This is a genomic window from Citrobacter sp. LJND-P06, from assembly GCF_058188415.1.
This window is the reverse complement of record NZ_CP187317.1, coordinates 1784907-1842577: the sequence shown is the minus strand read 5'-3', so window position 1 is coordinate 1842577 and position 57671 is coordinate 1784907. Positions and strand designations below refer to the sequence as shown.

Below are 57671 nucleotides of genomic sequence, written 5' to 3'. Positions count from 1 at the left end.
TATTTGTCTTTGAAAATATTTTCAATGGATGCTAAATCATAGCGTTTATCGTCTTCCGCAAATGATTTATATTGAGTTAGTATAATATACTTTACCTTCGACTTTTTACGATGAATATGTTTAGCAATTTCTAAACCACCAAATACTTTAGGTTGACTGGGTGGTTCACCTTGATTCTTATCAAAAGTAGGGAGACTCATATCTATAATTGCCAAATCAAACTCTTCAGAATTAAGTTTTTTGATACCGCTTGAAACAGAATATGCTAATGTTATTATAGAATTTTGAAAAATTTCTTTCATAAACATGCATACTTTATCACTCTTGTATAAATTGTCTTCAATGATAAGAATGTTCATATTTACTCCAAATTTATTTCGATTATTTGTTTAAATGTATTCCCATTTAGTTGAACTATGAATCGTCCATTTTTAAATCCATCTTGAATGTTTTTAAAAACTTTATACAAACCAGTACCACCCTCTATCTTCAATCTATAACTGTAATCATTGTTTGGATAAGAATTGACCTCTGCTTCAATGTTTCTTTTTACTAGTTCAAGGTATTTATCATGAGATATTTCATTCTCAACTGAAATAGTCAATTTTAAATCAATAACTGAAGTACTGACAGATATAGGTGTTCCTATGAGATCTTTACCGTGCCTAAGACAGTTATTATACATAGTAACTAATGAACGAGTTAAATTCAATAATGAAGAATTACTAAGTTTCAAAGAGTCATACTCACTGTGACTTAAATCAACTTTTATCTTTTGGGGAGAATATATCCCTTCTATGTAATCTTTTGAGGCGATAAGTAAAGTGGCAAGTTCTATATCTTCATCCAATTCTTTACTTGGTCGTCGAAACCAATTTTCAATGTCAGAGAGTTTTTCACTGATATTAAACTTAGCCAGTTGTATTTTCTCAGAGATTGGACAGTCATCTATGATTGTTTTATTTTGGGAGAGTACGCTTAATAATTTATCGCACTCTGTTCTGAAATTAGGTTTGACAGCTTCATTAATTATAGCTTTCATAACGATAAAACAATGATCAAGTTGCTGCCAGATAAACTCTTCGATTGCCTCTTTAAAATCCTCATATGTAAAATGATTGTTACCATCTTTTAATTCAATAATGCAATTTACGAAGGTCATTAATTCGTTATATTTTTCGGTTGTTGCAGAAAAAATAAATCCTGATGTAATTTCAGCTTCTTTAATTGCGTCTTTGTTCGAAATTATAGGTATGAGAAGGTCATTCGTATCTATAATAAAAGAATCAATTTTCTTTGAAAAGCGTTGGATGCAAATAGTGAGATGTTCTTTTGCGCAAGTATCAACCTTGCTAATTTTATCAAGCCAAAATATTGGCTCATCATATGCTTCATCGGCAATTTTAAGTGTAACTAAAGAATCTGCTTCAAAAACACTTCTTATCTGATTTGGCAATACACCATGTCTAAATTCTGAGCTTAGATAACGAACTAGGCCATACTCGCTATTCATTATGAAATCATTAATCATATTTGTATAAATAAGCCCGTAATGATATAACTTTGCATCATCTCCTGATTTTATATCCATCGTATTTGTCGGTTCGGATTCACTGTTAGCCTTGGACGAAATAAAAAAATCTATATGTATCGATAGATCATCTCGATGTATTTTTTTCGCTGTTTCATACGCAAGTCTATAGAAGTCAGATTTGGCTAAAAATATTCCATTAAAATCGATATGGATCAAATTTGACAGGTGGTGTTTGGTAAGTTTATTGACGAGAAGTTTACTATATATTTTCTCTTCTTCATTGTTTAATGAGCGAATTTCATCATTGTTTAAATGAAAAAAAGCGCTTCTGTCAATCAGAATGTTTAATATCTTGATTCTTTCCGTTAACATTAGAAGTATTTTATCGATATTTTCAAGACCACTAAGAATGTCTTCAATGCATACATCCTTCAACAAAAATAATTCTTTATTTGTAATGTTTTGCTTTGTTTCTAATATTTCACTGGGTTTTACCGCTGCGTTTTCCTCTAAATATCTATCGACGAAATATGATACGTTACCAATATAATCCTTATCAATATACCGATAAATAAAATGACTAAAAATAGCGGCTTCTAAACTGTCATCTGTAATTTCAACGTTCTCATCTAATTCATGTGCTAACTCTGACACAGGAAATAATATTAGGCTCGAGCTATTAACAAGTACATTCTCGACGATCTGTTTTATAAGGGTGCTGTACTCTTTTATTTTTAATAAAGTTGATGCTATTATATAGCATTTATCAGGGATGGTAATATCTTGTAAATCATTTATTTTGCCTAATAATATTAGGATTTTCTCTTTGTCGTTATTGCTGTTGCTAATTTCTTCTGTTAATCTCACTCTTAGATTTCTAGACTCTGAAAATGAATAGATCTTATCTTCAATAATATAATTGTCAGATGGTTCTTTATAAGAAAGCAAATTATCTAGTCTGGATTTGTTTTTTGGAGTGAAGCAAAAATCAGAATTATAAACGGTTATTAAAGAAAGCTTTAATTTTTCTGTGTTTTGATATGGATATGAAGCATAGAAAGTAGGTAGTATTGGCAGCATAAAATCAAAGCACAGATACCTAAATCTGAGATCTTCAACTGCTTCGATCGCTGAATAATATGATGAAGGCTCTTTATAAGCATTGATTAAATTAATTAGTAATAAACTTGTTAAGTCATCAACTGGTTGTGTTAACGTTTCACGAAGTTTAGACCCATTATCAAATAATAGTGCTCTTGCATAAATTTCTAATGTGGAAAAATTGCTAGGATTTTCCAGTAAATAGGCGTGACAAAGATCAATGGTTTGTTTATATTCGCCTTGTGAGTATCTTTCTATAATTAGAATTTCGTTCTGTTCTAAATCAACATCAAATTCAGAGTTTATGGAATCAAGAAGCTTTTTCCAGTACCCACTTTTTTCTACTGACGATATTTCTATAACAAATTGTCTAATATCATTAGTTGTTTCTTCTCGATTTACTATGTTCCCCATAATAACTTCCATGAGACATCTTTTTATGATTTGATACTTGTCAATTGGGTACAGTCTTTGTGAAAACTGTAGGACATTATACAAGTCAATATCTGGATCAAGATTTGTAGGCTGCAAAATAAATGAGATAAAGTCAGCATAATTTGTATATTGCTTTCTTAGTCTATCAAGGGTGTCTATTTTTACTTTCTGCTTGTATGATAAACTACTGATAGATGTATGCTTTTCAAATAAATGATTTGTAATATGGAATATTCTAGCAAAATCTTTGACGACAAACTCTTCATTTGTTGTATTTGTCCCAGAAGCGACATTGGTTGCCATTAAAACGTCGTAATACCATATGCTATCTCCAAATTTTTCTTTTACTTTACTTAATAAACTATAGCATTCTGAATATTGTTTCGTTACAAAAGCATTTTCAATTTGCGTCTTGTACTCATCAAATTCTTCAAAAAGATGTATGTTATCTTTATAAAATTCTAGGAAGGTGAATAGTATGAAAGATGTTGGTACTTCTTTCTCTAATGTAGTACTTATAAAATATTTATTTGAGAATGAGTAGAGATTTATTAACTTCCTGAAGTTAACATTTTTATAGCAGTCACGAGCAAACGCAATATGCTCTTTGTTATTCATTCCTTTAAGAGCAACCTCTAATCTATGTAATGCTGCTACTTTACCTTGAGTAAATTTTGTTTTTGTGTCTCCATAACTCCCTAATATTGTTTTTATTTTGTTTGAATTAATTAAATTTCGAATGAAGTTAACCACAGTGATTTTCCTTAGAATTAGAATGGCTACCGCACTGATCGGAAACCAGCATACAAATATTCTATGAATTAGAGAACTAGTGGTCAACTAAAACAGGTCATAGCAATATGACTTTTTCAAGATTTGCGTTTGCGATATGTTTAGCTGTAACCAAATGATATTTTTTCCGGATACATTAGCGGCTTATTTGACCCTACCACAAAATCCTGCTCCATTCAGAAACAGAATTCCGGTATGATGCCCCCCCGAACGGAGGTGGTGCCGATGAAATAATCATCGATTCTCCAAAGAGCAGATTGTCTTTGTCCTGAAGCAGGCCGAACTGGGTACGCAAGATCTGCCGTAAGTTGGGAATTTCCGATGCCACGTTCAATACATGACGCAAGAAATACGGCGGTATTTCCCCCTAAGAGCTGAAGCACATACGACAACTGTAAGAGGAAACCTGCGGCTGAAGAAACTGGTGGCCGATCTGAGCCTCGACAAAGCGATGCTGCAGGAGGTGCTGGCAAAAAATAACTAACGCTGGCACGTTTGTGCGAATTGGTCCGGGCTCTGCAGGCAGGTTACGGGCCCAGTGAGCGGCAGGTCTGCCGTCAGCCGCAGTTCGTTCCGCTACTGCCCTGTGGCGGCCGATGACAGCGCCCTGCGCCTGCGGATACGGGAGAGCACTGAAACACGAGTGCATTACGGCTACCGGCGGGTGCATATCCTGCTCAGGCAGGAGGGTTGGCGGGATAACCATAAACGCATTTACCGCCACTACCGCGTACAGGGACTGTCACTGCGCCTCAAACGACCGCATCGCAATAAATCTGCGCAGCGGAACCAGTCCTAGGGTCAGTATCCCAAACATGCCTGGGGGATGGATTTTTGTCTCTGATGCGTCGTTTGACGGTCGAAAGCTGCGCTCAACAGAAGTCGCAGAGATGCTGAACAGCATCGCGCTCAGACGCCCCCTGCCGCAATTGCTGAAAACGGATAATGGCTCTGAATTTGCAGGGGAAATGCTGGATAGTGGGTGTATGAACGCAGTATACGCATTGGCTTCTCACGACCGGGATCACCGACAGATAATGCCACGGTAGAATCATTCAATGGTAGGCTGAGACAGGAATGCCTGAACGAAAATGGGTTCATGTCGCTGGAAGATGCGCGTGTGAAATCGGAACCTAGCGCATACACTATAGCCAGAGGCGTCCCCATTATGCGCAGGGATGGATGACCCCATCCGAATTCGCTAAAAAGTCTGTCGTTTGCCGGAATATGCAGTCAGACAAACCGGTTATTCCTGATTATGACTGGAGCATATTCTAGGTCTGGGTCAAGATGAAGACATTACTAACACGGGGTGTATTAATCAACGGGGAGCAGGCCAGTAACACTCTTCAAATATAAGAACCTCGTTTAGGAATTTTAATACAACTATCTTCGATATTTTTTGATGAAATGTCTTTTTCATCAAAAAAATGGACATAGAACCTAGATTCAATAACTTTATTTAACAGTACGTTAATGCATCTTTTTTATGATATCTACAAGTACCTTATAATAACGCGCAGACAGCGTTCGCGTTACGCTTTCAGGGTTAGAGGGATAGACCATCCCATAACCAAATCCATTTCCCCGCGCCTGGTGTTTTTTCGCGTAGCGGTACAGATACTTCCACAGAACCGGCGTCAGAACGTATTTTGCTTCAACGGCGGGTTCAAGCAGTTCAGCCAGCGTGACGCGACGCTGCGGATAGCGTGTGACAATATCCCGCAATGTAAAATCGGCTTTCAGGTTCAGGTCGCGGCGAAACCCCACCAGCACGATACGTTCGCGATGCTGCGGTAAGAAATACCGCCCGTCGATGATCTTCGGATCATCAGGGCCGTTATCGGCGGCATCCGCCACGTCGTAGCCCAGCTCATCCAGCGTCTGCATAATAATTCGGAAGGTTTTGCCCTGATCGTGACTCTTCAGGTTCTTCACGTTCTCGAGCACAAAAATCGCGGGACGACAGGCATCAATGATCCGCACCACGTCAAAGAACAGCGTACCCTGCGTATCACAGGCAAAACCATGCGCACGTCCCATCGCATTCTTCTTTGATACCCCGGCGAGCGAAAACGGCTGGCAGGGAAAACCCGCCAGCAGAACATCATGCTGCGGGATGTGTTGGCGAATATGCTCGGCAGCCTGATTATCCGTCACGCCATCATGGTGACTCAGGGTAATATCACGAATATCTTCATTGAAATGATGCGTCTGAGGATCGCAGTAGCAATTTGCTTTATACGTTCGCACCGCGTGTTTATTCCATTCGCTGGTAAATACGCATTGCCCGCCTATCGCTTCAAATCCACGGCGTATTCCGCCTATTCCAGCGAAAAGATCGATAAAACGAAAAGCATAATGGGGATGATGTGCCGGCGGCGTCGGCAACAACGTTTTAAGATGAGAAAATTCGTTATCACTCAACCGATGCCATGCGGCATTCGCCACGACGCGTTTTAAAATGGCCGGGCTCCAGTGATTCTCCCCAACGCTATTAAGGTGCGCCACCAGTGTTTTCACATCGTAGATTTCCAGCAATTTATCCAGCATCGCCTGAACCGCGATGCCGGTATTGTCTGTCATCAGATCCTGAACGCCTGTAACTGAAAGATTATCCTGCATACATTTGACCGGCCGAAATTGATATTCGACAGGTTAACATAAAACGAAGGTATTTACGTTTCGGGTGTGAACGCTATCAGTCAGCGCTAAAAGACTGAATAACGGCGTGATCCAGCGATTCATACTCACCGTTCAACTCTGCGCTCAGTTTCGCCATATACGCTACCAGGAAATCGGCATTGTGCTTTGCCAGCGCTTTTCCTTTGGCTGTTTGCATGGTTTTCGGCAGCAGCAGCAATTTGCTCTGGAAATGGTCGAGCGCAAACTGTTTATCGTCGAGGGAGCGGTTCTGGGCAAAAGGGTCCCCGGCGTCAAACAATGCCACGCCCAGCGCGCCCGATACCGCAAATACGCGGGCCAATCCAATGGCGCCGAGGGCTTCCAGTCGGTCAGCATCCTGCACGATTTTCGCCTCGAGCGTGACGGGTGTAATTTTTGCGCTAAAACTGTGGGCCTCGATCGCGTGTACGACCGCGGGTATCTGTGATTGGGGGAATGACGGGAAATCATTCATTAATATACGACTGGCCTCTTTCGCCGCTAACACTGACGAACGGTGGCGTTCGGGATGGTTTTTGGGGAGGCTGATAATGTCATGAAAGTAACATGCCGCCAGCACCACTAATCCATCTACCGTTTCATGAGCACACAGTTTTTGCGCTGTCGCCCAGACACGACGAAAATGAAAAATATCATGGGCAGCATCTTGATCCCGATGATGCTCGCCAAGCCAGCCCTCAAACTCTCGTTGCCACTGTTGCAGACTCATGTTGCCTCTCCTCGTGTGAAGGCCTTACGTTAGCAACTTTCGCTATCACCTTCACGCCGAATCTCACGAGGTCTTGTGTACCATGCAATTCCACCCAGGATGACACCCACCAGGCTCAACACAACAAATCCCAGCAAAGCCCCCAGCCATTTACCTGCCGTTGACCCCAGATCGCTCTCCATACCAGGAACAGGCACTGACTGCAGGTTGCTCATCACCCAGACATACCGCGCCATAGCCCAGACAAAATAGCCGCAAAAAGCATAAAAAACCCACAAGGCCAGTTTTCCGCCCAGACTGCGGTTTGCTTTTTCTTCCATATTGGTCAATTTATACTCCGCGTTGGTGATGTAACTAAAACGACGAAATTTACACAATTATGTGATTATAATCACATTTAGCTGTGAAGTAAGGCGCCAGGAGTGCTTTGGTTATCTCTTTTACAAATACATTGATCTCAGGCAATTTTAGTTAGGGATGCCCAAGCCTTGTCAATCCTGGGATGAAACAAAAGGTGTCAACAACGGAGATTTAAAATATAAATTCCATGAATGAAATTAACAACACTGCATCATTTTAATTTTAACCATTTTTATATCCAGATAGCGCCGTTATTCTCCATTTATTATTCACTTTAGCAATACTTCCTTGTCGGTATCTATGCCGACTTTTTCCTGAAACAAATACCACATACAAACATTATTAACACACTCAATATTATTGATTTAAACAACCCCAACAAAGCAAATCATAACCAAATGAAAATTAAATATAATCACAGACAATAAAAATAAAATGAATCATATTTAATTATTTATAATAACGCCAATAGAAACAATTTGAATTATTTTAAATAGATTTGTTACATGTTATTTTTAAAAAACAATGAACTTAATAGAATAGTATCTCAATGTACTTTACCGGATAGAGTACATATTCATACGAATTATCATCATAAGGATATATATAATGAAAAGAAAAGTTCTGGCATTGCTTGTCCCGGCATTATTAGCGGCAGGCGCAGCGAATGCGGCTGAAGTTTATAACAAAGACGGTAACAAACTCGATTTATACGGAAAGGTTGATGGTCTGCACTACTTCTCTGACGATGCCGGCAGTGATGGCGATCAGTCTTATGTCCGTTTCGGTTTCAAGGGTGAAACTCAGATTGCCGATCAGTTCACGGGTTACGGTCAGTGGGAATATAACGTTCAGGCAAATGGTACTGAAGGTGACAAAGGTGACGCATCGACTCGTCTGGCCTTTGCGGGTTTAGGCTTTGGTCAGAATGGTACCTTCGATTATGGTCGTAATTATGGCGTAATTTACGACGTTGAAGCGTGGAGCGATATGCTGCCAGAATTTGGTGGCGACTCTTACACTCAGACCGACGTTTACATGCTGGGTCGTACTAACGGTGTTGCCACTTATCGTAATCAAGGGTTCTTTGGCCAGGTTGACGGTTTGAACTTTGCATTACAGTATCAGGGTAATAACGAAGGCAGCAGTTTTGGCCAGGAAGGTTCAGGTAACAGCGCAGGCCGTAAGCTGGCTAAAGAAAACGGCGACGGTTTCGGTATGTCTACCACCTATGACTTTGACTTTGGTTTAACTCTGGGTGCGGCATATTCTGCCTCAGATCGTACCAACGCTCAGGAGTCTCGTGGTAACGGGGATCGTTTTCATGCTAACAGCTATGCCGGTGGTGAAACGGCAGAAGCCTGGACCGTTGGCGCTAAATACGATGCTAATAACATTTATCTGGCAACCATGTATGCAGAAACGCGCAATATGACCTATTACGGTGGTGGTGATGGTGGTCAGGGTGGCATCGCCAACAAAACCAAGAACTTTGAAGCCGTTGCTCAGTACCAGTTCGATTTCGGTCTGCGTCCGTCTCTGGCCTACCTGCAATCCAAAGGCTCTGATTTAGGTGGCTGGGCTCACGATAGCAGCGGTAATCCGCGTTATACCGACAAAGATCTGGTCAAATACGTTGATATTGGTGCGACTTACTACTTCAACAAAAATATGTCCACCTATGTTGATTATAAAATCAACCTGCTGGATAACGATGACTCGTTTTATGCCGACAATGGCATCGCAACAGATGACATCGTTGCAGTTGGTCTGGTTTACCAGTTCTAACTTCCCCTCTTCCCAGGCCCGCGCTACGCGGGCTTTTTTTATCCTCCCGCCTATCACCTATCGCAGTGGCCAATAACCATCGCCGGGACGCTACACGCCCAACCTCACATTGACTGAGCACCGAATATCGGCTGCACCTGACAATACAATAGTTTATGAAAGCTTTGGCTCACATCACATTTAACGGTTCCGAACTGATGGAAAAGATGAACAACATTGTGGCAAAGTGAGATTCAGGACGTTTGTTGCAGGATTTGCCGGGCAGTACGCATTCAAATGATGCTCAGGCATTTTCTTTTCAGTCAACAGGAAGCGAAGTCTTAGCAGCGTACTGAAGGTGTAAAATGAGGCAGGAAGAATAAGTGGCGGAGAGAGGGGGATTTGAACCCCCGGTAGAGTTGCCCCTACTCTAGTTTTCGAGACTAGTCCGTTCAGCCGCTCCGGCATCTCTCCGTTCTGATGGTTGCAATGATGCCAGGTAATTTGGCATTTTAACAGACCCTGCCCTTTCAATTTTGTTCAAGTGACGAGTTTGCGAGCAAAACGATGATTAAGTGGCCCTGGAAAGCACAAGAAACAGCGCAGAATGAAGTCCTGCCGTGGGAAGACGCCCTTGCCATTCCTCTGCTGGTGACGCTCTCTGCACAAGAACAAGCCAGATTAATTGCGCTGGCAGAGCGTTTTTTACAGCAAAAAAGGCTGGTCGCGCTTCAGGGTTTTGAGCTGGACTCGCTAAAAAGTGCCCGCATCGCGCTCCTTTTTTGTCTACCGGTTCTCGAGTTAGGCATCGAATGGCTGGACGGTTTTCACGAAGTGTTGATCTACCCTGCCCCGTTTGTGGTGGATGATGAATGGGAAGACGACATCGGTTTAGTGCATAACCAGCGCGTCGTTCAGTCCGGACAAAGCTGGCAACAAGGGCCTATTATTCTCAACTGGCTCGACATTCATGACTCATTCGATGCTTCCGGTTTTAATCTGATAGTTCACGAAGTGGCGCATAAACTGGATATGCGTAATGGCGATCGCGCAAGCGGCATTCCTTTAATTCCGTTGCGGGATGTTGCCAGTTGGGAGCATGACCTGCACGCTGCCATGAACAATATTCAGGATGAGATAGATTTAGTGGGCGAAACAGCATCCAGTATTGATGCCTATGCCGCTGTCGACCCTGCGGAATGTTTTGCCGTCTTGTCAGAATACTTTTTCAGTGCGCCAGAACTGTTTGCGCCACGATTCCCGGCACTGTGGCAACGTTTTTGCCAGTTCTACCGCCAGGATCCGTTACAGCGTTTACGCGATAGCGCCGATGACGACGAGCAGCGGGCTTCATATGTACATTAATTCTCTGATTTGAGGATTAATTAACCAATTGAAATAGCGTGCGAATTTTACTGTTGACACCGTGTGGTGGGGTCAGTATTATTCGCCTCGTTCAAACGATTCCTCTGTAGTTCAGTCGGTAGAACGGCGGACTGTTAATCCGTATGTCACTGGTTCGAGTCCAGTCAGAGGAGCCATATTTAGAAAAGCCCGCTTTTTAGCGGGCTTTTTGCTTTATATCTGATAATCGACGACGCTCTCGTCTGATTCCATTACCTGTCGCTTAATATCCTCAACTGACAACCCTGCATTACATAACTCAATGAAACGCCAGACGTAATTACGCTGTAACTGCCCGCGCTTCAGACCGAGCCAGACCGTATTGGCATCAAATAAATGGCGGGTATCGAGACGTGTCAGCGCCCCCTCTTCCTGTTCACCACTTGATTGCTCTGCCACCAGGCCTATCCCTAACCCCAGCCCCACATAGGTTTTAATCACATCAGAATCCTGAGCGCTCAGGACGATATCAGGGAGCAGCCCTTTGCGGGTAAACGCTTCATCAATACGGGAGCGCCCGGTAATCCCTTGTCGGTAAGTGATCAACGGCCAGTGTACAATTGATTCCAGCGTTAAAGGTAAAGCGTGTACAAGCGGGTGGTCGTGAGGCACCAACAGACTGTGGTACCAGCGAAACCAGGGGAACGCGGCTAACTGAGGGTCGTTGCTTAACCGCTCACTGGCAATCCCTATGTCGGCTTCACCGCTATGCAACAATCCTTCAATCTCTTGCGGTGTCCCCTGAATGAGCTCCAGACGAACTTCCGGGAACAATTCACGGAAAGCTTTGATCACTTCCGGCAGACTGTATCGCGCCTGGGTGTGCGTGGTGGCAATCGTTAAAACACCAGAGGTGTCGTTGGTGAACAAATCCGCAAGTCGGCGAACATTACTGGCTTCATTGAGGATCCGCTCGGCGATCACCAAAAGTGCTTTACCCGGTTCCGTCATTCCGAGCAGGCGTTTACCGCGCCGGATAAAAATCTCGATGCCCAGCTCGTCCTCAAGTTCACGAATATGCCGACTCACGCCCGACTGAGAGGTATAGAGCATATTGGCGACTTCCGTCAGGTTATAGTCCTGACGGGCCGCCTCGCGGATTATTTTTAGTTGCTGAAAATTCACTCTTCGCTCCGAAAACATCAGACATTACGCTATTGTTAAAGTCTGATGCCCGGCATAACAAATAATAAAAACCCGCATCTTATTCCACTGAGGAATAACGCTTAACTCACCAGCAACAATTCCCGATTTTCCAGAGTTGGATGGCTCACCAGAGACATTAAAATCTCTTTTACCGCCTGAGCCTGAGGTGACAAACTCCCTTTGGCCTGCGTATTCAGCGACAAAGGTAAGCTCATAGAAGGTGTCGTAATACGGGCCATCCAGCCATTTGCCGCACTGCTCAGAGCGCGGGCTGCCGACTCAGGTAATACCGTTACCCCCATTCCGCTGGCAATTGCCGCCGTTAATGTTGCGATAGATTCAATTTCACCAATCACTTTCAGCGTCAGGCGGCGTAGCGAAAACGCTTCATCCACACGCAGGCGAACTGCACTGTAGTCCCGTGGCAGGAACAGATTCATCTCAGCAACCGCCGTTAAATCGACACTCTGCCCGGGGCAATCACAGGTTCCCACCAGAAACAGATCTTCTTTAAGCAAAGGTTGACTGGTAATACCGGCGATCGGAGAACGTTCATACAGCACAGCCATATCCAGTTGGCCGTTGAGCAGTTTGTCGTTCAGTACCGCCCCGCTATTTTCATGTAGGTAGACCAGCACATCGGGTAACTCGGCGCGCACCGCCTGAAGCAGCGGCATGGTTATAGAAGAGGCCGCAGTCCCTGGAGCAAGACCAATAGACACCTGCCCACTGAGGGTCTGGCCTGCGTTATTCACCGCCAGATGGGCTTGCTCGCACTGGCGGAGTATCGTCCGTGCATGCGTATAGAGAATTTTTCCAGCCTCGGTAGGCGTAACGCCTCGTTTGGTTCGAATCAACAGTTGTTGATCCAGTTCCCCTTCCAGCGTTGCGACCTGCTGGCTAAGTGCAGGTTGCGCGATATGCAGCACTTCAGCAGCCTGCGTCAGGCTACCAATATCGACGATTTTTACGAAATATTTCAGCCGTCTGAAGTTCATTTTGCCTCCTGTCCGGAACGCCAACCCAGGTGCTGGCAACCGTGTGTCAGAAGATTTTGCAAGATGCTTGCCAGTTTACGCAAAATGACGAAATTAAATATAATGAATTGTTAAACAAGACATTATTCCTTCATAGCATTCTTATAAACCCAATCAGTCATGGTGTTCTGCTCCATCACTGGTAAAAGCGCACCAGATCAGGGCATAATGGGAAACTGCCCGAAAGAGCATCGCTTTGTTGATTTTGTCAGCAAACGAACGCGAAATCGTATTTCACCCTTTGACAACCCAAACTCACGCCGCTAATATGCGCCTCGTTCACACGATTCCTCTGTAGTTCAGTCGGTAGAACGGCGGACTGTTAATCCGTATGTCACTGGTTCGAGTCCAGTCAGAGGAGCCATATTTAGAAAAGCCCGCTTTTTAGCGGGCTTTTTGCTTTTCGGCGTTTACCCTCTGCCAGTGCTTATTTTTTGCAATTAATTACAGTCAGTAAAATAACCCTCCGGTATCGCAAAATCCCCCCGGATACACCACCTTTCGTTCATGTCATTTTGTTTTCCGATAACCACATTAATGTCTCCAGATAGACGTTCAGTTATTTTTTAGCTGCGCGGCATTGCGATATACGTCACTGAAATCATCTTTATGTCATTGCTATTCTTCAAGTCTGTTTGGGTAACATCCTGAATACCTCAATATCCTCTGCGTAATAATTAAGCGAAACGGACCGGCTATTTTGTCCAAAAGACTGAGATACGCAGGCGGATATTTGGAGAAAATGCGGGCAGACGCGTTTATCTCTCTGGCGAACGACGCGGGGTCAGTCGAAGCGTCATCGCGCTTAAGGAAGCAGTGTGTTTCCGGTCTATTTATAACGGAACAAAAGGGAGTTAGCATGTCGACTTTTAAAAAGTGCCTTATTGCACTGTCAATAAACGTAGCGGTAGTTTCATCGGGTTTCGCCTGTACAACACTGTTGGTCGGAAATGAAGCGTCTGCGGATGGCTCCATGATGGTTGCCCGTAGCGCAGACAGTGACGCAATGAAAGCTCAGCATTTTCTGATTCACCCGGCGAAAAAAAATCAAACCGGGGTGTACAGTACCAAAGCACATAACGGCGCGAATAATTTCACCTGGCCATTACCGAAGGACTCCTTACGCTATACCACTGTCCCTAACTGGAAAACCCAGTTACATGGCGCAACGGGCTTTAACGAAGCAGGTGTCGGTGTGAGTGGCACAGAATCTATTTTTGCCTCACCAAAAGCACTGGCATTTGATCCCTATGTCGAAGATGTCGGCATTACGGAAGACGATATTCCAGACGTTCTCCTTTCACAGACAAAAACTGCACGGGAAGCCATCGCATTGCTGGGTCATATTATTGAAACCACAGGCGCAGGCGAAGGTTTTGGTGTTGCCGTTGTCGATGATAATGAAGTCTGGTATCTGGAAACCGCCACCGGACATCAGTGGATGGCGCAGCGTCTTCCTTCCGGGCAATATTTTGCGTCAGGCAATCAGGGGCGTTTACAAGCTTACGATGCAAAAGATCCTAATTTTATGGGTTCAAAAAACCTGATTGAATTTGCCACGGAAAAAGGTCTTTATGACCAGAAACGCGACGGGGCTTTTAATTTCTCCAAAGCTTATACCCGTGATGATGAACGTGATCGGACGTATAACGACCCGCGCGTTTGGACTATTCAGAAACAATTTACACCGTCACTGAAACAGGATGTCGCCGCCGGTAGACAATTCCCGGTCTTCGCCACGCCTGAGAAAAAAATGACGCTGGATGACGTTAAAGCCGTCCTGCGCGATCATTACGAAGGCACCGAACATGATCCCTATTCAAAAGGTCTGAATGGAAAAGAACCCTGGCGTCCGGTTAGCGTTTTCCGTACCTATGAAGCGCACGTTATGCAGGTTCGCCCGTGGCTGCCGAAGGAAATCGGCGAAGTCAGTTATATTGGCCTGGGCATGGCCGATCTCACCGCGTTTGTCCCCTACTACAGCGGATTAAAAGCCTACCCTGCCAACTACAGCATCGGTACAGATAAAGCCGACAGTCAGTCAATTTACTGGAAATATCGTAAATTACAGACGCTGACGATGACGGATTATCCGAAACTCGCCCCGATCGTTAAACGCGCTTACAAAGACTGGGAAGATAAGGTCGCGAAAGAACAGAAAGACGTCGAAGCCGAGTATTTGAAAATGGCAAAAACCAATAAAGATGCCGCAAATAAAATGCTGAATGACTTTAATTTACGCGTAATGGCTGACGCCGAGAATCTGACAGAATCGCTGACAAACCAGCTTTTCACCCTACGCACCAAGGATATTCAGTCCGATATCTTCTTTGCTAATGCCGCCAAAAAAGACTAACGGGAAACAGTAACACTGTAATCTGTCAAAGCCGGATGCCCTCCGGCTTTTTCACCCCACGTTCATCGCCCCCTTTTGTTTCACAATTCGCTGACATACTATCGAATGGTATGGGCAACCTGTGAACGCATAAGGAGAATAATATGGAGAATCAGGGTAAAGGTCTGACACCCGAACAGGCGCTGGAACGCCTTAATGAATTATATGATCGGTCAGTAAATGCACTACGGGAAGCCATCTCTCGCTATATTGAAAACGTTACGCTACCCGATGTCGACGCAAGAAATAATGGGCTTTTCGTCTACCCCTCACTCTCAGTAAGCTGGGATGGCACCGCCACGAATCCCCCCAAAACGCGTGCTTTTGGGCGTTTTACCCATGCCGGATGCTACACCACCACCGTAACGCGCCCGGAACTGTTTCGCGCTTATCTGCTGGAACAGCTCACGCTTGTCTATCAGGACTACGGCGCGCACATCTGCGTCGAACCGTCGCACCATGAAATCCCCTATCCTTATGTCATTGACGGCTCTGCGTTGACGCTTGATCGTTCAATGAGCGCAGGACTCACACGCCATTTCCCCACAACGGAACTGGCGCAGATTGGTGATGAAACAGCCGATGGCATCTATCATCCGGCAGAGTTTTCCCCCCTGTCGCATTTTGATGCCCGTCGCGTCGATTTCTCGCTGGCGCGCCTGCGCCACTACACCGGCACCCCGGTTGAACATTTTCAACCCTTTGTGTTGTTTACCAACTACACCCGTTACGTGGATGAATTTGTGCGCTGGGGATGCAGCCAAATTCTGGATCCGGACAGCCCTTACATCGCCCTGTCTTGTGCAGGAGGGATCTGGATCACCGCAGAAACAGAAGCGCCGGAAGAAGCTATTTCCGATTTGGCCTGGAAAAAACATCAAATGCCCGCCTGGCATCTGATCACCGCTGACGGCCAGGGCATTACGCTGGTGAACATCGGCGTCGGCCCGTCTAACGCCAAAACGATTTGCGACCATCTGGCCGTCCTGCGCCCGGATGTCTGGCTCATGATCGGCCACTGCGGTGGATTACGTGAAAGTCAGTCCATTGGCGATTACGTACTGGCTCACGCCTATTTGCGCGACGATCACGTGCTGGATGCCGTACTGCCGCCCGATATCCCAATCCCCAGCATTGCCGAAGTACAGCGCGCACTCTATGACGCCACCAAACAAGTCAGTGGAATGCCGGGAGAAGAGGTTAAACAACGCCTGCGCACCGGAACCGTGGTCACTACAGATGACCGAAACTGGGAGTTACGTTATTCGGCCTCCGCATTGCGCTTCAACCTGAGTCGCGCCGTGGCGATTGATATGGAAAGTGCCACCATTGCTGCGCAGGGATACCGTTTCCGCGTTCCCTACGGCACATTGCTGTGTGTTTCCGATAAGCCGCTACACGGAGAAATCAAGCTTCCGGGCCAGGCAAACCGTTTTTATGAGGGTGCCATTTCCGAGCACCTGCAGATTGGTATCCGGGCGATCGACCTGCTACGCGCAGAAGGCGATCGTCTGCATTCCCGTAAATTACGTACGTTCAACGAACCGCCGTTCCGTTAAGGTCAGAAGGTATCTATGCAAAATTCAACTCCCCTTTCCGCTCTGCGCAGCTTACTGATAACGCAAGGGCTGGATGGCATGATTGTCCCGCGCGCCGACGCCCATCAGAGCGAAGATTGTACGCCGCATGACAATAAACTGGCCTGGTTAACCGGGTTTAGCGGCTCCGCCGGACTGGCGCTGGTACTCCGCGACCGGGCGTTAATCTTCGTCGACGGACGATACCAGGTGCAAGTGCGCGCTGAAGTCGATCTCAACGATTTTGAGGTTCATCATTTGCACGACGAACCGCTGGCAGACTATCTACAGGCTCATGTTCCGGCCGGCGCACGTATCGCATTCGAGCCATTACTGATGGCTAACAGTCAGTTTGAAGCACTCTCGGCGACGCACTGTGAACTGGTCGCCTTAGAGAACGACCCCTTCGACACCGTCTGGCACGACCGTCCCGCGCCACCTTGTGGGTTGATTCGAGACATGCCGATTGAAATCAGCGGGGAGAGCAGCACGCAAAAACGCGCGCGGATTATCGAAGCACTGGAAACACATCAGGCTGATATTCTCGCTATCACCTTGCCGGACAACATTGCCTGGCTGCTGAATGTTCGCGGATCAGACCTGAATATGGTGCCGGTGCCTTTCTCTTTTGCTCTGTTGCACCGCACGGGTGAGCTGGAATGGTTCGTCGATAGCCGAAAAACCACTGAATTACCGGACGCATTGCTGGAAACGTTGACGCTCTGTGCGCAGGAAAATTTCCTGTCTCGTTGCCAACAACTCGCCCCCGGAAAACGCGTTCTGGTCGATAAAGATTACGCACCGGTTGCGCTACGTTTTGCCATTGAACAGCACGGCGGCGAAGTCATTTGGTCGCCCGATCCCATCACCTTTATCAAAGCGAATAAAAACGAAACAGAGCTGGCCGGTTACCGGGAATGCCACCAGCAGGATGGCGCCGCCTGGGTTAACTTTTTGGCATGGCTGGCACATGAGGTTCCCCTGCGTGAAGCGGCGGGCAATCCCGTGACTGAACTGGAGGCCCAGGCAAAACAGCTATTCTACCGTCAACAGCAACCGGGATTTATTGAACAAAGTTTTGGCACAATTTCGGCCTCCGCAAGTAACGCCGCCATGTGCCATTATCACTCAAGTGAACACACCAATACGCCAATCACATCGCAAGCGATGTACCTGAACGACTCCGGCGGTCAGTATCACAATGGAACCACCGATACCACCCGTACGCTGGCGTTTGGTCCGCAGAATGCGCAGCGGAAGCTGCATTACACTGCTGTACTGAAGGGCTTCCTGTCACTGATCACCCTGCAGTTCCCCAGCGGAAGTCAGGGCCACCAACTTGATGCGTTCGCCCGCCGGGCGCTTTGGGAACTCGGTCTCGACTACGATCATGGAACCGGTCACGGTGTCGGTCATCAGCTTTTGATCCACGAACAGCCTCACCGTCTGGCTAAAAAAGTGAATCCGTGGCCGTTAGCCGCAGGCAATATCATGACCATCGAGCCGGGTTATTATCTCGCAGGACAATACGGTATCCGTATTGAAAATCAGGTTGAGATCGTAGAAAGCCGCCCAGGATTCTGTAAGTTCTCCACGCTGACTCTGGTACCCATCGATCTGAATCTGGTGGAGTTACATCTGCTGAGTGACGCAGAGAAACAATGGATCGATGACTACCATCAGCAGGTCAGAGAAACCTTGTCTGGGCTGGTGAACAGCGAGGCGCGTCCGTGGCTATTTGCCGCAACCGCCCCCATTCGGGTACAGGCGAATTAAGCCTGAATAAGAAAGCAAAAAGCCCGCTAAAAAGCGGGCTTTTCTAAATATGGCTCCTCTGACTGGGATCGCCGTAGCCAATAAATAGCTGATTGGTAAGCTAAAACAAAAAATTAAGTTTGCCAAGACCACCAGAATGACAACCTTTTTACGGTATCTATATAAGCAGGCCTTAGGTAGATATGAGAAATGGAGCTTCTCAAATTTCAGTTAGTAATCATTCAATTAAATTACCACTAGCGATTATTACGTCAATTCCAGGTCACGTATTCAATGAGTTGATTAACATTATTGCAGGTAATATACTCGCTCAATAAAGGTACCGATAACTTTGTCATGTATTTCTGCCGATTTCGAATACCCTAAAGTCTTACGGTTCAGCCGTTTCAGCCTGTTACGAAGCGTCACATTTTCACGCTTGATACGCTGCGTGTAGAGTTTACCAGTGATGTGTTTTCCATTCGGCAACATGTCATGCGCTGAAGCTATCTATACACCAGAAGACAACTTTAAATCCCGCCAGCAACTTCAATAAGTTACGGAGCGTCTTTTTACTGCGACGGCCAAAAGCATGCTCAATAATACGTTTGAGGCGAGGCTCCCATGCATACCACAACCAGCGCTGTTGCTTCTTATTGCCCACAAATGACCACATCTCATCAACTTCATAGATTGGCTGAATTTGCAGGTTGTCCAGCGGAAGCGTTGTTACACATCGCGGCGTAAGTTTTTTAGCATGAGAACAACGGCATTAATACTGATATGCAGTGCCCGTGCGGCGTCACGAATACCGGCATTGTTCATAGCAAAATTAACAATCTGTTCTTTCATGCCGTGCTGGCAGGCGCAGTATTCATACTCAAGCTGGAAGGTTTGGAAGCCCCCTGGCTACGATAACGCTGATGGTTAGCTTTCCCCAGACCTTGTTTTTTTAACAGGGTCAGTTTGCTCACAAAACGGGCATTTCACATCAACTTTAGCCATTGGATACACTCAGCAGAAGAGCGATCTTACAACATGATCAACACCTTGAATACTTGATCCAATTCCATTACCTTACATACATTATTATTTGCGATTCAGATACTAAGTACTAAATTTCATTATGGTAAAATACACTTGTTTTTAAGAAATTCACTAACAATGCTATCTATTTTCTCTGTTTTTAACAAACCATCAAGATAACCACATGACAATATAAAATCACCATTAGACGCCACGGAATATATATATCCCGGCGATGATGAATTATCATCGGAATGTGCGTTTGTTATTACAAAAAAATACGGCGTTAATATATCGCCTGTTGGAATTCCTAGAACATCATATTTTATGAATAAGTATTTAAATGCATTTTTTATGAAAACAGGTTCTATTTTTTTATTTGATGTTTTTGGAGGCATAAATTCAGCACTCTCACTTATCGCCTGTAAATTTGCATATAACGGTTTCCCTCCTAACTCTCCATGTGTAAATAAATAATGAAGTTTAGCCCCCCCCCATGCTATCAAACTTAACAGGAGACATGCAAAAAAAATGAATTTGCTATTCTTCATTTCAAATTCCTAACCTAGGATTATAATGAGAAAGAACAGAGGGCAGAGGAGCACCTTGTGCGTAATGCACTGAGTTTCCATGAGATAACATCCCACCCAAGAACCCTACAGTCGCAGGAAATTGGGCTGGTTTTCCACCATTAGCGATAGCGTACCTGATAAAATCACTAGATACATTTGCATCGTATAGTGCATCGATTACCATTGTGGCGCAATTATGAGAAAAATATGAATAATCACCTATGTCACTGTAATTATCTTTTATATATTTCATCATTCTTTCTTCTTGTTCTGGTGTAGTATCTATTTCATACACAGTAGTGGCTCTGTAAGTAGATTGCCAACTTAGGTAGTTTGTCAACTCGGATCCGAACTTTGTATTTGTGCCATAGCTGTAAACTCCATGACCACTAAACGCTAATGCGGCATGACCAAATGGGTTTCCGTCAGTTTCACCGCCAACTAATATTAATGTTTTTAAGCCTAAGGGATCTATATATGCAATAGGATTTAGCGGGTATTGGAATAAATTACTCCCTCCTTCCAGCCCTATCGGATCCTGAGTGATATACCGTCCCTGCAATGGTTCGTAATATCTGTTCCGGTTATAGTACAGTCCCGATTCATCATCATACTGCTGCCCAGGTAGGCGGTACGGCTGGAACAGATGCTGCGGATTCTCCTCATCTAGCTGATTTCCCCACTCGTCATACTCCCCACGCCATTCCGTTGCCCCTTCGGTACTGATAAGCGCCAGCGGCAATCCCCGGTGGTCGCAGTGATAAAGATGTATTTTTCGCTCAGGCATATAAACCGGCTCTATCTGTGCCGCCAGCCGCTCCACCGTCAGCCCGCACTGTGCAAGCCACTGGCGGCTTTCACTGCTCACGCGGTCTGCCCGGATTTCCCCCTCCAGCCTGTCCAGCATCCTCACCAGTTCCGCCGGGAACACCACACCGTGGCCGTCTTCGCTCCCTTCCTGCTGTAACTTCTCCGCCAGGCTGCGGCACTGCGCTTTCTCCCGCTCACCGTTGTCTGTTTCGATGCGGATGAGCGGCGCGAAGCTCCCCAGCTGGTATACCGTCTGGATACGCGTGGTGTCGGTCTGTACCGTCGTCAGCCGGTCGCCGTCCCATCCGTACCACGTCACCTCCGGTTTACGCGACAGCGACATCCATCCCGTCAGGTCACGCTCGCGACGCCACACCCGTTTCCCCGTCCGGCGGCCCAGCGGGTCGTAGAGGTAGCGGCTCTCGACCAGTGTCTCCTCATGCTGTATCCGCGTGTAAAACACCAGCCGGTGCTGGCTGTCGTAGTGGTAGTGGTGGGTCCGCTCGTCGTCCGTCCGTATCACACCCGTCGGGATGCGGTCCGTCTTCTCCGTCAGCCTGCCGTATTCATCGTAACGGTACAGGTAATGCGCGTCTTTGGTGATGCGGTTATCCGGCCACGCCGTGAGGGTGCTGTCCGGGTGCAGTTCCGGGTCCGGCAGCCGGTTTCCCGCCGGGTCGGTCGCATACGGGATGCGGATGTCCAGGTCTGGTGCAAGGGTGCGCACGCTCTCCAGCCTGCCCGTGGCACTGTAGCCGTATTCCCGCGTCTGCCGCGGGCCGCTGATGCGCACCAGGTCGCCATTGTCATTCCAGCCGTAGTCACGGTCATACACCAGGCTGTTCAGGTGCTGACTCTGTAACTGGCCTGCGGGGGTGTAAGTGCTGGTCAGTTCATATGCATTATTGCCGAAGCTGCGCACCGTTTCCCGGTGCAGTCTGTCCCGTGTGTACTCCACCAGCGGCGTGTCGCCCAGTTTCATTCCCGCCAGGTAACCGCTGCCGTAGGTCAGCCACTCCACTGGCGGCAGGCTGTCTGCCTGAAAGCGGTTTGCCAGCCCCTGCTCGTTGTAAGCGTGTTTCGTCTCATGCTGCCAGAGCAGTTCCCCCGTCTTCGGGTTATGTACCGTCTGGCACTCGCCTGTGAGACGTCTCTTACGGTTATAGCCGTAATGTACCGCCACCCGGTGACCTTCGCTCAGGTGGCTGATTTCTGTCAGCCAGCCGTGGTCGTCATACTGCCACTGTTCTGCTGTTTCGCCGTTCACCGTTCGGCGGGTGATGCGGTCAGACGCATCGTAGTGCCAGAGGGTGACTAGTCTTTCATCTTCGCTCTGCGTGAGTTTCCCTGTCAGGTCATAACGGTAACGCTGCGTCCGCCCGTCAAAGCCGCGCTGCTGTATCAGGCGGTCAAGCACATCCCAGCTAAATTCTGTATGGCTGCCGTTCTCGTTGGTCAGGCTGATGACACGTCCCGCTGCATCGTATTCCATGCTGCGCGTCAGCCCACCCTGTGCGGTGCTGACGGCCTTTCCCCACGCATCGTACTGTGTCTCACTCCGGTTGCCGTCCGGGGCAATGACGGCGGTCTGGTCGCCTGCGGCGTTGTACTCATACTGCGTTTCACGGCCCTGCGTATCTTTCACCGAGATTAACTGGCCACGGTTGTCGTAACTGCGGTAAAGGCTGATGCCTTCCTCACGGTGAACCGCCGTCATTTGCCCGAAGCGGTCATATTCATAACGGGTTTCATAGCCTGAGCAGTCGGTGAAGGTCTGTAACTGCCCGTAGCGGCTCCACGTCATCTGCTTGCGGCTACCCGTCGCATCTTCTGTTACAGAGGGTAATTCACTGTGTGGATTATCATAACTGAACCAGGTGACATCGCCGTTGCGTGCTGTTTCCTGCGTCAGACGCCCGTACTCATCATATTTCCTGCGCATTTCCAGTCCGTCAGGCCCGGTGTCTGAGGTTAACTGGTTCTGATTGTTATAGTAAAATTCCGATTTCCTGCCGTCCGGCGTGGTGATGCACGTGACGAGTCCCGTCACCACATTCGGACTGTATTCTGTTGTCCGGCCTGCTGCATCCGTCTGTGACTGGAGTCGCCCCATATAGTCAAATTTACTTCGGGTGATGCTGCCATCCGCGAGTTCCGTTTTCACCACACGTTTCAGCCCGGCTTCACCTTCTGTGTGCAGCACCTCGCGCCGGTTCAGGCTGTCGGTGATGGTGATGCGGTTTTTCTCATACTGATAGGTGTAGCTTAAGCCTGCCGGATTAAACTGCTCCGTCACGCGCCCGGTGTCGTCATAGCGGTAACGCATCTCCGGTCTGCCTGCGTAACGGTGCGCCACCATCCGGCTCCGGTATTTATCATCGTAAGTAAAGTGGCGCATCTGCGTACCGCTGCGGTCATACACCGCCGCCAGCTCACCGCGTGGCGTCCAGTCGTAGCACACCAGTGGCGCGGCAGGTAAATTTTCCGGGTATTCCGGGTCGTGCGTCAGCCACACCGCTGACAGGCGGATACCATTATCCCGGCCATACTCCGTATAGTCCGGCAGTAAATCCGGGATATCCGGTCGTTTTGTTCCGGCTGCAACCGCCTGCTGCCGGGCCTCTTCTGCCCGTTGCGCCTGTGTGGTCAGCACCAGGCGGAACTGACGGCCTGCGCCATCGGTCACGCCAGTGATTTCCCCGATAAATTCGCCTGCGGCCTCACGCCGGAAGGTCAGTGTGCGCCCGAAGCGGTCCACCAGGCCGGTCAGCACCCGGTACGGCGGCAGCGGAGCAGGCAGCACCTCATCCACATCCGGCACCCGCTCACTCCAGCTGAGTACCCACCACGGCCCCTGCGGACTGTTCGTCGCCAGATAAATATGCGGACTCAGGCGGAGTTCTTCCGGCAACGCCTGCCAGAGCGGGGCAAGACGGTGACTTTCATTCAGTTTCGCCACGCCGCCGCGCACCAGCCAGAATAATTCGCTGCGGCTGAAGCCATCCTCACCGGGAAACAGGTGCTCAAAATGAATGCTTCTGCCACCGTTATCATTGAGTATCAGTTCGTTATCGTGTATCTGTAAGCGGATATCAGAGGGCGCTTTCCAGCCGGGACCGAAGATACCGACGGGCGCAGGGGTTTTCGTCCGGTAGCTGCTGTAGGTGCGGGAAAGAATGAACGGTAACGGGCCGGGCAGCGCGAAATCGGTTTCTCCGGGCAGCACCTTTGCACTGAGCAGCGGATTCACCGGCTTGCCGGAAGTGACTCCGCCGGGACAAACTGAACAGGCCACGCCGGTTGGCGCGCCAATTCTCACGCCTGCCGACCCCTGGACTATCGGGCCGCCTTTCATTGTGGCATCGCCCTGACGTGCCGCCGGTTTTCCGCTCATCGCTGATATCCTTTTTATTGTTCATCTGGCCTGATGCTGGCGGCACCAGACAAAATAATAAATAACGTTACTATATGAAACGAAATACGCCCTTTTTACATTCATTTTTTTGACCGATATCAACGGGACGAATTAACTGACAGGATATTTATTGAAAAATGTTTTCATATTGCTCGATATATTTTTTATATAAATGCATTTATTGTTAATATTTATCGAATGATTGTATTTTCTGTGCGTCTGCTTCCGCTAAACTTCTTGCTGCAAATTACCGATCATTGTATTGTTGCGCTGCGCCTGCAAAATCAGGCGTCGGGATTGGAACCCCGAAAGACTTCACTGACGACACATCTTTTTGTGTCGCGCACGGTTACACCTCAATGGCGGGCCGGGCGGGGGCATCGCAAGATGCGCCAGTGTCAGTGAGGCTGGTAGTTCCAACCCCGTCCGGCTCCGCCACCCGCGAGATTGGAACCTCTGGTGGTGGACATAATCATCACTCGCTGGAGGCTGCCCCTATGGCAACTACCCTCACTTCTGAATGCAATTTACTCTTAGTTCCTTTCAGCGCCACCACAGATTTCACCGTTCTGGCCGATCATTGCGATCGCTTCGCCCAAACCCTGCCCGAATGCCACGATCCGGTACTGAAAATGGCGCTCAGTGGCAGGCTGAACACCTGTCTTGCACTACTGCGGCCCACGCTGGGCGAACCGATACCGCCGCACCTGATTGGCCGCTTTACCGTGGATGTTCTTCCTGATGTTTCACCGGGATTTACCCCTGATGCAGACCTGCTCTGTGATTACTGCCTGGCGCTGGTGCAGGTACTGACCGGGCGGTCACTGTTGCCGGAAACCGAAATGACGCTGACCGGGCTGTTGTGCGATCTGGTCTGGTATTTTGCCGATGGTCTGAAAGCCCCACGCTGGATACGTACTGCTGGTGGCGTTCAACCTGTCAGTGAGGTGACTGTATGATCCAAAAGGACTGGCACCCTGCTGATATTTTTGCAAGCGAATCAAAACAGTCAGTTGCCTATTAATAAGGCATTCATTAATGGGTTTTTACCCAAAACTATTCTACTGAAATAATTTTTGACGTTTCCCGATTAATAATGGCAAAAATAGCGACAATACCTCTCAATACAAAAAAGCAGATCCCGGTCAATCAGGATCTGCTTTTCCAGTTTTAATGATTTACGCTATTTCTGATTCAGACAGCCTTATGCTGCCGCGCATAAATATACGGCGCAACATACCCCTCGCGGCACACATCCAGATAATCTGACCACCACTCCATCATGTCCTTTCTGGCCTCCAGGTGCTCTGCCTTATGCACGTATGCCGCCCGCAGGCTGTTTCGTTCTTGGTGGCTCATTTGCCGCTCCACCGTATCGCGCGACCAGAGACCCGACTCCACCAGGGCGCTACAGGCCATCGCCCTGAATCCATGCCCGCACACATCTTTTTTGGTGTCATGGCCCATCAGACACAGAGCCCGGTTGGTGGTGTTTTCACTCATCGGCTTGTACGGGTTATGGTCGCCGGGAATAACCAGTTCCAGATTGCCGGAAATCTCCTGTATCGCTTCAGAATGGCAATCGCCTGGCAGGACACAATATGCGGGGTACGCATTTTTGCGCCACGAACTGAAAACCGCACCTTGTTGATGGCTTCGCGGCTGGCAGGGATGGTCCAGATTTTGTTTCGAAAATCAATCTCGCTCCAGCGGGCAAAGCGTAGTTCACGGGAACGGATAAATAGATGCAGTGTCAGCACTACCGCGAGGCAAGTTAACTCCGGCCCTGCTGTACGGCATAGCGCATGATGTTTCAGAGTTGCTGCCGGATTCGGGACGCGACTTCGAGAAAACCTTTATCCTCGATAACCTGCAGTAACGCTGTGAAATGCTGCGTTTCAGTGTGGTACCTGGCAGATGACCAATGACCGGAAACATATGATTGTTCATGCTAGCAAGAAGACGTTCAGCAAAATCAGCCGACCATTTTTTGTTGGTTTTGTGCCAGGCCAGCACCACCGCCTTAAAACACTTTTCAGGGGAGCAGGCCGCTTTCTCTGCCATGCGCTGTTGCGCCGGGTTGATATTCTGCGCCAGTAGCTTGCGGATACCGTCGCGCTGCTGCCTGGCTTCCGCAAGAGAGGCCAGCGGATATGCGCCCAGACTGACTCTGGATTCTTTGCCTGCAAAGCGGTATTTGAGATACCAGATGCGCGAACCACCCGGTAGATACAGACCATGAGAGTCGGAGAGTTTCCGGACAGGAAGAAGGTTTTAACTTGCGGATTTTAGAATCGTTTAAAGACATTTGGGGGTCACTCCAGAATCGAACCAAACTGACCCCAGATCTGACCACCAAATTATCCCGATGCGGAGAGAAAACTAGATACGCACCGGGAAGGATTTTCACGCTAACTCACTGAATCATAAACAGACAGAGACGTATAAGATAAGCATGAAAACAGCAATTTGGCTCCTCTGACTGGACTCGAACCAGTGACATACGGATTAACAGTCCGCCGTTCTACCGACTGAACTACAGAGGAATCGGTGTGGAGGCATATCTTAGCGGCGAAATTTTTTTTGTCAAACCCCATTTCCCCCATAACGGTTCATTTGCCGTTTCTCTCAACAATTTGTAGCAATTCCAGACATTTTAGATGGAAAAAACTTTGCAGCTTTTCTGTTTCTCCCTCATTATTTGAAATGAGGTTTCAACTTTCTCTTTAAGGTCCACTTTGAACGTCTCCGCCGCATTACGCCGGGCTGTATCCCGCACGCCCTGGTATGCCAAACGCAAGAGTTATAAAGTTCTTTTCTGGCGTGAAATCACTCCGCTCGCTATTCCTATTTTTCTTGAAAACACCTGTGTCCTGTTAATGGGGGTATTAAGTACCTTCCTGGTCAGTTGGTTAGGTAAAGAGGCCATGGCGGGGGTCGGGCTCGCCGACAGCTTCAACATGGTCATCATGGCGTTTTTTGCCGCTATCGATCTGGGTACTACGGTCGTGGTGGCGTTTAGTCTGGGTAAACGCGATCGTCGGCGTGCCAGGGCCGCGGCGAGACAATCGCTGGTGATCATGACGCTTTTTGCCATCGTACTGGCGGCCGTGATTCATTATTTCGGTGCGCAGATCATTGATATTGTGGCCGGAGAAGCCACTCCAGACGTGAAAGCGCTGGCGCTGACCTATCTGGAACTGACGGTTATCAGTTATCCAGCGGCCGCGATCGCACTGATTGGCAGTGGCGCGTTGCGCGGGGCGGGTAATACCAAAATCCCGCTCCTCATCAATGGCGGCATGAATATCCTGAATATCATTATCAGCAGTATTTTGATTTACGGGATTTTTTCATGGCAGGGGCTGGGATTTGTGGGCGCAGGACTGGGGTTGACCATCTCCCGTTATATTGGTGCCGTCGCCATTATCTGGGTACTGATGATTGGGTTTAACCCGGCATTGCGAATCACCTTAAAAAGCTACTTTAAGCCGCTAAATTTCGCCATTATCTGGGAAGTGATGGGCATTGGCATTCCGGCAAGTATTGAATCGGTTCTGTTCAATAGCGGAAAACTGCTCACGCAAATGTTCGTTGCGGGGATGGGCACCAGTGTCATCGCCGGTAATTTTATTGCGTTCTCGATTGCGGCACTGATAAACCTGCCGGGAAACGCACTGGGATCGGCATCAACCATCATCACGGGCAGAAGACTGGGTAATGGTCAAATGGCGCAGGCGGAAGTTCAGCTACGCCATGTGTTCTGGCTTTCCACCATCGGATTAACCGCAATCGCGTGGTTGAGCGCGCCCTTTGCCGGAATAATGGCATCATTTTATACGCACGATCAGGATGTAAAAGATGTGGTAGTGATCCTTATCTGGCTGAACGCCGCATTTATGCCTATCTGGGCGGCATCCTGGGTATTACCTGCCGGATTTAAGGGCGCACGTGACGCCCGGTATGCCATGTGGGTTTCGATGTTGGGGATGTGGGGATGCCGAGTCATCGCCGGTTACACGCTAGGGATTGTCCTTGGCTGGGGCGTAGTGGGTGTCTGGATGGGGATGTTCTTCGACTGGGCAGTCCGGGCGGCTCTCTTTTACTGGCGCATGGTGACCGGACGATGGCTCTGGAAATACCCTCGCCCGTCGCATGAAAAGTGTGTAAAACAAGCGAACACGTGTGAATAAACGGCGAAATGGGGAAAATTTCGGCAAACAGCCAAGTTTGTGCATTCAGGCTTTGACAATGACGATGGGCGTCGCTAATATTCGCCCCGTTCACACGATTCCTCTGTAGTTCAGTCGGTAGAACGGCGGACTGTTAATCCGTATGTCACTGGTTCGAGTCCAGTCAGAGGAGCCATATTTAGAAAAGCCCGCTTTTTAGCGGGCTTTTTGCTTTCTTATTCAGGCTTAATTCGCCTGTACCCGAATGGGGGCTGTTGCGGCAAACAGCCACGGGCGCGCCTCGCTGTTCACCAGCCCAGACTCGTCTTCTTTGACCTAATATCTTCAAGTGATTCTCAACGCCACTCGTTCCCCCTTGCCTTCGGGTAAAATTCTCCGACTTCCGCTTTTCAATGTTCCACTTGTCTATTTCTGGTTCATGCCTGTTTATGTCGGGCGGAGTAAATTCCATCGATTTTCGCGCCCTTTTATTATTCAATATATATACATCAGCCTATGTATTTAACATCCCGGATATAATTTACAGTGTTGGCGTGAATTATTTTCAAACCCAATTAATACCAATTCATTTATCAGATTAATGAATATAATGTCATCACAGTGAAAATAGTTATATACATGGAATTCTATTTTGTTAGTTTCTGATGCAGGTATATAATTCTTTACGGATTTTCTGTCAGTCAAAATAATTATCTGATGCAGATGGGGAAAAGGAAATGAATTCCAGGGTAGCACTATTTTTATGTGTGACGGCAATTTTACTGGCTGGCTGTGTACCGCGTTCGCCCATTGATGCCAGGAAAGCAGGCGCATCCCGAGCAGAAAGTGATACCAGTAAAAACATGCCGGTAAAACTGACAGACAAAGATATCTTTGGTAATGAAACCACGCTGGCAGTTTCTGAAGAGGATATTCAGGCGGCACTGGAAGAGAACGTTGTCCGCGTGCCACTGAATTCTGCGGTCATCCTGGTACAGTCAGGAAGTCGCGCACCTGAAACCGCGATGCAAAATGAGATGAGTAAATATTATACCGTCGCAACATTTTCTGGCATTCCGGACAGACAGAAAGCGGTTTCCTGCACTAAAGACGAAAACGGGGAAACCGTTGCCGGTGAAAACATGAACTGGATGCAAGCATTACGCTTTGTTGCTGCAAAAGGTCATCAAAAAGCCATTATCGTTTACCAGGACATGTTGCAGTCCGGCAGATATGATCCCGCAGCAAAAATGACAGTCTGGTCGGACTACAAAGACGGTAACGTGACGGATTTGGCCTCACTGCGCTATCTGGTGCGTTTCACTCTGGTTGATGTGGCGACGGGCGAATGGGCAACATGGTCACCGATAAACTACGAATACAGCGTACTTCCAACGCTGCCAGGGGATAATAAGACCCGTACTACAGAAACTACAGAACAACAAATCACTCAGCTTAAGATGAAAACCTATGCGGCGGTGGTTAAAGATCTGGTGAACCGCTACCAGTAATCAGCGTTGCCTGCCTCCGATAGATTATCGGTGGCAGGTCGTGATACCAGAAATATCGGCACCTCGGACATATTAATTGATATGGAGTAGTACACCTCATTTTTCTCATGAATTACATCTGCGACACTTATCATTCCACATTATTATTATCATGTTTGGTTATATAATCTTTATAAATAATAATTGTATCATCATAAACAGTTAGTCTTTCTGAATAATCTTTATTGTTTTTATAATTATTTTTCATTGTGGTCAATTTGCTTTCAACATTTGAACAGTTTTCCCTAACAGAATCGACAACAAAATGATAAGTTATTTCATCAAGACGGCTATCAAAAAAACTAACCCAGGACTCACAGGCGTCAGCCATCTCAAAGAAATCCTGAAGATCCTGAGGCGTCTCTAGAATAGCGTGATAATCATTATCACTGACAGTTCTATTGGTGGTTTTAGAAAATGACAAGCTGGAACAAAAACACATTGTAATAAAAATAGCAACTATCAAAATTTTGTTACGCATACCCCCCCCCCCTTATATAGTATTTTTTATCCATTGGGTTTGTGAAATGTTCATTTGAGTTTTACAATTTAATAATTCTATAGCCGCATGATAACCCGGAAGAGGACCAAGCATAAGAGGTGCTATTTTACATTGCTGTTCCCGAAAACGAATAAAGTTGCGATGAAGCTCATGAAAAGTTATATTAGCCAGATGAACATAAGGGTCATATTCGATAGTGCCATCATCATTACGCCCTCTGGCTGCTATATTATCATTTTTTTTCAGTTTTCTTTCTGCTCTGACCTCTTCTCGTTTTAGCTCTAAAACACTGCGTTGATATTTATCCATTAGGCACCAGTATGTCTCATCCTGTTGTATCATCTCGTCACAGTCGGCCAGATTAATATCCTTCGCATCAGCAACTCCACATGCAATTAATAAAATAAAGAAATATTTAATATTCATCAATCAACTCCATCGCGTTTAAATTGACTATAGATTAAGCAACCAGGATAATAAACAATCGACATCACTCGCAGACAACTAAACAGTTACCAAAGAAATAACCATCTGGTTAATTTATTTAGATGCGTTAGATTTTAATTCTTGCAACTTTATTTCAACACTACTCTTTTTTATTTCATACTCTTTATATATATAAATCGTATCATCATAAACACTTAGTCTCGCCGAATAATCTTTATTGTTTTTATATTTGTCTTTCATTGAAGCCAGATTATTTTCGATATCTGAACAGTTATTTTTAATAGCATCTTCAACAATTTCATAAGTTATTTTATCCATGTTCATATTAAAATCGCTCACCCATCCCTCACATGCATCGGCAGTCTCAAAAAAGTCCTGGAGATCTTGCGGCATTTCAAGGATAACAACTCCACTTTCATTCTTAGAAAATGATGAGATTGAATAGAAGGCATAGGTCAAAATAAAAATAACCCTGAGTAAACACTTGATATTCATAACATCTCCTAGATGAATTTTTTGATCCATTGTTTTTGTGAAATATTCATATCAATCTTACAGTATAACGATGCAATTGGGATACGATACCCGGGAAGCGCCCCATCACTCAGTGATGAGTAGCTACATTGTTTTTCCCTGTAAAGTATAAATGAACGATGTAATTCAGGAAATGTCATTCTTGCCAGATGGACATAGGGTTCATAATCAATAGAACCATCTTCATTGCGCCCCCGTATTCCTTTATCATCATATTGTTTTAGTCTTTTCTCAGCGCTATGTTCTTCATATCTTAACTCTAAAACACTTTGTTGATACTTATCCATCAGGCACCAATAAACCTTGTCCTGCTGTATTAAAATGTCATATGAACAATCAGCAACATTGATATCGTGTGCATTAACAACATTACACCAAAACAGAAATAACAACATTTTTTTTAGCTTCATTTTTGGCCCTTAAAAATATCAATTATTTTAATTCTCGTCAGCAACAATAAGACTGTAAACATACTTAATTTTTTCCGCGTAATTCCCATCTCCAGGTTTACTTGTGGTAGCCTTCTTTGGATCTCCGTTGTATTGAATTTGAATATTTTCCGGAGTAAATAAATACCATCCCGGTATGTATTGTTCTATATGTGCTTTCCTGTATTCAAGCCTATCGCCAGGGTGAATTGTTTTATTACCATTTATTGATGCAAGTACCCCTGCGGTCGTCCTTATTTTTGGCGCTATCGAGCTATATCCTCGGTCTCCCGTAGTAACTTCGTATGGAATATTATCCCTGATTTCATTATCATACACAGTTCTGTCTTTTTCTTTCTCTGACATTTTTATCATTAATAATGACACACCTGCCCGAATGTTATACTCTGGATTACTTTTTATGAGTGAGGATTTGTTGATTAAATAATTATTCCACGTAACTGGTATTATCAGATTATATTTTCTCGGCCGTGCTGGAATAGTGACTTCCTCAATGCCTCTATCTCGTGGATTTCCTATCTGCATTGTTCTTGTTTTCCACGCGGAATTACTTGCCCCCGTTTCCGTCCAGATCATGGCCTTGATCCATTTCCAGTCCAGTGGTTGATAGTTACTGATCTGCCTGGATTTTGACAAATGCTGGTTAAGCTCACCCACTATTTTCTTGATGAAATTATCATAAATATACCAGTCAGGGTTACCAATAGCCTTTGCTCGACTAACCTTCCACTTTTCCAGTGGGCTGAGCTCTGAAGCTAATGTCACAGGCTTTTTTGAAGGTTTGTTTTTTATATTTTCCTTTGAGGAACCGAGAGATGTCCTACCGGTGCTATGGTTTTTTCCTGGTTTTTCCGTTGCTGGTACACCTTTTTTCCCTGGTGTTTTACGATCCCCCATCTGAAACCCTCCTGATAGCTAATTAATAATCAGAATAACCTCTCACTCCATAAACTGTAGGCACTGGTTCCGGCAATACAATGCTCCCAGCTTATAGATTCATAGACAAAAGATATACTTTCTTGTGGTTGCATATCACTGTCAATTACAACATGTGAAATTGAGAAATGGAGATCGCTAACACGAGCATTTGTTAATGTCAGTTTATAGTATTTCTCATTGACCCCAAAGCGATTAGTCCGGTAAAAATCGAATTCGCAAGTCAGTATTTCATTATCATTAATGGCTTTCCCCAATAAAGGAGATGACTTATCAATAGGTTTTTTTATAGTGACAGAATGGTGATTAACGTTCTGATCACGACTTAACCCATGCGTTAACTCATACACCATGATTTGATCCAGATGTGTTAATTGAGCTTTATTTCCAATCGAGTCCAGTGATGAGCACCCTGCTGATATCAGCCCCTGATTTTGCCCGTTCAGTGTTAAATAAATTAAATTAGCCATCTTACTATTCCTTCAGTTCAGTTTTTATTCTCGGTTCTGGTTCCGGCCGTCATCTCAGGCATCGTATTATTTCTTAATAGCAACCAGCGGCTTAACAAACCGTCCAGCCGTTCGCTGATTTGTTTTTCCAGCGCGTCATCGCGTTCCCCTTTTGCGCGAGCATCCTGGTACTGCGTTAACAGGGATTCCAGCGGCGTTTCCTGCCCCAACGAGCGCTCAGCCTGCCACACAACATTTTTGATATACGAAAGGGTTAATCCTTCTTTCTCTCTATGCATTACCAGATCGGCAAATGCCCGCAAATCCTGGCGACTCTGTAACCAGCCTCGTAATTGCGGGCTGCTCTTTGCCCGAATTTTCAATGTTTGATTCCACTGCGAAGTAGCCTGCTGCTGTTGCACACTCTCCGGCCAGCGACTGTCAGCGGTACGAGCCATTTGTTCGCCAGTGTCTAGCGACTGCAAGGGCGACACATTGAGCAGTTGTTGCAGTCGCTGTTCGTAATTTGTCAGATCCGGTGATACCAGCCAGACAGCAGCAGCCCCCTGTGCGGAGTCCTTTATCTGCGTAAGCTGCTGTTGCATCGGATACACCTGCCACCACCAGAGTGCTGTAGAAATAATGGCCGCACAGACAATACCTGCCGCAAAACCGCTCACTGCCCGGTCAGATTTGACTACTTTCCCCGCCGCAATATTGCCTGTAATACTGCGTACTCCCACACTTATTTCCGGCAGTTCAGGTAGCAGCGACATGGCCTCCGCCGTTGTAGATGTGGTACTCTCCGGTGCATAGACCAACGTTCTGACAGCTGACTGCGACAGGGTTGTAGCACTATTTTTAGGTTGCGACTCCAGTCGTTTACGCGTGTTTTGTACAAAGTAAAGTAGGTTTTCCACACGCGGCTGGCGCCTCAACTCCACCTGCTGAAGTTTGTCGCATACAAGCTGTAATGCCCATTCGGTGCGGCTGAGCAATGGCAGGTCAGATTCCGCAAAGGAAATCTGCTGGCGCAGGATATTACCTGTGCGGGTATTGAACCAGTCCAGCATTTCCGTTCGCGCCAGACCACTCTGCGGCCAGAAGTTATCCCAATCGTGGGTTACTATCGCCGCCAGCAACTCCGCCCCCTCGCAGAAGCCTGTAAGCCCCTGGATACGGGTGCGCGCCAGCGTGTAATAGGTCACCGTGTGTAAATCCACACCGTTAGTTTTAAATATCGTCAATGCCAGCGACTCCACCAGTCGCCAGTTCAGTTCCGGTTGCGATGGGTGGCTGGCCTTATTGATCTCCTCGCGGATCGCAATAAATTCCGGCAAATCACGCGGATCGCGGCCAGTCACAATGATTTGCGTTAGTGTGTCGTTATTCATCCCTGCCTCCTCAGTACAGCGTATCCGGCAATCGGAACTGACTAAGCAACCCACCGCTGAATGGGTTATCCTCCGTATCGGTATGAACCCGGTAGACCATCGCGCCTCCGTCCACGGTAAAACGAACACTGAATGTGCCATCCTCCACGCCGGTTAGTTGCCCAGCCCCAAACAGCCGGAACTGTGCCCACGGGCCGCTGAAGGTGATGCTGCGCGGTGCGCCACCACCGGAGCCAACCAGCGTCAGTTTGCTTTCATTACCTTCACGCATATTGTTCGGCCATACCAGGTGTGCGGTGTAGTTACGTCCCTGGCTGTAATCGATAAGCTGACCGTCAAGATTCAACACACTGCGGCGTTTATTGCCCGAGAGCGAGACCGTTTCCACCGCAAACGCTGTTCCCAACCCATTCTGTTTGCTGAAGAAAATATCGCGGATTTTCTGCGCGGCATCCAGTTGTCTGATAACGTCCTCGCGGATTATCACGCCGTCGTCGCCGTTGCGGCTCAGGTCATTTTCGATAAACTGCTTCAGATTTTGTTGGTAAAAACTGTCCAGCACGCCATCTGGTTTAAAGAAACGTTCAAACGCATCCAGTGACGCATCCTGTTGCGCACGTGTATTAAATGGATAGCTGTTCGCCAATTGTTCGTTAAAGGGTTTCACTACACTGTCTCGCCAGTCAATCTCCATATAGCGAACCGCCTCAACCATCACCACATGCCAGGCCTGGTCAGCCAGTTTACCCACCCAGCGATTAAGCGGTGCAGGCAGGGTTTTCGCCATCTGGCGGGTGGCAAAGATGGGATCGCTACTGTTCTGTTCAAGCCGTAACTGCACCGCTTTCAGCGCCGATTTTCCCGATACAGGCGCGTTCTGGATCGCAAGCAGGTAGCGGTGAAGTTCTGTTAACTGCTGATACACCGCTTGTATCGTGTTTTCCTTGTTATTCTGTATCGCCAGAATGCTGTTTTCCGGCGCGAACTCGTGCCCGAGACGTGTCAGCAGGCGGTAATCTGGCTCCGCTAACGCGTCCTCACGCTCTTTATCAGAGAGTTTTTCAGAGAGTACCGCAGGCTGTGTATTGTCGCGCAGCACCGTCAGCGCCCGCTGTAGCGGCTGATCGCCGCTGATAACCTGTTCCAGTGCGCTGGTCAGTTGTGCAATGGATTCGTAATCACGAATATTCAGGTTATCCATCCCGGCGCGCCAGGTGGCAGTGTAGTCGCTGGTATATTGCTCGGTGAGTTGACGCTGGATTTCTGTGCGATCGGCGTCGCTGTATTTCACGCTGTGGGTGAGGTTCAGCACCCACGAATCCATGGCGGTCAGCTCGACCAGCTCATCACGTTGTTTCACAAAATAACTTTGCAAGCCGTAACGAGTAAGAAACTGCGGGACGATGAGCTTACTGTCATCAGCGGAGATGAACACCTGGTCGAATGTCGGCCCAACCTGATCACGCAGATTAAGGTCTGCAGGGAGTACGCCCAGCGCCCGCGTCTTCAGGCTCTGGTAGACCCGCTGATAAACCGGTAGTTTGCTTAACTCTTTCTGCGCAGCAACAACAGAACGGTCATACGGAGTCCAGAGGCTGATCGCGTCCCCGTCTCCAGCCTGGCGTTCAGCATGCCAGTCGGTTTGCGCAAGAGCGTAGTCAAGATGGGACATTAGTTGAGCCTGAATATCGCGCTGCCCGTGGAATTTATCGCTCCAGCGTTTCGCCATATACCGCTTCACCACCTCGTTACTGCGCCCACTTTTGTCCTCCAGCATTCTCATCACGCGCAGTACTGCCAGTTTTTCTTCACTCCCAGGCGGCGCATTGTTCATCTCTTTCAACAGGCCGTTGAACAAGGCTGGCAGATAGCGCTGCTCCAGCAGTTGCAGGTAGGTTTCTTCCACATACGGCCCGACACGACGCCCCTGATATAGCCCCATATCCGCCAGGCGGCTTCGGTCATTCCAGTTTCCGTAGGCCAGCGTCGCGTCGCGGACAGGATTGAGCAAAGGCAATTGCAGGTCACCGTAGTCGTCCATCCCCTGCGGCGGTTTGATCGCCATAAAGGCTTCAGCCTGTTTCAGCACCTGGACACCGGAGGCATAGTTGTTATTGTAATAATGGTGCCAGCCGGTGATTAACAGTAATGCCGCCACGCCACCCGCGGCGGAAAAGAGTGTCATACGACGCCGGCTGCTTACCAGCCAGGTTCGGCTTTCTCCAGCCAGATTCGGTTCTGCCAGTAATGCCTGTGGAAACAGGTTGCGGGTAAAGTATGGCGTAGTATCAACCAGCGGCCAGGAAGTCAGAGGGCTGCTGCTCAGCCGGTACTGCCGGGCGGCAGACTGCGTAAAGATGTCATCCATCTGACCGCGTTGCAGCGAGGAGGCCAGATAGACGCCGCGCAACATAACGTCCATATTTTCACCGTCCAGCAGCCCGTCAAGCAGTGCCAGCAAACACTCCCGGCTCCCCTGCATCTGACGAACAAAGCTGAAAAGAGAACTGCGCATATGCCCCTGAGCCAGCATCAGATCCGGTAGCGCCTGATTCATCCGCTCACACCACGACTGCCAGAAGGTGTTAAACTCACTTCTCCAGTCATCATTTTCATGGGCGCGGCGGGTGAAGGTAACACCCAGAATGGCATCGCGATCTTTTTTATCCAACGACTGAAACAGTGCAGCAAAACCGTGCAGCAGGTCCAGCCGGGTTAGTACCACATACACGGGTAACTGGCAGTGAAGATGCTGGCGCACATCCTGTAAACGGCTGCGTAGCGTCTGTAACAGATGCTCACGGCGGCGCTTATCGGCGGTCAGCAGATCGGGCAAATCCAGTGTCAAAATAATCCCATTCAGTGGCTGACGGGCGCGTTTTTCCACCAGCCAGTCCAGGGCGTGTTCCCACAAACGGCGGTGCAATACATCTGCATCAGGCTGTTCACAGAGCGTCCCCTCAATATCAAAAATCACCGCCTGTTGCCCGACATGCGGGATGATATACAGGTGCTGCTCTGTACCGCGCGTTGCGTCAGGGATATAGATAATGTCAGACGGAAAGCCCTCACGAAGCAGCGCCGTTTTACCGCTGCCCACCGGACCGATAACCATATACCAGGGGAGTTGCCACAGGTAACGACGGTTGTCGAGATGACGTTGCAGACGTAGCAGCCATCGGTCAAGATAGCGCTGTTGCGCATTCAGCTCCACGCTGAGTGGGTCAACGGCCTCCTCACGTTGCTGCTTTTGCTGTTTCTCAAGCTGTTGCAGGCGTTTCATTACCCGGACGATAAGCCACACCAGGGCAATAATTCCCCATACTGTTGTTGCAAGCCAGCGATTCGCCAGTGGTTTCAACCACTGTTCGTCATACAGCGACCATGACGGCCCCTTCCACCAGATACACACCAGCAGAAAAATCCATGCCAGCACCAGCAGCCAGAAAGAAGAGACTTTAAACCGTGGCATTGCCGGTCGCAGAGCAGATTTAAGTCCGCTGAATAATCGGGGTGTCGGTAATCTCACAAAAACTCCTGTTCTATTCTATTTTTCTGCCGTGAATTTCTGTTCAAGCTGCTCAAGCAGGGATGGCTCCCAATCGGCTAGCGCTATTCGCTGACCCGTTCTGAACAACATCCGGTACTGTTGCCGCGCCAGTTTTTCCATCCCGACCTCTTCCATGAGTTGCGCGCCAAAATACTGCCGGTGAAACTGGTCTCGTGGATCGCCTTCAGGCAGCGAATCCATATACCGCAACGCCGCTTCCAGCCCTTGTTGCGCAAAACAGGCTCTCACAGCCTGCAAATCCTCTCCGGATTGCAGGACTGATGTGACCTGGCTAGCAGAGGAAGAGGCGGTCAGCCACTGTTTTGTCTGCTCACTAATAAAGGGGCTACGGTCGTTAAAACGCAGGCTGGTAAGCGCCGGAAGTCGCGCCAGAAAACAGGACGTTTCCTCACGAATGGCCTCGCCCACCTGTCTGTAGCCGAGGCGCAGCGCGGTCTGTGCGGAGAGGTAATGCCCGTCCAGCCAGTACGGAGCGAGTAATAAACTGTTCTCGACCTGCTGCCACAGCGCCATATCCGCATTGGCAAGCCGGGCCTGGTAGTCCGCCACCCTATCGGCGGGGACGGCGGCCAGTGGGGTACGACCATCGCTTTCCGCCTGTGGTGTACTGGTGATGGTCAGCCACAGCGCGTAACGGCGCAGCCGATAGCCCTGCGGCGAATCTGGCTGGCGTTCGCATAAAATGGCCGCCACTTTTTGCAGCGTTTCACGCCAGGCAGCGTCGTCATGGCTGTCAACAATGACCCGTGGATTCGGAGCGGCAGGAGACGTACTCTTTTGCGGAGTATCGCGTTCAGTTCCAGTCACTCTCGGCAACGGAGTCGCGGCGTTCGCCAGAGAGTGTGATGATGCAGGTGCAACACCGTTAAATGCCCGCTGGTACAAGGCAGAAAGATCGTCTGTCGCCTGTGCCAGCTCCGGAGCGTTATGCTCCTGCCAGCACTGAGCCAGTTTTGCCAGCTCACCCAGCAACGCGTCGCGCGACTGGGTGGCAGCATTTTCAGCAAAACCGATGATGCCAGCTTCGAAGCGCTTTATAACCTGCGTGGCGAAGCGTTTCTTATGCGCCATATTTTGTGGCGCAGCCACCACCCAGTAACGATCAACGAACATCACCATCAGTCGTAGTGCCAGTAGTTGTTCACCGGTATGTTGCAGCGTTCTGAGCAAGTGCGCCACCAGGCGAAAATCCTTACTCTCAGAGGACAGAATCACCAGTCCCCGACGCTGAAGTTCCGGGATATCAAGCTGACTGTGAGCCAGTGAACCAAGCTTGACGATTTCACCATCAATATACTCCCAGTCAGGATCATCATCTTTCAGGCCACAGGCCAGCTTATCTTCCGGAAGATTTTCCAGCAGATGTGAAACCCAGACATTCGGATCGCGTAAGTCCATTTCTTATTCTCCCGCCCAGTGGCATGTATCACGCAGGAGGGGTATCACCTGTGCCAACCCGTCAATGTTAAAGGTCAGCTTTCCGGAGGCATCGTCCACACCCGTATCCACCGTCAGCGTTTTTGCACCAAACAGTTGTTTAATTTCATCAATACCAGACAATCCGCGACTGGATTCGAGCAGGACACCGTTTTCGCGTACAAACCAGCGACTACGGAATGTCCTGTTGTCAGTATTCAGAGTGACAGGGATATCGTGTAAATCCAGCGGGTGCATCAGCGCCACCTGCATGCGGGTGATATTGTCCACGCAACTGAACATCAGTACCGGGCGCGGAGGGACATAGCCTATAGCCGGCGTAGTGATAATCACCGTCGGGTGTTCTCCAGGCGTCTGGGTAATCAGTAGCGTGGTGGTATTGTCCTTACGGCGTTTTTCCTGTTCAGTGGCACGGGTCCAGGCCTCTCCCACAAAACCCGCTTTCACCAACGCCCCATCAAATCCTGACGGCGACAGCGGCGTAAGCAGACGGTCATAACAGTCAAGGCGCTCCAGCGCCGCAGGCTCCAGACGGCAGCGCTGCATCGCCTGTAACGTGACCTGCGCATTCGGTGGGCTCGCGGTGCCAGACTCGGTGGAAGTTGCCACATTCGCCGCGCAGGCAGACATTCCTGCCAGCAGGCCTGCTAACAGGTACCCGGTTTGCCAGAAAGCGCGCATCCTGTTCATAAAACGGTATCATCGGCTGCAACAGACTCGTCGTCATGAACTTCTGTCACGTCTGCAGTAAACGTACTGTCCACTGCCGACAGGCGGATACGGGCAATGTCGGTACCGGCCGCCATCTTCTGCAACAGCAACAGCGAGAGTGGCGGCAACATGTCACCGTCAATCACCGACTCCAGCATCCTCGCCCCGTTTTCCGCACGGGTGACACGCTTCATGATTTCATCGGTGACTTCCGATTCAATGACCACATCTGCACCAAAGCGGCTGCGCAACACGTTATCGAGCCGCGCCATTTTCCCGGCGATAATGATGGAGAGTGTCTCTTTTGACAGCGGCAGGTACGGTACGACTTCCATTCGTGCTAACAACGCCGGTTTAAAGAAGTCAGCCAGTACTGGATACAGCGCCTCCTGCATCAACTCGGGATTGTCAGCATGTTCGACAATGACCTGATAGCCGAGGTTGGAGGTGAGGAAAAAGACGATATTTTTGCAGTCGATCACCCTGCCCTCGCCATCGGCCATCTCGCCTTTATCGAATGCCTGATAGAACAGGTTGAGCACATCCGGGTGCGCTTTTTCAACTTCGTCGAGCAGCACTACTGAGTACGGTTTCTGGCGAATCGCTTCGGTCAGCACACCGCCTTCACCATAGCCAACGTAACCAGGAGGGGAGCCTATCAACCGTGAGACCGTGTGTTTTTCCTGAAACTCAGACATATTGATGGTGGTGAGATACTGGCGACCGCCGTAGAGCAGCTCCGCCAGTTGCAGCACGGTTTCGGTCTTACCCACGCCGCTGGGGCCAGCCAGCAGGAACGCCCCCAGAGGCCTGCCCGGGCGACGTAAATCAGCGCGTGCGGTGAGTAAATGCTTATGCAGACTGGCAATCGCCAGATGCTGGCCCTTGATGGTATCGCCCAACCACTGCGGCAGATCGGTTATCACCGACATTTCATTTTGGGACAGGCGGTTTAGTGGCACGCCGGTCCATTCAGCAATCACCGCCGCAATTTGCTTTTTATCGACGTGCGGAGAGACCAGCAACTGCGTGTTATGTAGGGCATCAAGTTCAGCGGTTAACTGCGCCAGCCGTTCAGCCGGAGAAACCATATCCGTTGCATGATCCGATTCCGTGTTTTCGTCCGGCAACAGGTTTTCTGCGTTATCAGCCAACACGATACTGGCACTATTCTGTTCTGCCACGGTATCCCCCACGGCATCTGGCAATAATCCGGCATCATTTTCCATCATCCCCAGCAGCGCCTGGCGCAGGGCAACAATTTCCTGCACCAGCGTCTGCTGTTGATGCCAGGCATCTTCCAGTTCCTGAAGCTTCGTTTGCACTTCGTCATACTGCACCATGAGCTCAGTCATCCGGGCCGTATCGGTACGCAGCCCAATACGGATCTCGCGTTCAAGCTGCCGGATTTCCGCTTTGTACTGGTGACTCTGGGTGGTGAGTGCGGAGATTTGCTTCGGTGGCGATGAAAGGTTGATGGCCACTCGAGCACAGGCGGTATCCAGCACATCAATCGCTTTATCGGGCAGTTGGCGCCCGGAGAGGTAGCGCCCACTTAAGCAGGCAGCCGCCTGCAACGCTTCATCGTCAATCAGCACGCCGTGAGACTGCTCATAAACCGCCGACAGGCCACGCAGAATAACGATCGCTTCGGCAACGTCGGGTTCGCTGACCTTCACTAACTGGAAGCGGCGCGACAACGCGGCGTCTTTCTCAAAGTATTTTTTGTACTCGCTCCAGGTAGTGGCGGCGATGGTTTTCAGCTCGCCGCGCGCCAGGGCGGGTTTTAGCATGTTGGAGATATCCAGCCCGCCCTGCTGATTGCCAGCGCCAATCAGCGTGTGCGCTTCATCGATAAACAAAATGACGGGAACAGGAGAAGAGATCACCTCCGCCATCAGCCCCTTAAAGCGTTTTTCAAACTCGCCTTTCACTGATGCCCCGGCCTGAAGCGCACCTAAATCCAGGGTCATAATATCGGTATTACGCAGCTTATCCGGCACCTGACCTGCGGCAATTCGCAGTGCCAGCCCTTCGATTAGCGCACTTTTCCCGACGCCAGCTTCCCCCACTACCACAGGATTGTTCTTACGGCGGCGACATAGAATATCGATCATCAGGTCAATTTCATGGTCGCGACACAGTACCGGATCGAGCCGCCTCTGACGGGCTTCTTCGGTCATATTCTTCGCGTACCTGGCAAGCAAGCTGTCGCCAACTTCTGCCATCATGCTGGTCGCCTGGCCGTCCGCGTTCTGTATTACCGCTTCTGCTGACTCCCGTGTCCACTGAGCAAAATCCTGTTGCAGGCGATCACGATTAATGCCGGTCAGCAGGCGGGCTACTGAGGATGTCACATAGCGCAATGGCGAGTGCAGCAGAGCCAGCAACAGTACACCGCCGCGCAGTTCGCTGTGCTGCATCTCTGCTGAAGCCAGCAGCCACCCTTCTTTCAGCCACTCAACAAGCATCGGAGAAAACGACGGGTAGCCTTCTAACGCGCGCGTCGTAGCATAATTCTCCACGGTCAGAGATTGACGCAGTGCATCGACGGGAATATCAGCCTGCTCTGTAATGACACGCAGGTCGCTGCGAGGTGTAGCAAGCATCTGGAGAAGTACATGACTGACCGTAATTTCTGCCGACTGCTGACTCATGCATTCTGAAGCCGCCATCTCCAGCGCCTGCTTAGTGAACGGGTTAAGGCGTTTAACCAGTGCGGCTAAATCAATCTGAATCATATGTATCCTTACCTGGCAAGCAGTCGGTTTAACTGGTGGAGAATGTCCTGCGTCTGACTATCCAGCCGCATCATGTAAAACAGATAAAACAGTGACAACACGACAACACCACCAACGAAGATGTGTTTAATGGTCAGACGCTTCATTAGCTGGTAGTGCCCGCCCTGAGTTTTGTCCTGATGTAATAAAGGAAAAGGAGCATCACCACGCAGTGTGTGCAGGATGTGATGCAGGCGGCGGTATATCTGTTCGAATTCATCCTGGTTCTGTAGCGCGACCTTATAACGCCCGCGAAAACCCAGCGAAAAACACATATACAGAAACTCAAGTAAATCCTGATAACGTTTCGGTTCACGCACCAGCCGTTCAAGCAGGATGAAAACTTTTTCCCCTCCCCAGGCTTCGTTATGGAAATGAACCAGCAGCGACTGTTTAATCCACTCATTGTTGTTTGACCAACCGTTGCCCAGCGCGGCTTCATCAATAAAGGTGCAGAGGATATAGCGGAAAGAGACAATGACCCCAGGCTCGTAGCCCTGCTCCTGAAGAACCTGTTCTACTGCCTGCACGTCCGTCACTACCTGGCTGAACAGATGCTCTGGCATTGACTGGCTGTTCATGGTCGCCAGGCGCATTACCATCCCAAGCAGCGGAGTGGCAGCGTCGATCATTGGGTTCAGGCTGTTGCCACGCAGGGGAAGGCTATACTGGCGACGGGTAATCGCCTCCTCCTGAAAAATATCTGATTCAACTTGCAACCTATTTTTCACTGTTGAAGTGTCGTCGCTTTCAGATAACTGGGCGGCCTGTTCACTCATGAGACTGGCCTCTGATTGCCCACAATTGCATATCCAGATCCGGGAACGTCCCGGAGATATGCAACGATAGCGCCCCTGTCTTTAATACGTCCTGCCATGCTGAAGCGCCTTTATCCAGGTCGAAATAAACAAAACCTTCGTGATAGGGTAATTGACGCGGCGCGGCAGTTCGTGGAACCAGAGGAATCCCAGGAACCTGTACGCTAACCACATCGCGAATTTTATTACTGGCGGCAACTTTCGACTGCTGGGTAAACTGGAGAATGATCTGGTTATGCGGCATCCGCGCTCGAACTGCCAGCACAAAGGAAGCGGACTGTAGCAGTGTTGAGTCGTTAATGGTGGCGGTGTAGATTCCGTCCATAAAGCGCAGCGGCAGGTTTTGTGCTCTGGGCATTAGAACGATATTGAGTGTCCGGCGTAACTCAGGGATCACCGTATTAAACGACAAGGTAAGATCCTGGTGATTGTAAGGTTCTATGGCGCAGGGCAAACGACTGTTCTCGGTGAAAGTCATCAGTTCACCGAGCAATTTCACCAGATCCAGATAAAACGCTTCCGGATGCAGAGTATGCAAGTGTGTGCGATGCGTGAAGTGCATCTGGTTGCGGTTGAGGATCTGTAGCATCATAAACTCGGCCACATCCGCGATGCCGCTCTGTTCAGGGGAACCAATACGATTTGCCAGCTCAATAGCACGACTGGCGATCAGTCCCTGGATCTCCCCGGCGAACCGGCCCAGAATGTCACTGACACGAACGGACTGGCAGCTGGGAATAAAAGTGTCATCCAGTACCAATGCGCCGTTAGACAGTCTGTCGCGAATACGGCATAAAGGTAGTGTGATCATACCACTGCGGTCGTCACCACCACTGACAATCCGGGGAGTGAGCTGTGCCAGCAATAACTGCCGGACATCCCCTTCATCAGTATGCAAATCGCGCACATCAGCATAGTTAAGACGATAGCGGCGGGAACTTTGTCCAGCGCTGTGGCGACCATCCACCTCATTAATAACATCGCTGATAACAGGCAATGACAGATAAATGATGTGACTCTCAGGTGTATTTAGCACCTTTGGCTCTAACGGTTCTGGCAGTAAATCCTGGTCGGGAATGCTGAAAACAGTGCCGTCCGGCATACAACCTTCAGCGCGATCAATATGAATTTTTCCCTGACTCAATAAATCGGTATTGAGCGACAATTCAGTAAAACCCCAGAAAAAATCACCCTGAGCATTCACTCGATTGCGGAGGATATAATCGTTATATCGTTGCTGCTGCTGAAAATGTTGCGGCTGAACAAACAATCCTTCCTGCCAGATAACCTTGTTTTTTATTGTCGCCATTGTCAGTTTTCTTCCTTTTTCATTTCGATACTGCCCTGTCGTACATGCACCAGCAGGCGATAGCTGTGGCCAGTACCTTCCACCGGTTCGATTTGCTTCCATTCGGTGGACTGGTCATCAGAAAAATAAGCCACAACACCGATAAACTGCGTTTTCTCATCCAGCTTCACCGGTGGTAAGGTTTTGATGGTGTCCGGCAGCAGGTTAAAATCCTGGTGATCGATATAGTTTTTCCCCAATACATCTGGCAGTGGCGTACTGGCAATCTGGTCGTAATCCGCCGCCTGCAACTTTGAGTCATCGCTCATATACACCAGTTGAACATCCACGGCTGCCGCTTCGCCGTCCGCATTGGTATTCGTATCCGGCTCGGTCAACAACGTGACCGTCACCTCTGATGGCTGCTCCGCAGGCTTTCCGACTTGAATATCGGGGTTCTTGATCACCTGCCCGAGCTTTTTCACTGTTTCGCAGCCAGTCAGGAGAACGCTGAAAAACAACGCCATCATGCAGACACGAAAAAAACGCCCTGTCATGCTTCCGGCTCCCGCTGTTTCTCGCGCAGTACACGGTCATGAACCTGGGCATAGACCTCATTAAACAACATCTCAAAACCCTGCTGACGATCGGAGGAGAGTTCATCGTAATAGTTGCAGTACATCTGCCACGCCCCGGCGTCATCCAGCGGCTGTCGCAACTCATGGCTTCGACGGTACTGAACAAAACGGCGCATCAGATTCTGAGGTGAAAAGGCGTCCAGCAGCACGCGTAGCGATTCCACAATTGCCGCTCGGTTAGCTTCTTCGTGATGGCGAATATTTCGCAGGCTTTCACCAACGGCGGCGGGAGCCGCCAGATGTACCGGGCTTTTGCCTTCTGCAAACATCACATCCAGCGCCGAGTCATAGCTCATATTCAGGCGCAGCGGGTTATCTTCCAGCGGGCGCAGATGTTTATCTGACAGGCTGTTGCGCCGCAGTTGCAGATCCAGCAGCCCTTTAATTGCTGCCTGTAAAGTTCGTCCGGCCTCTTCGAGAAAATCATCAGCCTCTTTTGAGTTATGCACGGTAAGTGAACACCCCAGCCCGCGCAGTAATGGCGTGATCGCAAGATGTCTCTGTGCAATATCAATAAGAGCATCCTTATCCTGGGAGTCGGCATATGCCGTAGGCAGTTCCATAAATGGGGTATCAATCTCATTGTTCCTGGCCGGTACGGACAACAAATCTGATGACCGGACAGGAGACGCATCAGAAAACGGAGAACCCGCCATGGTCAGGCTCTCAGTCTGTAGTACCTGTAAGGGGTCGGTGGAAAAACCGTTGACCACGGTATCCGCCATCTGGTGTTTACGCGACATTCCGGGATATACGGGCTGACCTTCAGTGGTCAGCAACACGTCCACCAGGCGGTCACGGTTAGCCACAATGGTTTCAGGTGTCGCCATCTGTTCGTCGTAATCTGCGTGCTTTCCTTCAGACAAAAAAGCTTTCAGGAGCAACGATCCCAGAAGAATTTCATCGCCCTGACGCAGGTGGATCAGCACTGAAGTGGCTGCAACAGGAGCCTGGTTGATCCAAATTTGCCCGCTGCAATTTTTCAGGCAGAAGACGCCACCAGACATCAGTACAGTGCACACTTTTTCTGTAACAGACTGCTCCCTGTCTTGTATGGACCAGTGACAATCCTCCGCACTGCCGATATCACCACCTTCGCGGGTAAACAGGCATTTTGCCGCCCGCCCACTTTCCAGCTCGCCACCATTCATCACCTGTAACAGAAGTGAAGGCGAGGATTGTTTGGTTTCAGCCATACAGGCTCCATATAGTTATCTGGTTATGACCTGACATTGATAATGACTCCAGGCCTGGACTCCGGCTGCCCGATGAAACTGGTCCATCCCAACAGGGAGTTTTGGGCGCGGCCCAATACCATGCCCCCCGCCTGCTTCGGTGCGAACCCAAGGCGTAAATCCCAGGCCAGTTGGTCCCGCAAGATAAATGCAACAAACAAGGTAAGTGGTAGATAATTCAAGCCATTAGGCAAGAATGACAAAAGTCGGTCACGGGAAAGGTTATTGATACACAACAGAAACTTACCGCTGCGATCCGGTATACGCTTGCCGATAGTGAAGTTACTTCCCAGCACAGACTTCTCGATAAATTTTTTGCCGCTGCGGGCTATTCGGGTTCCCAGTCGGTTCTGCCTTTCCGGGGCTATGTCCACCTGGCGTAACTGCCATCCTTCGAGCGAAACATCAGGTAAATCGAAGCAGTGCGAAATCAAACTACAGATGATTTCAGGTGAACGGCCCGGACTCGCCAGCGTTCCGGCATAGGCCAGCATTTTGCTGTGGTTAATCGCAAGCTGCTCGCGGAGAGATTCGCTTCCTAGCCCAACCAGCGCGTACATTCGTTGGGAAAAATCATCCACTCCGCCATTACGAAAACAGACGTAGTAGCGATATTTTCGCCAGATGTGATACAGAAATTGCGTCCAGCGATGGGCAAACAGATCAAGAAAACCTGCCAGCCCGTCTTCTTCCTGAGCAACTTCCAGAGCCAGCGCATCCAGGTAATAACCGGGTAATGGCGACTGGCTACCATGCAGACCTGAAAATGAGACGGTAATGGCATACTGCCCATTTTCTTTTTTTGTCAGGCTCACCACATCGCTCTTAGGAAAGGCAAGGCTGGCATCAGCGACAAAATGCGCGATTTCATCCTCCGGATCTGTATCCAGAGAAACCACCGACCTGTGTCCGGTATGACGATACAGGGACTCCACCAGCGCAAAAAAGTTATAGCGGCAAATGTCTGAAAAACCGGCATCCTGCTCTACATCAGCGTGTGCTGACCTGATCTTTCCGGCCATTCATAGCACTCCTGGTTATCCATATTTATGACTTTTAATTCGTGGAAACTGTTCACACTGGCGTACAGCGAAAAGAAATGAGACAGCACCGTGCCCAGCAGATAAATCTCCCCTTCGCAGGCAAACGGCGCTGACCGGATATACAACGTGGAGGTGAGTCCGCGCACGGGAACACCTTCAAACAGGTAGTCAACCGGACGGGTATCAATCTGTTCAATAGCATTCAGTTTTTGCTGAGAGAGAAGCGCCGTCTGAGGATTATGGATGGCGGGCAAATCATAAATACACAACACCTGTTTCAGGGCATCTTTGTTTAGCAGAGACAGGTAGTTCAGGCTCATACTGGACAAAAGCTGCCAGTGCAGGCTCCCATCCAGAACAGGATAGAGTGATGGCGTTGGGCGAGTTACGTTACGAAACGAAGCCACGGCCGCATTTTTCTCTACCGACAGACAAATATCGCCGGAATGTAATTTTTCGGGCAGATTGCGATTTGTGCAGGTTAACGATACCGAGACAACTTCTTCGTCATTCCATGAGGCTGGCGGAGTATTATCAGCGAGTACAAAAGAGAGCGAATGATCGAACCCGGAATGAAAAAGGGACGATTCCATTTTAATTCGGTAGTAAATAGTTTCCCGATTCCGCGCATATTCAATCTGGTGATGGAAACTTTCAAATGCCGGATACTGGCGCGAGGATGCTGGCAACCGAGTTTTTCCATATTTATTTTCTGTACGCTGAGAGCTTTCAACACGATCAACTGAAAAAATATCATAACACCCGCTGTGTATATAGCTGGCCCGCAGAGGATATTCCTCACGGGTATCGCTGACAGCAATAGGTTCACTTTCACAGGAAAACAAATTGATTGCGGGAGCACAATAAAGCCGTAATGACGTTTTACGGACTCGGGTATCCAGCGGCAGAGGTCGTGAGAAATGCAGCCGAAGTGAAAACCTGTTCACCTCGGTGTCAGTCATAGACAGCGAGTGAATGCCCTTTACGTTAAAGAAGAAAAAGGCATCCTGAAAGCACAGATATTCCTGTAATATCCTGTAACCGCTGTAGACATTGCCGGGCCACGGCAGCAATGCATCCTGTTTACTGAACCCAACCGGCTCCAGCGCAAAATCAGGTAACCGAACTGAATGACTCTCTGTCACAATTTCAGCATCAGCCAGATATTCACTCAGCCAGAGATAAAGCTGATTGCGAGTATAATCATCCTCATCGCCGAGCCAAAAGCGCAGTTTATTTAAATCAATTCGCCCCAGATCAATCCCGTTTTCAGCAAAAAACGCAATTTCAATGCACCCCTGCTGCTGGTTATTATACTGCGTAATATTTTCCACGATCACGGGAAGCAGCCAAATGTCCCGACAAAGCGTGAATGTACAGGGCGGAGGCAGAAGCGATCTGTCACCATTGTCTGCGAGTGAGGGGGGATAACTCCCTTCCTGACTCATCATTTGCGCGCCATGGCTAATCAATACCGGGGTGTCGATTTTTCGGGTATCTGGAGCATATTCAATAATGGTCATGCTGGGTGTCGGCCGCAAATAATTAGGCCACAACATATTAATCAGACTGTGAGTGACCTCGGGAAACTCATCTTCAATCTTGGCACGCAGATTTCCGGATAACAGCGCAAATCCTTCCAGCAATCGCTCGACATCAGGATCGGCTCCTTTTTCAGCCAGAAATTTCGCCAGATGAGGTTTCTCCTTCGCCAGCAACTTCGCGGCCTGACGCAGGTAATCCAGCTCTTTTCTGTAATACCGCTCCTCAAATAACATACTGATTAGTCCACCTGGTAATGTTGTGAATTATCAAGCAATAAACTAAATTCCAGAACGTCAGATATATTCTGGAATTCCACATACGCAGTAATGTGAAGGCGCAGATTCAATGGCCCGTTTCCGGTATTGCTTTTTTCCATATGTACATCAGCATGAGCTATACGGGGTTCGTGCTTTTCGATGCAATTTTTTACCGCCCGCTCAATTGCAGCGTAAAACCCCTGAGATGTTGTTGCCGCGTCATTAAAATCGAGCACCCCCAGCAAGGGTGAGGCGCGACAACTACCGGGCCGGGTATTTAAAATATTGAGCAAATTCTGCCGCATAGATAACAGAAGCGTTTCCACACTGGCAGGACGAGGGACTGGGGAACGAGCAGACTCACGTATACGCTCAAACAGACTTCCCGAAGCCCTTAATCCCAGGTCCTGATGTTTCATCATTATTCCTTGTCAAGCCGACCGACCAGAGCGAGTTCAAACGTCGCCCCCATATATTTAAAGTGCGGTCTGACGGCTAACGCGACTTTGTACCAGCCGGGTTCACCTTCAACATCCTGCACTTCAATTTTGGCGGCTCTCAGGGGCTTACGGCTGCGGACATCTGATGGTGGGTTTTCCTGATCCGCAACATACTGGCGAATCCAGGTATTCAGCTCTCTCTCCAAATCTGAACGTTCTTTCCATGAACCTAGCTGTTCGCGCTGCAGTACCTTAATGAAATGAGCAAGACGGGTGATAATAAACATATAGGGTAACTGGGTACCCAATTTGTAATTGGTTTCAGCCTCTTTCCCCTCTTTAGTATTCGGAAATACTTTCGGTTTCTGCACCGAATTGGCGGAAAAGAAACATGCGTTATCACTGTCTTTACGCATGGTCAGGCTAATAAACCCCTCTTCCGCAAGTTCATATTCCCGGCGATCGGTTATCAGGACTTCGGTCGGAATTTTGGCCTGGATCTGACCAAGGGATTCATATAAATGCACCGGTAAATTTTTTACAGCGCCACCGCTCTGAGGCCCGATAATGTTGGGGCACCAGCGGTATTTTGCAAATGAATCCGTCAGGCTGCAGGCCAGTAAAAATGCCGTATTTCCCCATAAATAGTCTTCATGGCGATGACGGACATCTTCCTCATAACAGAAGGACTTGATCGGGTTTTCTACTGGAGAATAAGGTAAGCGCAGCAGTACACGGGGAGCCGTCAGGCCCAGATATCGGGAATCTTCAGACTCGCGTAGCGAACGCCATTTCGTATAAGCAGGCCCTTCAAAGACAGAATAGAGATCTTTGATCGTCGGAAGTTCAGTATATGAATTAAGCCCAAAAAATTGTGGTGCAACCGAAGACAAAAATGGCGCATGAGCCATTGACCCTACTGCGCTGACATACTGCAACAACTTCATATCCGGTGTGGTATTTTTAAACTCATAGGCCCCTACCACGGCAGCCACAGGTTCACCGCCAAATTGACCATACCCTGCAGAGTAGATATGTTTGTAAAAACCAGACTGAACAATTTCCGGTGCAAACTCAAAATCTTCCAGCAGTTCTTCTTTCGTGGCATGGAGCAAATGAATCTTGATATTTTCTTTGAAATCCGTTCTGTCCACCATCAGCTGCACTGAGCGCCAGAATGATTCCAGATTTTGTACCGGTTCAGCGTGCAGGATCTCGTCAGTCTGAGCACTAAGCTTTTGATCCAGGACAGTAATCATCCGATCAACGGCCAGCTTATTAATGGCGTCTCCGGTGCCGGATGTCAGGATTCCCCTGATAAATGCCACCACCCCCTGCCGAGCCACATCATAACCATCTGATTCTGGTTGGATGCGGGCACGGGACATAATTTCATCCAGCAGAGAGTGTTGTGGAACAACCGGCTCAGTAAGCGGGGAGGAAAGCTCTTCCTGTAATGACATACCAACATCCTTCTTATTTCTGATCGATGATGTCCAGTTCCCTGAGGAGCTGCTCACGTGTTTCTTCGTTATCCAGCAACGCCTGAAGCTGGGCGCGAAACGCAGGGACATTCCCCATTGGCCCACGAAGTGCGACCAACGCCTCGCGCAGTTCCAGTATTTTCTTCATTTCCGGCACCTGTCTGGCGATATTGTCTGGTGAAAAATCATCCAGAGACCTGATATCCAGCGTGACATTCATCTCACCGTCAGGTTTCTCGCTCAACTTATCAGCGACCGTCACCGTCGTTTTAATCCCGACTTCTGCCATCACTGAACGGAAATTATTTTTATTAATGGACACCGACTGGCGTTCATCAATAGGTGTTTCGTCCGCCGCACCTTTTGTATCGCCGACGACCACAATATTCAGTGGAAGCTCAACTTCAGCGGCCTGATCATTTGTACGTGGCACATAGTGGATATTAATTCTCTCGCGAGGGGCAATAGTGCCACCGTATTTTTGGCTGCTCATAAGAATAGTCCATCTGGTTATGGCCATGCGTGCCGCATAAGCCGTATCAATTAATAAAATACTGGATATGCCGCTCCACTGGCGGTGAAATAATGTTACCCACACATTTACCACTCCGTATAATACGCGCAGAAAAAGATTTGAAAAGAACTTTTTCTTCGAGTGGAACAGGGGTATCCTGCAATGAATAAATAGACTTAGCGTTAGGCCATGGGTGAGACAGGAAGAATGAACAAATTGCGTCAAGCCAATAACCCAAACCATTGTTTAACAAGGAATTTAAAAACAAACGCATAAGCATAAATTATAATTCAACCATTATTTATTGGAACTGCAAATATCAATAATAACCGCTTAAGGAATATCCAACAAAAAGACGCGGCGGGAGATGCAAAGCGGAATCAGAGATACGAATATAATATTATTCATGATTCAAAAATATCTATTTTCAGGTGTCATTGCGTTTTGTAAAAATACACATGCGCACAGCCATACATATATTTTAGCAATTAGTAATGCATTCAGGCAGCCATTGCATAGATGTTATGAATGCCATTCATTTCTGTGTTCGAAATCGGATACAGAAAAAAGACACGGTTCTCTGTGTGAGCCGTATCGCTATATGTCTGCCGAAGGAAATTGGCAGGCAGTCTAAGCAGTAATTAACTGTCCTTAATAAGGAGTCCAAAAATGCCAACACCATGTTACATTTCCATTACTGGTCAGACCCAAGGAAACATCACTGCCGGCGCATTCACCGCAGATTCTGTCGGCAACATTTTCGTACAGGGCCACGAAGATGAAATGCTGGTTCAGGAGTTTCAGCACAATGTGACTGTCCCCACCGACCCACAATCCGGCCAGCCTTCAGGCCAGCGTTCCCATAAACCGTTCATTTTTACTGTGGCGTTGAACAAAGCCGTACCGCTGCTTTATAACGCGCTGGCCTCCGGTGAAATGCTACCTACCACAGAGCTGAAATGGTGGCGTACCTCTATTGAAGGTAAACAGGAACACTTCTTCACCACCCGTCTGACAGACTCCACCATTGTGGATATCGACTGCACTATGCCGCACTGCCAGGACACGGAAAAACGCGAGTTCACGCAACTGATTAAAGTTTCTCTCGCCTACCGCAAAATTGAGTGGGAACACGTCAAATCCGGTACATCCGGTGCAGATGACTGGCGCGCGCCGCTGGAGGCGTAAATCAAACCAACAGCATTCTACCCTCACGGGCGGGATGCTGTTTTTTTTTATCCACCCGCAGACAAGTCATAAACAGAAGCAGCGTCAGTAATAAGTACGTTTTTACGGGAGATGGCAGATGCCGGAAACTTCGGCGGTAGCGTGCCAGAACCCGGCCTAACAGCACTTCCACAACCGCTGTTCTTTCCCGTTAACAGAGGAGGTTATAATGCCAGCAGGAACACGCTTTACACTGGAAGCCAGTGGGCTTCCTCCCGACACCTTTGCAGTGGTCAGTTTTCAACTCAGCCAGTCCCTTTCCTCGTTGTTTACCCTCGATGTCACCGCGGTCAGCGCCAATCCCGCCATTGATTTCTCCAGTGTAGTCGATGAGGACATCACGCTGACCATCTGGCAGGGCGACACGCCACAGCGACGAGTAAAAGGAGTGGTGACCTGGTGTGAACAGGGCGATACCGGTAAACACCAGACGGAGTACCGGATGCGTATCCGCCCCCCCTTCTGGCGTTCCTCACTGCGTCAGAACTGCCGCAGTTTCCAGAACCAGGATATCCGCACCATCCTTTTCACTCTCCTGAAGGAGATGGGGGTGCTCTACCACGATGCCCTTTTTGGCCTGCCGCATCCGGTGCGCGAATTTTGCGTGCAATTTATGGAAACCGATTTCAATTTCGCCAACCGCCTGATGGCGGAGGAAGGCATTTACTACTACGAAGAGGAAGACCTGGACGCAGGAACGCAGAAACTCATCATGGCAGATAAGGTGGATTACCAGCATTCCAGCCTGGCACTGCCGTATAACCCCAACGGTGACGTCACGCCAGAATACTGTATCCGGAGCTTCCGCCGCAGCACGCAAATCCGCCCGGCGAAAGTTGTGTCGCAGGATTACACCTTCACCTCTCCGAACTGGCGGGGACAGTTTGCGCGGCAGGGAGACAATATGTCCTTCCAACGCTCAGACTATGAAATTTTCGACTATCCGGGGCGCTTCAAGGATGAGTTGCATGGCGCAGGATTCGCCCGTTACCAGTTGGAAGGACTGCGAAATAATGCGGAATGTGCGGACGGCAGTTCAAACTCCCCACAGCTGTGGCCGGGAATGCGTTTCACGCTGTCGACACATCCGCGTGCAGACCTGAATGTTCTCTGGCAAGTGGTAGAAAGTGAATTGCGCGGCGAACAACCGCAGGCACAGATAGGCCGCGGTGGTGCAGGTACCACGCTGGTTAATGACTTTACCGTCATTCCAGGACACCAGACCTGGCGCCCTGCCCCGGAATCCAAACCGTTGATTGACGGCCCGCAGACGGCAGTGGTGACGGGGCCACCTGGGGAGGAAATATTCTGCGACGAACACGGGCGGGTGCGGGTGAAGTTCACCTGGGACAGATACAACGCGGCAGACCAGGACAGTTCGTGCTGGGTGCGGGTGTCACAGGCATGGGCGGGAACCGGGTTTGGTAATCTCGCCATTCCGCGCGTAGGCCAGGAAGTGATTGTGGACTTCCTGAACGGCGATCCGGATCAGCCCATCATCATGGGCCGGACGTACCACCAGGATAACCGTTCGCCAGGCAGCCTGCCGGGCACAAAAACACAGATGGCGATACGCTCGAAGACCTACAAGGGAGGCGGTTTTAACGAGCTGATGTTTGAGGATAAAACCGGGCAGGAGCAGGTCTATATCCATGCACAGAAGAACATGGATACGGAGGTGCTGAACAACCGCACAACTGATGTGAAAGTGAACCACACAGAAACCATCGGCAGTAACCAGCTGATCACCGTGAAACAGAACCAGATTCAGACGGTACTGCAAAACCAGAAAGAAACCGTGGGGCAGAATCAAAGCATTACTGTTGGTCTGAATCAGGCCGAAACGGTTGGCGTCGTTCGTGCGTTGACGGTAGGGATGGCGTACCAGACCACAGTCGGTGGCGTGATGAACACTTCGGTAGCGTTGATGCAGGCCTCACAGGTAGGAATACAAAAGTCGCTTCTGGTCGGTAAGGACTATGACGTCAACGTAGGGGAAAACGTGACCTTTACGGTTGGCAAAAACAAGACTGAAAGTAGCGGAAAAGTAGCGGTTTATTCAGCCGGAGAACACCTGGAGCTTCGCTGCGGGCAGGCGCGGCTGGTGCTGACCCAGGACGGCAAAATATTTCTTAACGGAACAGCCATTAACCTCCAGGGCGTGCAGGCGCTCAGCGGTGATGCACTGATGATCAACTGGAACTGCGGCGCGACGGAAGATCCCCCAAAAGCACCGGAAGAAAGCAGCAGCCCACCTCCAGGCGTATTGCAGAACTGAGTCAGGCACAGCACACACCGGTAACCCGGGCAATTAATAAAAACCACATGTCACATAATACGGGACAAGGATATGAGTGGAAAACCAGCCGCGCGTCAGGGTGACGGCACACTGAAAGGCGGCCCGATAACCCAGGGTTCTGCGGGAGTATTGATTGGCGCCCCCACCGGCGTGGCCTGCTCGGTCTGTCCCGGCGGCATGCTCTCCGGCAACCCGGTCAACCCGCTGCTCGGCGCCAAGGTCCAGCCCGGGGAAACCGACCTCGCGCTGCCCGGCCCCCTGCCCTTTGTGCTTTCACGCACTTACAGCAGCTACCGGACGAAAACTCCCGCCCCGGTGGGTATTTTCGGCCCCGGCTGGAAAGCCCCGTCGGATATCAGCTTACAGATACGCAGTGAGGCGCTGATACTGAACGACAACGGCGGCAGAAGCATTCACTTCGACCCGCTGTTTGCCGGAGAAACAGCCTTCAGCCGCAGTGAATTCTTCTGGCTGGCGCGGGGGGGCGTGGCTCAGTTACACGACAGCAACCCCCTCCATCTTCTCTGGCAGACGTTGCCGGAGGTTATCCGGCTCAGCCCGCACATATACCTGGCCACCAACAGCCTTCAGGGGCCATGGTGGGTACTCGGCTGGTCTGCGCGTGTTCCCGCCCCGGATGAGATATTGCCAGCCCCTCTGCCGCCGTACCGGACGCTGACCGGGCTGGTCGATAATGTTGGTCGCCAGATGATCTTCCACCGCGCCGCATCCGGTGACTGTCGCGGTGACGTTACCGGGGTCACTGACGGGGCCGGGCGTCGCTTCCGCCTGGTGCTGACCACTCAGGCGCAGCGGGCAGAACAGTCCCGCCAGCAGGGAGCATCCCGGACACCTGCGCAGCCGCCCTTCCCGCAGACGCTGTCCGCCACAGATTACGGGGCAGATAATGGCGTGCGCCTGGCCGAAATATGGCTGACGCACGACCCTGAATACCCGGAAAACCTGCCTGTCACCCCGCTGATGCGGTATGAATATTCGCCGCGTGGCGAACTGGTGACGGTGTATGACCGCAGTAATACCGCGGTTCGTGCGTTCACCTATGACCCGGCCCATACAGGCCGGATGGTCGCTCAGCATCATGCAGGCAGACCGGCTATACACTATCGCTACGATGCATCGGGCCGCGTGACAGAACAGCGCAATGCTGCTGGCCTGAGTTATGCCTACACCTATGCGCAGAACTGCGTCACCATCACCGACAGCCTGAACCGTCAGGAAATTCTGCATACCGAAGGCGACGGAGGGATGAAACGGGTGGTGAAACAGGTGCGCGCCGATAACAGTGCGCTTCACAGTGAGTTTGACCCGGCAGGCAGACTTATCGCCCGGACCGATGCGGCAGGCCGCAAAACAGTATTCCGCCTGAGTCCCGGCTCCGGCCAGCTCAAAGAAATCATCACGCCGGACGGC

At 49.0% G+C, this 57671-nt stretch carries 38 protein-coding genes, 5 tRNA genes and 6 pseudogenes (2 of these 49 cut by a window edge); 16 read left to right on the top strand and 33 right to left on the bottom strand.

The genetic code is table 11. The features are described from left to right. Positions 1-359, bottom strand: the 5' portion of a protein-coding gene (locus ACO7SM_RS08770) for a response regulator (protein WP_490470498.1). The gene continues 88 nt to the left of window position 1, outside the view; only the first 359 of its 447 coding nucleotides appear in the window; its start codon is at positions 357-359; its stop codon lies beyond the left edge, outside the window. Positions 360-361: 2 nt separating this feature from the next. Then, on the bottom strand, positions 362-3823 hold the full coding sequence (locus tag ACO7SM_RS08765) for a hypothetical protein (RefSeq protein WP_490470497.1): 3462 nt from the start codon (positions 3821-3823) through the stop codon (positions 362-364). A gap of 295 nt (positions 3824-4118) precedes the next feature. Here ACO7SM_RS08765 and ACO7SM_RS08760 point away from each other — a divergent pair. Further along, positions 4119-5140, top strand: a pseudogene (locus ACO7SM_RS08760) (integrase core domain-containing protein). Positions 5141-5356: 216 nt separating this feature from the next. Here the strand turns inward: ACO7SM_RS08760 and dcm are convergent. The 3 genes and pseudogenes from dcm to drpB all read right to left on the bottom strand — a co-directional run. Next, a pseudogene (gene dcm / locus ACO7SM_RS08755) lies at positions 5357-6487 on the bottom strand (DNA (cytosine-5-)-methyltransferase); the annotation flags it as partial. 76 nt (positions 6488-6563) lie between these two features. Then, positions 6564-7256: a phosphohydrolase gene (locus tag ACO7SM_RS08750; protein ID WP_490470496.1), complete on the bottom strand. Its 693-nt coding sequence runs from the start codon at positions 7254-7256 to the stop codon at positions 6564-6566. Between the two features lie 29 nt (positions 7257-7285). Then, positions 7286-7576, bottom strand: a complete 291-nt coding sequence (drpB, locus tag ACO7SM_RS08745) for a cell division protein DrpB (RefSeq protein WP_490470900.1) — start codon at positions 7574-7576, stop codon at positions 7286-7288. A 649-nt stretch (positions 7577-8225) separates the two neighbouring features. On the opposite strand from drpB, the gene ompC reads away from it, so the two are divergent. Continuing rightward, entirely contained in the window at positions 8226-9404 is a 1179-nt protein-coding gene (ompC, locus tag ACO7SM_RS08740) for a porin OmpC (RefSeq protein ID WP_490470495.1), read from the top strand. A gap of 363 nt (positions 9405-9767) precedes the next feature. Here the strand turns inward: ompC and ACO7SM_RS08735 are convergent. Beyond that, positions 9768-9857, bottom strand: a tRNA-Ser gene (locus ACO7SM_RS08735). 93 nt (positions 9858-9950) lie between these two features. Between ACO7SM_RS08735 and mtfA the strand changes: the two genes are divergently transcribed. Both mtfA and ACO7SM_RS08725 read left to right on the top strand, forming a co-directional pair. Continuing rightward, entirely contained in the window at positions 9951-10748 is a 798-nt protein-coding gene (gene mtfA, locus ACO7SM_RS08730) for a DgsA anti-repressor MtfA (RefSeq protein ID WP_490470494.1), read from the top strand. A 100-nt stretch (positions 10749-10848) separates the two neighbouring features. Next, positions 10849-10924: transfer RNA gene (locus ACO7SM_RS08725), tRNA-Asn, on the top strand. 37 nt (positions 10925-10961) lie between these two features. Here ACO7SM_RS08725 and cbl read toward each other — a convergent pair. Next, entirely contained in the window at positions 10962-11912 is a 951-nt protein-coding gene (gene cbl / locus ACO7SM_RS08720; RefSeq protein WP_490470493.1) for an HTH-type transcriptional regulator Cbl, read from the bottom strand. Positions 11913-12013: 101 nt separating this feature from the next. After that, positions 12014-12931 (bottom strand): nitrogen assimilation transcriptional regulator NAC, encoded by a 918-nt coding sequence (gene nac, locus ACO7SM_RS08715; RefSeq protein ID WP_490470492.1) that lies wholly within the window; start codon positions 12929-12931, stop codon positions 12014-12016. A gap of 327 nt (positions 12932-13258) precedes the next feature. Here nac and ACO7SM_RS08710 point away from each other — a divergent pair. From ACO7SM_RS08710 to ACO7SM_RS08695, 4 genes are all read left to right on the top strand, one after another. Further along, a tRNA-Asn gene (locus tag ACO7SM_RS08710) sits at positions 13259-13334 on the top strand. Positions 13335-13829: 495 nt separating this feature from the next. Beyond that, entirely contained in the window at positions 13830-15326 is a 1497-nt protein-coding gene (locus tag ACO7SM_RS08705) for a C69 family dipeptidase (RefSeq protein ID WP_490470491.1), read from the top strand. 143 nt (positions 15327-15469) lie between these two features. Further along, entirely contained in the window at positions 15470-16924 is a 1455-nt protein-coding gene (locus ACO7SM_RS08700) for an AMP nucleosidase (RefSeq protein WP_490470490.1), read from the top strand. 15 nt (positions 16925-16939) lie between these two features. Further along, complete coding sequence (locus ACO7SM_RS08695) at positions 16940-18718, top strand: aminopeptidase P family protein (protein WP_490470489.1); 1779 nt, start codon at positions 16940-16942, stop codon at positions 18716-18718. A gap of 288 nt (positions 18719-19006) precedes the next feature. Here the strand turns inward: ACO7SM_RS08695 and ACO7SM_RS08690 are convergent. From ACO7SM_RS08690 to ACO7SM_RS08680, 3 genes and pseudogenes are all read right to left on the bottom strand, one after another. Beyond that, positions 19007-19702: pseudogene (locus ACO7SM_RS08690) on the bottom strand (IS1 family transposase). 119 nt (positions 19703-19821) lie between these two features. After that, positions 19822-20274: a hypothetical protein gene (locus ACO7SM_RS08685; RefSeq protein WP_490470488.1), complete on the bottom strand. Its 453-nt coding sequence runs from the start codon at positions 20272-20274 to the stop codon at positions 19822-19824. 1 nt (position 20275) lies between these two features. Continuing rightward, positions 20276-24499 (bottom strand): RHS element core protein, encoded by a 4224-nt coding sequence (locus tag ACO7SM_RS08680; RefSeq protein WP_490470487.1) that lies wholly within the window; start codon positions 24497-24499, stop codon positions 20276-20278. A 278-nt stretch (positions 24500-24777) separates the two neighbouring features. On the opposite strand from ACO7SM_RS08680, the pseudogene ACO7SM_RS08675 reads away from it, so the two are divergent. Together ACO7SM_RS08675 and ACO7SM_RS08670 are read left to right on the top strand one after the other, a co-directional pair. Beyond that, positions 24778-24975: pseudogene (locus ACO7SM_RS08675) on the top strand (hypothetical protein); the annotation flags it as partial. Positions 24976-25017: 42 nt separating this feature from the next. Next, the gene (locus ACO7SM_RS08670) at positions 25018-25479 is read left to right on the top strand and encodes a hypothetical protein (RefSeq protein WP_490470899.1); all 462 of its coding nucleotides are present in this window, start codon (positions 25018-25020) and stop codon (positions 25477-25479) included. A gap of 235 nt (positions 25480-25714) precedes the next feature. On the opposite strand, the pseudogene ACO7SM_RS08665 reads toward ACO7SM_RS08670, so the two are convergent. Next, positions 25715-26828, bottom strand: a pseudogene (locus ACO7SM_RS08665) (tyrosine-type recombinase/integrase). Positions 26829-26990: 162 nt separating this feature from the next. Then, positions 26991-27066 (bottom strand) — tRNA-Asn (locus ACO7SM_RS08660). Positions 27067-27258: 192 nt separating this feature from the next. Between ACO7SM_RS08660 and ACO7SM_RS08655 the strand changes: the two genes are divergently transcribed. The 3 genes from ACO7SM_RS08655 (at position 27259) to ACO7SM_RS08645 (ending at position 30203) form a co-directional block, all read left to right on the top strand. Further along, complete coding sequence (locus ACO7SM_RS08655) at positions 27259-28713, top strand: EmmdR/YeeO family multidrug/toxin efflux MATE transporter (RefSeq protein WP_490470486.1); 1455 nt, start codon at positions 27259-27261, stop codon at positions 28711-28713. A 99-nt stretch (positions 28714-28812) separates the two neighbouring features. Beyond that, positions 28813-28888, top strand: a tRNA-Asn gene (locus ACO7SM_RS08650). A 541-nt stretch (positions 28889-29429) separates the two neighbouring features. Further along, the gene (locus tag ACO7SM_RS08645) at positions 29430-30203 is read left to right on the top strand and encodes a lipoprotein YafT (RefSeq protein WP_490470485.1); all 774 of its coding nucleotides are present in this window, start codon (positions 29430-29432) and stop codon (positions 30201-30203) included. 130 nt (positions 30204-30333) lie between these two features. Here ACO7SM_RS08645 and ACO7SM_RS08640 read toward each other — a convergent pair whose 3' ends face one another. The 20 genes from ACO7SM_RS08640 to tssB form a co-directional block, all read right to left on the bottom strand. Beyond that, the gene (locus tag ACO7SM_RS08640) at positions 30334-30723 is read right to left on the bottom strand and encodes a hypothetical protein (protein ID WP_490470484.1); all 390 of its coding nucleotides are present in this window, start codon (positions 30721-30723) and stop codon (positions 30334-30336) included. 12 nt (positions 30724-30735) lie between these two features. After that, positions 30736-31170 (bottom strand): hypothetical protein, encoded by a 435-nt coding sequence (locus tag ACO7SM_RS08635; protein WP_490470483.1) that lies wholly within the window; start codon positions 31168-31170, stop codon positions 30736-30738. A 114-nt stretch (positions 31171-31284) separates the two neighbouring features. Further along, a complete protein-coding gene (locus ACO7SM_RS08630) occupies positions 31285-31686 on the bottom strand; it encodes a hypothetical protein (RefSeq protein WP_490470482.1) in 402 nt (133 codons plus the stop codon). A gap of 8 nt (positions 31687-31694) precedes the next feature. Continuing rightward, positions 31695-32135 carry a hypothetical protein gene (locus ACO7SM_RS08625; protein WP_490470481.1) on the bottom strand — a complete coding sequence of 147 codons (441 nt, stop codon included), beginning with the start codon at positions 32133-32135 and terminating at the stop codon, positions 31695-31697. 27 nt (positions 32136-32162) lie between these two features. Continuing rightward, positions 32163-33071 carry a LysM peptidoglycan-binding domain-containing protein gene (locus tag ACO7SM_RS08620; protein WP_490470480.1) on the bottom strand — a complete coding sequence of 303 codons (909 nt, stop codon included), beginning with the start codon at positions 33069-33071 and terminating at the stop codon, positions 32163-32165. Positions 33072-33100: 29 nt separating this feature from the next. Further along, positions 33101-33580 carry an Hcp family type VI secretion system effector gene (locus ACO7SM_RS08615; protein ID WP_490470479.1) on the bottom strand — a complete coding sequence of 160 codons (480 nt, stop codon included), beginning with the start codon at positions 33578-33580 and terminating at the stop codon, positions 33101-33103. 17 nt (positions 33581-33597) lie between these two features. Beyond that, positions 33598-34953 (bottom strand): VasL domain-containing protein, encoded by a 1356-nt coding sequence (locus tag ACO7SM_RS08610; RefSeq protein WP_490470478.1) that lies wholly within the window; start codon positions 34951-34953, stop codon positions 33598-33600. 10 nt (positions 34954-34963) lie between these two features. Then, positions 34964-38425 (bottom strand): type VI secretion system membrane subunit TssM, encoded by a 3462-nt coding sequence (gene tssM, locus ACO7SM_RS08605; protein WP_490470898.1) that lies wholly within the window; start codon positions 38423-38425, stop codon positions 34964-34966. Positions 38426-38500: 75 nt separating this feature from the next. Continuing rightward, complete coding sequence (tssA, locus tag ACO7SM_RS08600; protein WP_490470477.1) at positions 38501-39922, bottom strand: type VI secretion system protein TssA; 1422 nt, start codon at positions 39920-39922, stop codon at positions 38501-38503. Between the two features lie 3 nt (positions 39923-39925). Continuing rightward, entirely contained in the window at positions 39926-40651 is a 726-nt protein-coding gene (gene vasI / locus ACO7SM_RS08595) for a type VI secretion system-associated protein VasI (RefSeq protein WP_490470476.1), read from the bottom strand. Next, complete coding sequence (gene tssH, locus ACO7SM_RS08590) at positions 40648-43413, bottom strand: type VI secretion system ATPase TssH (protein WP_490470475.1); 2766 nt, start codon at positions 43411-43413, stop codon at positions 40648-40650. The genes vasI and tssH overlap by 4 nt, the downstream gene beginning before the upstream one ends. An 8-nt stretch (positions 43414-43421) precedes the next feature. Continuing rightward, on the bottom strand, positions 43422-44231 hold the full coding sequence (gene icmH, locus ACO7SM_RS08585) for a type IVB secretion system protein IcmH/DotU (protein ID WP_490470474.1): 810 nt from the start codon (positions 44229-44231) through the stop codon (positions 43422-43424). Beyond that, entirely contained in the window at positions 44224-45579 is a 1356-nt protein-coding gene (gene tssK, locus ACO7SM_RS08580) for a type VI secretion system baseplate subunit TssK (RefSeq protein WP_490470473.1), read from the bottom strand. The genes icmH and tssK overlap by 8 nt, the downstream gene beginning before the upstream one ends. A gap of 2 nt (positions 45580-45581) precedes the next feature. Next, the gene (gene tssJ / locus ACO7SM_RS08575) at positions 45582-46088 is read right to left on the bottom strand and encodes a type VI secretion system lipoprotein TssJ (protein ID WP_490470897.1); all 507 of its coding nucleotides are present in this window, start codon (positions 46086-46088) and stop codon (positions 45582-45584) included. A 23-nt stretch (positions 46089-46111) separates the two neighbouring features. Then, positions 46112-47392 carry a type VI secretion system-associated FHA domain protein TagH gene (tagH, locus tag ACO7SM_RS08570; RefSeq protein ID WP_490470472.1) on the bottom strand — a complete coding sequence of 427 codons (1281 nt, stop codon included), beginning with the start codon at positions 47390-47392 and terminating at the stop codon, positions 46112-46114. Positions 47393-47415: 23 nt separating this feature from the next. Then, complete coding sequence (gene tssG / locus ACO7SM_RS08565) at positions 47416-48453, bottom strand: type VI secretion system baseplate subunit TssG (protein ID WP_490470471.1); 1038 nt, start codon at positions 48451-48453, stop codon at positions 47416-47418. Beyond that, positions 48417-50252 (bottom strand): type VI secretion system baseplate subunit TssF, encoded by a 1836-nt coding sequence (gene tssF / locus ACO7SM_RS08560; protein WP_490470470.1) that lies wholly within the window; start codon positions 50250-50252, stop codon positions 48417-48419. The genes tssG and tssF overlap by 37 nt, the downstream gene beginning before the upstream one ends. Positions 50253-50257: 5 nt before the next feature. Further along, entirely contained in the window at positions 50258-50698 is a 441-nt protein-coding gene (gene tssE, locus ACO7SM_RS08555) for a type VI secretion system baseplate subunit TssE (protein ID WP_490470469.1), read from the bottom strand. Further along, on the bottom strand, positions 50698-52179 hold the full coding sequence (gene tssC, locus ACO7SM_RS08550; RefSeq protein WP_490470468.1) for a type VI secretion system contractile sheath large subunit: 1482 nt from the start codon (positions 52177-52179) through the stop codon (positions 50698-50700). The genes tssE and tssC overlap by 1 nt, the downstream gene beginning before the upstream one ends. Before the next feature lie 13 nt (positions 52180-52192). Then, complete coding sequence (gene tssB, locus ACO7SM_RS08545; RefSeq protein ID WP_490470896.1) at positions 52193-52693, bottom strand: type VI secretion system contractile sheath small subunit; 501 nt, start codon at positions 52691-52693, stop codon at positions 52193-52195. A 690-nt stretch (positions 52694-53383) separates the two neighbouring features. Between tssB and ACO7SM_RS08540 the strand changes: the two genes are divergently transcribed. The 3 genes and pseudogenes from ACO7SM_RS08540 to ACO7SM_RS08530 form a co-directional block, all read left to right on the top strand. Further along, on the top strand, positions 53384-53902 hold the full coding sequence (locus tag ACO7SM_RS08540; protein ID WP_490470467.1) for an Hcp family type VI secretion system effector: 519 nt from the start codon (positions 53384-53386) through the stop codon (positions 53900-53902). A 208-nt stretch (positions 53903-54110) separates the two neighbouring features. Continuing rightward, positions 54111-56219, top strand: coding sequence for a type VI secretion system tip protein TssI/VgrG (gene tssI / locus ACO7SM_RS08535; RefSeq protein ID WP_490470466.1), 2109 nt, complete (start codon positions 54111-54113; stop codon positions 56217-56219). A gap of 72 nt (positions 56220-56291) precedes the next feature. Further along, positions 56292-57671 (top strand): annotated as a pseudogene (locus tag ACO7SM_RS08530) (RHS element core protein); its annotated part runs 2313 nt beyond the window's last position; the annotation flags it as partial.

Bases quoted from the DNA above. Each gene is read 5' to 3' on its own strand.
- tssK (WP_490470473.1), bottom strand. From the start codon at position 45,579: ATGGCGACAATAAAAAACAAGGTTATCTGGCAGGAAGGATTGTTTGTT.
- mtfA (WP_490470494.1), top strand. From the start codon at position 9,951: ATGATTAAGTGGCCCTGGAAAGCACAAGAAACAGCGCAGAATGAAGTC.
- tssG (WP_490470471.1), bottom strand. From the start codon at position 48,453: ATGGCCGGAAAGATCAGGTCAGCACACGCTGATGTAGAGCAGGATGCC.
- ACO7SM_RS08750 (WP_490470496.1), bottom strand. From the start codon at position 7,256: ATGAGTCTGCAACAGTGGCAACGAGAGTTTGAGGGCTGGCTTGGCGAG.
- ACO7SM_RS08540 (WP_490470467.1), top strand. From the start codon at position 53,384: ATGCCAACACCATGTTACATTTCCATTACTGGTCAGACCCAAGGAAAC.
- ACO7SM_RS08615 (WP_490470479.1), bottom strand. From the start codon at position 33,580: ATGGCTAATTTAATTTATTTAACACTGAACGGGCAAAATCAGGGGCTG.
- nac (WP_490470492.1), bottom strand. From the start codon at position 12,931: ATGAACTTCAGACGGCTGAAATATTTCGTAAAAATCGTCGATATTGGT.
- ACO7SM_RS08645 (WP_490470485.1), top strand. From the start codon at position 29,430: ATGAATTCCAGGGTAGCACTATTTTTATGTGTGACGGCAATTTTACTG.
- tssH (WP_490470475.1), bottom strand. From the start codon at position 43,413: ATGATTCAGATTGATTTAGCCGCACTGGTTAAACGCCTTAACCCGTTC.
- ACO7SM_RS08625 (WP_490470481.1), bottom strand. From the start codon at position 32,135: ATGAAGCTAAAAAAAATGTTGTTATTTCTGTTTTGGTGTAATGTTGTT.
- ACO7SM_RS08640 (WP_490470484.1), bottom strand. From the start codon at position 30,723: ATGCGTAACAAAATTTTGATAGTTGCTATTTTTATTACAATGTGTTTT.
- tssC (WP_490470468.1), bottom strand. From the start codon at position 52,179: ATGTCATTACAGGAAGAGCTTTCCTCCCCGCTTACTGAGCCGGTTGTT.
- ACO7SM_RS08630 (WP_490470482.1), bottom strand. From the start codon at position 31,686: ATGAATATCAAGTGTTTACTCAGGGTTATTTTTATTTTGACCTATGCC.
- ACO7SM_RS08685 (WP_490470488.1), bottom strand. From the start codon at position 20,274: ATGAAGAATAGCAAATTCATTTTTTTTGCATGTCTCCTGTTAAGTTTG.
- tssB (WP_490470896.1), bottom strand. From the start codon at position 52,693: ATGAGCAGCCAAAAATACGGTGGCACTATTGCCCCTCGCGAGAGAATT.
- vasI (WP_490470476.1), bottom strand. From the start codon at position 40,651: ATGAACAGGATGCGCGCTTTCTGGCAAACCGGGTACCTGTTAGCAGGC.
- ACO7SM_RS08620 (WP_490470480.1), bottom strand. From the start codon at position 33,071: ATGGGGGATCGTAAAACACCAGGGAAAAAAGGTGTACCAGCAACGGAA.
- tssI (WP_490470466.1), top strand. From the start codon at position 54,111: ATGCCAGCAGGAACACGCTTTACACTGGAAGCCAGTGGGCTTCCTCCC.
- tssM (WP_490470898.1), bottom strand. From the start codon at position 38,425: ATGCCACGGTTTAAAGTCTCTTCTTTCTGGCTGCTGGTGCTGGCATGG.
- ACO7SM_RS08680 (WP_490470487.1), bottom strand. From the start codon at position 24,499: ATGAGCGGAAAACCGGCGGCACGTCAGGGCGATGCCACAATGAAAGGC.
- tssF (WP_490470470.1), bottom strand. From the start codon at position 50,252: ATGTTATTTGAGGAGCGGTATTACAGAAAAGAGCTGGATTACCTGCGT.
- tssJ (WP_490470897.1), bottom strand. From the start codon at position 46,088: ATGATGGCGTTGTTTTTCAGCGTTCTCCTGACTGGCTGCGAAACAGTG.
- tssA (WP_490470477.1), bottom strand. From the start codon at position 39,922: ATGGACTTACGCGATCCGAATGTCTGGGTTTCACATCTGCTGGAAAAT.
- ACO7SM_RS08610 (WP_490470478.1), bottom strand. From the start codon at position 34,953: ATGAATAACGACACACTAACGCAAATCATTGTGACTGGCCGCGATCCG.
- icmH (WP_490470474.1), bottom strand. From the start codon at position 44,231: ATGAGTGAACAGGCCGCCCAGTTATCTGAAAGCGACGACACTTCAACA.
- ACO7SM_RS08635 (WP_490470483.1), bottom strand. From the start codon at position 31,170: ATGAATATTAAATATTTCTTTATTTTATTAATTGCATGTGGAGTTGCT.
- tssE (WP_490470469.1), bottom strand. From the start codon at position 50,698: ATGATGAAACATCAGGACCTGGGATTAAGGGCTTCGGGAAGTCTGTTT.
- ACO7SM_RS08670 (WP_490470899.1), top strand. From the start codon at position 25,018: ATGGCAACTACCCTCACTTCTGAATGCAATTTACTCTTAGTTCCTTTC.
- drpB (WP_490470900.1), bottom strand. From the start codon at position 7,576: ATGGAAGAAAAAGCAAACCGCAGTCTGGGCGGAAAACTGGCCTTGTGG.
- ACO7SM_RS08700 (WP_490470490.1), top strand. From the start codon at position 15,470: ATGGAGAATCAGGGTAAAGGTCTGACACCCGAACAGGCGCTGGAACGC.
- ACO7SM_RS08705 (WP_490470491.1), top strand. From the start codon at position 13,830: ATGTCGACTTTTAAAAAGTGCCTTATTGCACTGTCAATAAACGTAGCG.
- ACO7SM_RS08695 (WP_490470489.1), top strand. From the start codon at position 16,940: ATGCAAAATTCAACTCCCCTTTCCGCTCTGCGCAGCTTACTGATAACG.
- ompC (WP_490470495.1), top strand. From the start codon at position 8,226: ATGAAAAGAAAAGTTCTGGCATTGCTTGTCCCGGCATTATTAGCGGCA.
- tagH (WP_490470472.1), bottom strand. From the start codon at position 47,392: ATGGCTGAAACCAAACAATCCTCGCCTTCACTTCTGTTACAGGTGATG.